Origin of the sequence: Afifella sp. JA880 (assembly GCF_025379905.1) — a bacterium.
Taxonomy (GTDB): Bacteria; Pseudomonadota; Alphaproteobacteria; order Rhizobiales; family Afifellaceae; genus Afifella; species Afifella aestuarii.
Genome location: NZ_JAOANH010000003.1, coordinates 113,876 through 171,546, shown reverse-complemented (window position 1 = coordinate 171,546; position 57,671 = coordinate 113,876). Strand labels below are relative to the sequence as shown.

The following is a 57,671-nucleotide window of genomic DNA, read 5'->3' as shown; positions in this document are numbered from 1 at the left end:
AAAAATCATCGAGATCCTTTACGGTAAGGCTATGTCCGCCTCTCAGTTGCGCTGTAATATCCGGAGGTGATCCGAGAAAAGTGGTGGCCTCCTCCAATATTTCTTCCAATGTCTCGCGTGTTATTTTGTAGGCGCCGCCGCGCTCGGTTGACACGCTGTATTCTGCCATAATCACCCCCCGTCGCATGTGGCTCCTCAAACACCAGCCGGAATGCCGGTGCGCTCCACGCGGCGCGGGGCCGTGAGCTCTTTCCATGTCGACAGCGCTTTCGCAACCGGCGGATTGGCCGGGCGCTCCACGAAGCGGCCATCGCCGGTGCCGGCCTTCACCTCGCCCTCCTCATAGGCGACGCGGCCGCGCGACAAGGTCATCCGCGGCAGGCCATGCACGGGCATGCCTTCGAAGACCGTGTAATCGATCGCCGATTTCTGGCTCCCTGCGGTGATCGTCTTCGTCGCCTCGGGATCCCAGATGATGATGTCGGCATCGGCGCCTTCGACGATCGCGCCCTTCCGCGGATAGATGTTGAGGATCTTGGCGATGTTGGTGGAGGTGGCGGCGACGAATTCGTTCATCGTCAGCCGGCCCGTCCGGACGCCATAGGTCCACAGAAGCGGCAGGCGCTCCTCGATGCCGCCGGTGCCGTTCGGGATTTTTGTGAAATCGCCGAGCCCCATGCGCTTCTGCGCCGTGGTGAAGGCGCAATGGTCGGTGGCGACGACCTGGAGAGAACCCGCGGCAAGCCCCGCCCAGAGCGAGTTCTGATGGTCCTTGCTGCGGAAGGGGGGCGACATCACCCGGCGGGCGGCATAGTCCCAATCGTCGTTCAGGTATTCCGTCTCGTCGAGGAGGAGATGCTGGATGAGCGGCTCGCCGAAGACGCGCATGCCCTTCTGGCGCGCCCGGCGGATCGCCTCATGCGTCTGCTCGCAGGAGACATGCACGATATAAAGCGGCACGCCCGCCTGGTCGGCGATCATGATGGCGCGGTTGGCGGCCTCGCCCTCGACTTCCGGCGGGCGCGAAAAACCGTGTGCTTCCGGCCCGTTGTTGCCTTCGGCGAGAAGCTTCTGCTGCAGGAAAGCGACGACATCGCCGTTCTCGGCATGGACGAGCGGCATCGCCCCGATCTCCGCGCAGCGGGAGAAGGAGGCGAACATCTCGTCGTCGTTCACCATCAAGGAGCCCTTGTAGGCCATGAAATGCTTGAAGGTGTTGATGCCCTGCGCGACGACCTTCGGCATCTCGTCGAAGACCTGCTTGTCCCACCAGGTGATGGCCATGTGGAAGGAATAGTCGGTGCGCGCTTTTCCAGCCTTCTGGTACCATTGCTGGAGCGCGTCGATGAGGCCCTGATTGGGGGCGGGCAGGCAGAAATCGACCGTCATCGTGGTGCCGCCGGCGAGCGCTGCGGCGGTGCCGGAATCGAAATCGTCGGTCGAATGCGTGCCCATGAAGGGCATTTCCATATGGGTGTGCGGGTCGATGCCGCCCGGCATCACGTAGCAGCCGGTCGCATCGATCACGTGATCGGCGTCGTGATTGAGATCGGGGCCGATCGCCACGATCTTGTCGTGCTGGATGAAGACGTCGGCCTTGTAGGTGCGGTCAGCGGTGACGACCGTTCCGCCCTTGATGATCTTGGTCATGGCGCTCTTGCTCCCCTAAACTCTTTTCCGGACTTGCACTCCGAAGACCCCCACCCTCATTCCCTCCCCACAAGGGGGAGGGATGACCACTCTGCCCCGCCCAGCTTCTGCAATCGAGGCTTTGTCTGTGGCTGGGGCTCTCCCTCGAGATCGGCGCGTCGCGCGGAAAACGGGATCTCTCTTCTCATGCAATCCCCAGCTCCCGCAGGATTTCCTCCACGCATCCGTCGAAGGCTTCATCGATCTCGGCGGTCGAAAAGCGCAGGATGCGATATCCTTGAGTTTTCAGCCACGCATCTCTCGTGCGATCTCTCGCAGCGGTTCTGCTGTGGAGATGATGGTGGCCATCCACTTCGATGACGAGCTTCTCGGAGTGAACGGCAAAGTCGGCGATATACGGCCCTATCGGTGCCTGCCTTCGCACGTGAACCCCATGGAGCCGGCGAAGCTCGCGCAGCTCGTTCCATAGCTTCCTCTCGCCGAGCGTCATGTCGCGCCGGAATGCGCGCGCCAGGCCGATCGTCCGAGGTTCGATCGTGGAGGGTGTCATCGGCATGACCCGACAAGCACGGCATATCCCCCTCCCCCTTGTGGGGAGGGGATAGGGGTGGGGGTCGAAGGAGACCGTACCGAACATCTCATCCGATCCTCCCTGAGCCCGAACGCTTCGGCAGTGAGTGCCGCTCAGCTCACAATCTCCGCTGTTTCGAGCACTGCGTGGAAGAGGACATTGGCGCCGGCCTCGGCCCATTCCTTGGAGATGTCTTCGTCTTCATTGTGCGACAGGCCGTCGACGCAGGGGCACATGACCATGGTGGCGGGGGCGACTTTTGCCGCCCAGCAGGCGTCGTGGCCGGCGCCCGACACGATGTCCATGTGGGCGTAACCGAGCGTTTCGGCGGCCTTGCGCACGGTGGCGACGAGCTCGGGCGTGAAGGTGACCGGATCGAAATGGCCAACCGCCTCCACCTCGCAGCCGACGCCGATCTCGGCGCAGATCGCGGCCGCCTCCTTCTCGATGCGGGCGCGCATGCCGTCGAGCTTCTCCTGATCGACGGTGCGGATATCGACGGTGAAGACGACCTTGCCGGGCAGGACGTTGCGGGAGTTCGGCTGGAACGTCACCTGGCCGACACCGCCGACGGCGTTCGGCTGGGCGTCCATCGCCACCTTCTGCACCATCTCGAAAATGCGGGCCATGGCGAGGCCGGCATTGACGCGCATCGCCATCGGCGTGGAGCCGGTATGGGCCTCCTTGCCGGTCAGCGTGAATTCGAGCCACCAGAGACCCTGGCAATGGGTGACGACGCCGATTTCCTTCTTCTCGGCTTCGAGGATCGGGCCCTGCTCGATATGCAATTCATAATAGGCGTGCATCTTGCGCGCGCCGACTTTTTCGTCGCCCTTCCAGCCGATGCGGGCGAGCTCCTCGCCGAAGGTTTTGCCTTCGAGATCCTTGCGGCCATAGGCGTAATCGAGCGTGTGCACGCCGGCGAACACGCCGGAGGCGAGCATCGCCGGGGCGAAGCGCGCACCTTCCTCGTTCGTCCAGTTGACGACGACGATCGGGTGCTTCGTCTTGATGTTGAGATCGTTGAGCGAGCGCACGGCTTCCAGCGCGCCGAGCACGCCCAGAACGCCGTCATAGCGGCCGCCAGTCGGCTGTGTATCGAGATGCGAGCCGACATAGACGGGCAGGGCGTCCGGATCCGTGCCTTCGCGACGGGCGAACATCGTCCCCATCTCGTCGATGCCCATCGTGAGCCCGGCCTCGTCGCACCATGTCTTGAACAGACGACGGCCCTCGGCGTCGTCATCGGTCAAGGTCTGGCGGTTGCTGCCCCCGCGCAGGCCCGGTCCGATCTCGGCCATTTCGTGGATGGAATTCCACAGCCTGTCGGCATTGATCCGCAGATTGGAGTCCACAGCATTCCCCCCTGTGGTTTCTGCCATGCGGGGCAGAAAACTTGACTAAATGGTCAAATCTCACGCTAGGTGGGGCTTAATTTACGGTCAAGGCGAAAAGCTGGACTGACTGCCTAGCAAGTAGGCATCCGTCCAGGCGGGGCAAAGATGCTGGATGATGCCATCTCCAAGAGGAAGAGAACGCGCATTCAGACCGTCAATCGCAAAGCCATTCTGCAGGCAGCGCTTTCCGTCTTTTCCGCCTATGGTTATCGCGGCGCCACGCTCGACGAGATCGCCGAAAAGGCCGGCATGTCGAAGCCCAACCTTCTTTATTACTTCCCGCGCAAGAAGAGCCTTTACGTCGCGGTCCTCGAAGAGACGCTGGCGCAATGGCTCGCGCCGCTTGCCGCGATGAAGGCCGACGGCGACCCGGCCGAAGAGCTGTCGCGCTATATCGACGCCAAGATCGCCATGTCGCGCGACAATCCGGCGGCGTCGCGGCTTTTCGCGAGCGAGATCCTGCAGGGCGGCGGCGCCATCACCGAATTCCTTCACGGGCCGTTGAAGGCGATCGTCGATGAAAAATCGCGCATCATCGCCGATTGGATCGCCGCCGGCCGCCTCCGTCCGGTCGATCCCCGCCATCTCATTTTCATGATCTGGGCGACGACCCAGCATTACGCCGATTTCGATGTCCAGGTGCGTGCGGTGCTCGCCTCCGACGACGAGACGCGTTTCGACACCGCCGCCGAGACCCTGCGGCGGGTGGTTCTCGAGGGCCTCCTGCCACGCTGACGGGGTGGGCTGACCGGGGCGCGCCTCACCTCCGCCTCCTTGTGGTCGTCAGAAAGACGCCTCGCGCAAATATGACTGCACCCATCGAACGGGTTCCGGCCCGCGCCGTTGATCCCGCAACGAGGGAGGATATCGTGCGCAATCATCTCAAAATTCTGGCCGCCGCTGCTGTTGTCGGCCTTGGGCTTCAAAGTGCGCCTGCTCTTGCCGCCGAGGCGGATCTGTGGGGCGCGATCGAGACCCGGCCGGAGCTTTCCTCTCTGGCGGAAGCCATCGAGACGGCCGGCCTCAAGGAAACGCTGCAGGGCGATGAGCCGCTCACCCTGCTCGCGCCGGACAATGTCGCCTTCGAGCAATTGCCGAGCGAGCTCGAAGAGATGCTGAAGAAGCCGGACAGCAAGGAGACGCTCGCGGCCCTCTTGCGCCACCATATCGTGGAAGCCGCGCTGCCGACGAAATCCTTCGACGGCGAGACGGAAGTCGAAACGCTCGATGGCTCCAAGCTGACCGTGACCTCGATCGGCGATCAGCTGATGGTCGGCGAGGCGCGCATCCGCAAGGCCGATATCGCGGCCAGCAATGGCCTGATCGACGTCATCGACAAGGTGCTGGTGCCGGAAGGGCTGATCGTGCCGGCCAGCGGTGCGGAATAGAAGCATTCCGAGCGGCTTGCCAAAAAAAGTGCAGTTCATGGGCGCCGTTGTGACAGCCGGATAAAGAAAATCGAGCGGCGTTTGCCTTTGTCCTGTTCTCGGGGGCGCTAGTTAACTTTGCCTAAGACGGCAATTCGATCGCATCGAGGGCATTTTGGCCGAAGCCTATATCAACCGCATTGCGACGGCAGTTCCTGAAAATGAGGTGCACCGTTTCTTCCTCGGCTTTGCCGCGGCGCAACTAAAGGACGCTCCGCGCCAGCGGGCCATCTTTTCGCGGATGGCCGACAAAGGCGGTATCGAGCACCGCTATTCCTGTGTGGCTCCGGCCGAGGACCCCGAAGGCATCAAGGTCGATGCGGGGGGTATTTTTCTGCGCGGGGCGTTTCCGGGAACGGCGCAACGCATGGACCTTTATGAGAGCCATGCGCCGGACCTCGCGGAGATTGCCGTTGCGAGGCTCGATCTCGAAGAGGAGCGCGACCGCGTCACGCATCTCATCGTGACGAGCTGCACCGGTTTTTCCGCGCCCGGCATCGATCTCGAACTCGTCGCGCGCTGCGGCCTTGCACAAACGGTGGAGCGCACGCTCGTCGGCTTCATGGGCTGCTATGCGGCGCTCAACGCGCTGAAACTCGCCCGCCACATCGTGCGCTCCGAACCGGAAGCGCGGGTTCTCGTCGTCAACATCGAGCTCTGCACGCTGCACCTGAAAGACACCGTCGACATGGAGGCGCTTCTTTCCTTCTGCCTCTGGGGCGACGGCTGCGCCGCCTCGCTCGTCTCGGCTGATCCCACTGGCCTCCGGCTCGACAGTTTTCGCACGCTCCTTGCTGCCGACAACCGCGAATTGATGACCTGGAACGTGCGCGACGACGGTTTCGACATGGTGCTCTCGGGCCGTGTGCCGGCGGTCATTCATGAATTGCTCGGGGGCCGTCAGCGGGAGGTTTTGGGCAACACGGCGGTCGATGAGATCGATCTCTGGGCGGTGCATCCGGGCGGACGCTCCGTGCTCGATGCGGTGCAGCGGGCGCTCGCTCTGGACGCGCATGCCCTCGATCGCTCGCGGGCGGTTCTGCGCGACAACGGCAACATGTCTTCGGCGACCGTCATGTTCGTGCTTGAGAAAATGCTCGCCACGGGAAAGGCCGGGGAGCGGGGCTGCGGTATGGCTTTCGGGCCGGGTCTGACCGCGGAGACGATGCGCTTTGAAGCCGTCGGACGGCAGCCATGAGCGGCCTCGCCCTTAGGCAGATCGAACCGGAAATCCTCGACCAGCTTCCGGAGACGGACCCGCGGGCGGTTGCCTCTCGGCGCGACCTGAAGCGGGTCAATGCGATCATGGCGCAGGCCCGGATCACCGCGAGCTTGTTGCGTGCAAACCTCATAAAGCCGCCGCGGCGCATCCTGGAGATCGGCGCCGGCGATGGGACGTTCATGCTGAAAGTCGCCGAAAGGCTCGCGCCCGATTGGCGGGATATCGAACTCGTTCTCGTCGACCGACTGCATCTCGTGAGCGATACGAGCGTTGCCGCCTTCGGCGCGCTCGGCTGGAAGGTGCGGCCCGTCCAGGCCGATGTCTTCGCCTATCTGGATGAAAATGCGGACCAGAGCTTCGACGCGGTCACGGCGAACCTCTTCCTGCACCATTTCAACGATGGCGAGCTTTGCCGTCTGTTTGCCGGTCTTTCCCAGATCGCGCCGGTTTTCGTTGCTACGGAGCCGCTCCGCGGTTCGCTGCCTCTCCTCTCGGCGGGGATGCTTTGGGCGATCGGGGCGAACGACGTCACGCGCCATGATGCGGCGGTGAGTGTGCGCGCAGGTTTTGCAGGTAGGGAGCTTTCGGCCCTGTGGCCGCAAGAGCCTCCCTTCGAGCTTCAGGAGAGGCGACGCGGCCTCTTCACCCAGGCCTTTGTTGCGCGACGGAGCGAGGCGGCGGCCGCATGAGCTTCGACGCGATCATCCTTGGCGCCGGACCGGCGGGCTCCACCGCGGCGATTGCGCTATCGCGCCGGGGCTGGAAGGTGGCGCTTATCGAAAAGGCGGAATTCCCGCGCCGAAAAGTCTGCGGCGAGTTCGTCTCCGCAACCAGCCTTGCGGTGATCGACCGTCTGGGGCTCGGAAGCGCATGGCGGTCGCTCGCCGGGCCGGAGGTGCGGCGCGTCGCGCTGTTCTCTGGCGAACGCGTCGTGACGGCACGAATGCCGGCCGCGCATGGGGCAGGATTCGGCCGGGCGCTCGGTCGCGACGTGCTCGACGAACTTCTGGTGCAGGAGGCGTCGCGTGCCGGCGCCACGCTCTTTCAGCCGTTCCGCGCCACCGGTGTGCGTCCGAGCGGGGACGAGAGCACGGTGACGATCGCCTCGCGCGATGAGGAGGCGACCTTGTCGGCCCCGGTCGTCATCGCCGCCCATGGTTCCTGGGAGCCGGGCGGCCTGCCGAGCCAGCTCCAGAAGACCTGCCGGCCGTCCGATCTCCTCGGCTTCAAGGCGCATTTTTCAGGGGCGAGGCTGGAGCCGGACCTGATGCCGCTTCTTGTCTTTCCCGGCGGCTATGGCGGCATGGTGTGGGCGGATCGTGGCCGGCTTTCGCTGTCGCTCTGCATCCGCCGCGATGCGCTCGCAGCCCTTCGCAAGGAGGCCGGCGGCGGCTCGGCTTCGGATGCGGTGCACCGCCATCTCCTCGCCTCCTGTCGCGGCGTGCGCGCGGCGATCGGCGAGGCGGAGCTTGAAGGGCCGTGGCTCGCCGCGGGGCCTATCCGACCGGGGATGCGCGCCCGCTACCGGGACGACGTCTTCCGCATCGGCAATGTGGCGGGGGAATCGCATCCGGTGATCGCGGAGGGGATTTCGATGGCGATGCAATCGGCCTGGCTTCTCGCCGAGGAGCTTGAAGCGATCGATCCGGCGAGACGTGCCGAACGTGATGCGGTCGGCCGCCGCTATTCCCGCCGCTGGCGCGCCCAGTTCGGTGCACGCATCCTCGCCGCATCCGCCATCGCCGGGCTCGCTCTGAGGCCGGCTGGCGCGCGGCTGATGGGAGGCGCGATCGAAGCGCTGCCCGCCCTCCTCACGCTCGGCGCGCGGCTTTCCGGGAAGACGAAGACGATCGCAGAAATGTCGAATGAGCGTGTCGGGGTGGGCCGGATGCGACTCAGCTGAGCCGCTCTACAGCTTTCGGGATATGCCAGCTTGCTTGAGTATCGCGTTCGCGGTGTGGCGCGAAGCTACGGTCACCGCCACGGTGAAATGCTGTTGTGAAAGCGGGCTGTACCAGACTTCATGGCTGCCTGTCCCCTGCCGTACGAAGCGACAGCCGTTGGCCCTGAGTATCTTTGCCAAATCTCGGTAGTAGTTTCCCATCGCCGTCGCCCCCGATCGCGATGAGCCAGAAGGATCTCACGCAGCAGCGGAAAGGGTGCTCCGAACGTGGGCTGTCAGATGATACTCGATCCCTGCGGGGGCGTCGGAATGATGCCCGTTTGCTCTCAGGAGTTTCGGTATGAGCGCCTCGATCTCCGCGACAAGTGTGTCAACACTGCGTGCCTCTACCACCAGTCCCGGCACGTCCTCGCTGACCGCGACCCACACCCTTGCCTCAGCGTCCCAGTCTGCCGTGATTTCGATCGAATGGGTTGAGCTTTCAGTCATCCGTCGATCCTCGCTCTTGGTTGCCCGAGAATATCACGACGATGCGGCGAGCGCAGCCGGCGTTGGCGCTACTCCGCCGCGTCCGGGACGATCTTTTCGATGTCGGCGTCGGGCTTCGCCATCGGGTTGTTCGGGTGGCGCGTCCAGTTGCCGTATTCGGCCGGGATCGGCTTTTTCGTGCGGGGATCGTAATCGGCGATGCGCTCCATGGTGATGCAGTTCTCGACCGGGCAGACATTGACGCAGAGATTGCAGCCGACGCATTCGGCGTCGATCACCTCGAAATGGCGTTTGCCGTCGACCATGTGGGTGATCGCCTGGTGCGAAGTGTCCTCGCAGGCGATGTGGCAGCGCCCGCATTTGATGCAGAGCTCCTGGTCGATGCGCGCCTTCGTCACGTAATTGAGATTGAGATACTGCCAGTCGGTGACGTTGGGCACGGCGCGGCCGATGAAGTCGTCGAGGGTCTCAAAGCCCTTCTCGGCCATCCAACGCTCGAGCCCTTCCACCATCTCGCGGACGATCTTGAAGCCGTAGGTCATCGCGGCCGTGCAGACCTGCACGTTCTGCGCCCCCAGCGCCATGAACTCGGCCGCATCCTTCCACGTCGTGATGCCGCCGATGCCGGAGATCGGCAAATTGCGGGTTTCCGGGTCGCGGGCGATCTCGGCCACCATGTTGAGGGCGATCGGCTTCACCGCCGGGCCGCAATAGCCGCCATGCGAGCCCTTGCCGTCGATGGTCGGTTGCGGGGCGAAGAGGTCGAGATCGACGCCGGTGATGGAGGAGATGGTGTTGATCAGCGAGACCGCGTCGGCGCCACCCTTCTGCGCCGCCCTCGCCGGGTAGCGGATGTCGGTGATGTTCGGCGTCAGCTTGACGATGACGGGCATGCGGGTGTTCGCCTTGCACCAGCGGGCGACCATCTCGATATATTCCGGCACCTGGCCGACGGCCGAGCCCATGCCGCGCTCGGACATGCCATGCGGGCAGCCGAAATTGAGCTCGATTCCGTCGGCGCCGGTTTCTTCCACGCGGCGCAGGATGTTGACCCAGTTCTGTTCCTCGCAGGGCACCATGAGAGAGACGACGACGGCGCGATCCGGCCAGTCGCGCTTCACCTGCTTGATCTCGCGAAGGTTCACCTCCAGCGGACGGTCGGTGATCAGTTCGATGTTGTTGAGGCCCAGAAGCCGCCGGTCCGGCCCGTGAATGGCGCCGTAGCGCGGGCCGTTGACGTTGACGATATGCGGGTCCTCGCCGAGCGTCTTCCACACGACGCCACCCCAGCCTTCGCGGAAGGCGCGGACCACGTTGTACTCCTTGTCCGTCGGCGGTGCGGAGGCGAGCCAGAACGGGTTCGGCGATTTGATGCCGAGGAAGTTCGAAGCGAGACTGACCATGAGAAGAACCTCTCAGGCTTGGGAGTTTCGGCGAGACGAGATAAATTCGAAGCGGCCGCACCAGAGCGGGAGGGTGTGTTCAGTATGGCGGACGAGCGGAGATATACTGTCCTTCTCCTGCCGCAGCCGGAGGGCGGATACACCGTCCTCGTCCCGGCTCTTCCGGAAGTCGTGACTCGTGGTGACACTGAGGAAGGAAGTCTGGCGATGGCACGCGAGGCCATCGAGCTTGCACTCGAGGTGCGACGTGATCGCAGCGAGGGCATCCCGGACGATATCGAACCGATCTTCAGCAGCGTCGAAATCTCGGTTTAGCGATCCGGCACCGAGCCCTTGCTTTTCCCTCACGTGAAACGGCGACTGCATTTGGCGTGCAGCATGGCGGCTCAGCTCCGTTCCTCTCCCCCCTGGGGAGAGGTGCCCGCGTAGCGGGCGGTGAGGGGGCTGCCTTTCCCCATTCAGCTCTTCCTGCGACCGGCTGAGACGCCGCCCCCTCACCGACCTCCCGCCGTTGGCGCGCGGCCACCTCTCCCCAATGGGGCGAGGAGTGGAGCATGTTGCGACTGATAGTGCCCCGATCCGAAGGGCGAGGCTGTTTGAGAAGCTCGGCATGACACTCACCCCATCAATGCGCGGTGGATGCTCTCGGCTGCGACCTTGCCGTCTTCGACGGCGGCGACGGTGAGATCTTCGCCGCCGAGGACGCAGTCGCCGCCGGCCCAGATGCCGGCAACCGAGGTGCGGCGTTCGTCGTCGACGTCGATGCGGCCGTGCGCGAGCGCGATGGCTTCGGCCGCGCCGTCGAGCGAGGCGGGCAGAAAGGTCTGACCGATCGCCTTGAACACCATGTCGGCGGCGAGAGCGAACGTCTCGCCCGTGCCGACGAGGCGGCCGTCTTCCTCGCGGGTGCGCTCGAGCTCGATGCCGGCCACATGACCGTTCTCGGCGAGGAGGCACTTCGGCTTGGCCCAGTGGCGGATGGTGACGCCCTTCGTCTGGGCGAGTTCCTGCTCGAAGCCGGAGGCCTTCATGGCCTCGGGGCCACGGCGATAGACGATCGTGACCTCTTCGGCGCCGAGAAGTTTCGACTGCACGGCCGCGTCGACGGCGGTCATGCCGCCGCCGATGACGACGACGCGGCGCCCGATCGGCCGCGTGGAAAGGTCGAGCGTCTGGCGCAGGTCGGAGATCCAGGTGATGGCGTCGGCGGAGCCTGAGGCATCCTCACCTTCGGCGCCGAGCGCGTTGACGCCGGCAAGTCCGAGGCCGAGGAAGATTGCGTCGTAATCCGCCTTCAAGCCGTCGAGGGTGAGCTCGCGCCCGAGCGCTTTGCCCGTTTCGATCGTGATGCCGCCGATCTCGAGAAGGAATTCGACTTCCTTCTGCGCAAAGCCGTCCGGGGTCTTGTAGGCGGCGATGCCGTATTCGTTGAGGCCGCCGGGCTTGTCGCGCGCTTCGAAGATCGTGACGTCGTGGCCGTGCATGGCCAGCCGATGGGCGCAGGAGAGCCCCGCCGGTCCCGCACCGACGATGGCGACGCGCTTGCCGCTTAGCGCTGCGCGTTCGAAAGGATGCTCGCCTGCCGCCATCATCGCGTCGGTCGCAAAGCGCTGCAGGAAGCCGATCTTCACCGGCTTGTCTTCGGCGAGATTTCTGACGCAGGCTTCCTCGCACAATGTCTCGACCGGGCAGACGCGGGCGCACATGCCGCCCAGAATGTTCTGCTCGAAAATCGTCTCGGCCGCGCCCTTCGGATTGTGCGCCTGGATCTGGCGGATGAAGAGCGGAATGTCGATCGAGGTCGGGCAGGCCTCGGTGCAGGGGGCGTCGAAACAGAAATAGCAACGGTCTGCCTCCACCAGCGCCTCGTGTGGCGAAAGTGGCGGGTGCAGGTCAGAAAAATTCTTCAGGTAATCTTCAACATTTAGGCGGGCGGCACAAATGTCCGGTTCGCCGACCGGTGTTGCTGCCGGCAGGCCTGACGAAATCTGGTTCACGGCTTCTTTCTCCCGTGAATATTGCTGTTCCCACGGGAAGAATGCGCATTTTCGACCAGTTGGTCAAATTTTTCATTTGCGCAACACTTTGAAGTGCCTGAAAAGCAGGCGCGAGCGCTTTTTGTCCAATGGGTTGCGGGAGGGCGGACGCGCTCGCCGGACCCCGGCTCAGCGGGCCGTCGGCGATCTCCCAGCGAGATGCGGTGGCCGCGCGGGCCTACCGCATGACGTCGCGCACTGCCGGATAGAGCGCACGCCAGCGCTCATAGCTGTCGCGGTAGGCTTCGCTCAGGGCCGGAACCGGATCGATGGTGTCGGCGAGCGGCGGATGCGTGAGGATCTCTGCGGGATCGCCGCCCTCTGCGGCCAGGAGGCCGAGACGAGCCGCCCCGAAGGCGGCGCCGTAATCGCCTTCTTCGGGAATGCCGATCGGGGTGTTGAGGGCGCTCGCCATGATCGTCAGCCAGGTCTTGGAGCGCGAGCCGCCTCCGACCGCGAGATAGCGCGGAATGGTGGTGCCGGCGGTGGCAAGGGCTGCCTGGCAATCGGCGAGTGCGAAGGCAACTCCTTCCAGCACCGCCTGGGTGAGTGTGGCGCGGTCGCTTTCCTGCGCAAGGCCGATGAAGACGCCGCGCGCCGCCGCATCGTTGTGAGGCGTGCGCTCGCCGGAAAGGTACGGCAGGAAGAGGACGGGCGCCGGGTAATCCGGGGTGGTGCCGAGATGGCCGATGAGGTCGGGCACCGGCTCCTTGAGAAGCCGGCTCAGCCATTCGAGCGAGCCTGCGGCCGACAGGATGACGCCCATCTGGTGCCAGGTGTTCGGCAGGGCGTGGCAGAAGGCGTGAACGGCGCTTTCCACGTTGGGCGCGAAAGCCTCCGTTGCGGCGAAGACGACGCCCGAGGTTCCGAGCGAGACGAAGGCGGCGCCCGGATGGGTGACGCCCACGCCGCAGGCGGCCGCGGCATTGTCGCCCCCGCCGGCGGCGACGACCACTTCGCCGGTCATGCCCCAGAGGCGGGCCAGTGCCGGGCGCAGCGTGCCGGTTGCCTGCGAGCCCTCGTAGAGCTTCGGCATCTGGCTTTCGTCCATGTCGGTTGCCGCCAGGAGTTCCGGCGACCAGCAGCGCTTGCCGACATCGAGCCAGGAGGTGCCGGAGGCGTCCGACATGTCGGTTGCCGCATCCGCCGTCAGATAAAGGCGCACGAAGTCCTTGGGCAGCAGCACCTTGGCGGTCGCGGCGAAATTTTCCGGCTCATGCGTCTTCACCCAGGCGAGCTTCGGCGCGGTGAAGCCCGGAAAGACGAGATTGCCGGTGATCTCATGGAAGCGTGGGTCGGCGTCGAGCCGGCGCGCTTCCTCGGCGGACCGTCCGTCGTTCCACAGGATCGAGGGGCGGATCGGCGCGCCGTCTTTGGCAACGAGCGTGGCGCCATGCATCTGACCGGAGAGGCCGATCCCTTTGACGGCGGCGACCTCGGCCGGACGTTCGCGCTTCAAGGCGTCCATGGCCGTGCCGAGCGCGGCGATCCAGGCGTTCGGATCCTGCTCCGACCATCCGGGTTGCGGCCGCATCACGTCGAGCGGCGCGGTGGCGGAAGCGAGAACGTCCTGTGCCGCCGTCATCAGGATGACCTTGATGGACGACGTGCCGATATCGATGCCGAGATACACGGAAAAACCCCCTTGCTGCCTCGATTACCTCTTAGCGGCGGCGGGGGCTGAGGTCGAGATCAGCATGCCCGGAAGGATGGCGCGCTATGGGCGCCGCAGGCTGGGGAGACCACGCTGGCGGGTGTCAGCTCGTCAGCGTTTGAAAGATGAAATCGCTTTCGTCGAGAGCGCTGACGGCGATGCCGTTCAATGTCAGAACGTCGCCGCCGTCGAGATCGATCAAGGCGTTGCCCGTGCCGTCCTGGGCAATTGTGAGCTCTGAGAAGCTGCTGAAGCCGTTGTCGGAGACATCGATGCGGTCGATGCTGTTCTCGAAGCCGAAGACGGTGTCGTCGCCGTTGTTTGCGACGGTGGCGTAGATGTCGGCGGCGCCGTCGGACGTCCCGAGATAGATCTGGTCGTCGCCCGTGCCCCCGAAGAGGAGGTCGGCGCCATTGCTGCCGTAGAGCGTATCGTTGCCGGCCGCGCCATAAAGCGTGTCGTTGCCGTCGCCACCCTGGAGCACGTCGTTTCCGGCGGCGCCGCCCAGCTCGTCGTTGCCGGTGCCGCCCTTCAAGGTGTCGTTGCCGGCGCCAGCGTAAAGGGCGTCGTTTCCGGCCTCGCCGTTCAGATCGTCGGCTGCCGCATCGCCGCCGCCGAAAAGAAGATCTGCGCCATCGCCGCCATGGATGTGATCGGTGCCGCTGCCGCCGCCAAGGGCATCGTTGCCGCTGCCGCCGTAGAGCGTGTCGACCCCGTCGCCGCCATAGACCGTGTCATTGCCGGTGCCCGCATCGAGGTAATCGGCGAAATTGCCCTGGCCGCCGAAGATGAGGTCGGCGCCGTCCCCGCCGCGGAGATTGTCTGCTCCCGTGCCGCCGAACATGGTATCGGCGCCGGCGCCACCGGAGAAATTGTCGGCCTCGGCGGTGCCGACCAGATAATTGTCCCCGCTGTCCGGTCCGTAGAGGGACTGCAGCTCGGTGATGTTCGCGGCATTCAGCGTGATCACGCCCATCGAAAAGGGATACATGATCGAGGTGGGATCATCGTCGTGGTCGAGGCCGATGGCGTGGCCGATCTCGTGGGCGAGCACCGACAGGTGATCCTGATCCGGATCGGCCTCGTCGATGGTGATCTCGGCGCGCGTGATGGTCGTGCCGCTCATATAGGTCACGCAACTGCCGAGCGTGCCGCCATAGCCGTCGATCGGACCCTGAAAAATCTGGATGTCGGCGGACATAAAGTTGGCAGCGCTGACGAAATCGGGTTCCATCCACGGATCCCAGATCGCGAAGGCATCAGCGATGTTGAAGCCATAATCGGGCGCCGTCGACGCGAAGGTTACGATCGCCTGGTCGAACGTCGTTCCGTAATTGGCCATGGTTCAATTCCTCTGAGGTCGCTGTCAGCTCGTTACACGAGATTCGTAATATTCTCCTGAGAGGACGAAACGATTGCGGCTAAAACCTGAAGGAAATTTGCCGAGGGACGTTTAAGCCTATCGCGTCTGTCTTGCGCGAAGCTTGCACGGGTGTTTGCGGCTCGGGTCAGTTGCGGCGGAAGCGTCCTTGCAGGCGGTCGCGGACGGCCCGCGCCTGCTGACGGAGAAGCCAGCGCCCATGCTCGGCCGAGCGGGCAAGCCGCGCCCTTGTGGCGGACGGCGTCACCTCCAGAACGGCTGCTTCATAAGGCTCCGAATGGTGCCAGTAATGTGTGAGCAGCCGGGCATCGGTGGTGTTCGAAACGGGATCGATCCGGGCGATTGTGGGATCCGAGAGCCATAGCCGGGTGTTGCGCAGGATAAGCTGAACACCAGGCGAAAAGCGCGAAAAGCTCTCGTCGAAGGCGATCTTCCAGGGGATGAGGAGCGAGCCGGAGACCAGCGTGATCGAGGATGCGGCCAGCTTGCCGCCGACCGTCAGGCGCTCGATTCTGGCTGCATCGCGGGCGCCTGGCGCGAGGATCGCATCTTCGGCGAAGCCTCTGCCGGCATGGTTGAGGATGGCGGTGCCGCGGCGGCCCTTCCAGCCGGCGGCCTCCAGCGCGAGGAAATCCTCGAACGCCGCGGGGAGCGCTGGGCCGGTCGCCGTTGAAAACTCCACCGGGCCCTCGTCCTCCAGCCGGCGGCGAAGGCGGCCGATGTCCTTGCGGCGCTGTGACGAGATGCCGGCTTCGAATTCCTGGAGGGCATCCGGCTCGGCGGTGAGGATGGGACGTTCTTCGCGAAAGATCGTGTGAACCCGACCCTCGGCCGCACGCCGCAGACTGATCCAGGTGTCGCAGAGGACGGGCGTGTCGCTCAGCATCAAAAGCTCGATGCCAGCGTCTGCGAGATCGGCGAAGAGCGCCCGGGCAACGGCGTGTCCGCGGGCGCGATCAAGCAGCGGCACGCCCAGAGGGCCATAATTGTGGCTCCAGATCTGAGCCATGCGCAGCGCGCCGCGGCGAAAAGGTGCGCATAGGATCGGCGCGAAGAAGACGAGGCGGGTGCCGGCATAGAAAAGCGCGAGCTCGACCTCTCCGTTGCCGAACGCCCTGATGGCGGGGCCGAGGAAGGCCGGAAGATAGAAGGGATTGGCGTCGAGGCTTTCGCCCGCCAGCCTTTCGATCTCGTCGGCATGGACGCTCAAGGCTTCCGGCTTCTCGATGAGAAGGCGGAATGTCGGCTCTGTGGCAGGGCCCGGGGTTTTCACCCAGCCGGCGTCGCTCTTCAGGGGCATCATCTCCATTATACAACGCTAGCAGAGGCCGAGCAGCGGGGAGGGAATTAGGTAAAATTATCCCTAACAAGGCCGCTCAACTTCGCACAACGCACCGCAGGATCGGACCCCGCTTCAGCCGGAAAAACCGCCTTCCTCCAGAAACCGCAGCTCTGCGGGGCTCGTGTGCCGGCCGAGCACGGCATTTCTGTGGGGGAAGCGGGCGAAACGGCGAATGATGTCCCGATGCTCCAGGGCAAAGGAGAGCGTGCCGGCCTTGTCGAGCCGGTGGCTGAGCGCGACGCAACGGTCCTGGTCGGCGAGGCTTTCGGAATGCATGAAGGGCATGGCGAAGAATTTCGCGACGTCCGCCGGCACCTGGTTCTCGTAGCCCTCAGACAGGGCTTTCCTGGCCAGCCGAAGCGCTGCCGCGTCGTTGGCGAAAGCCTCCGGCCGCTGACGGCAGAGATTGCGGGAGAATTGATCGAGGAGGAGGATGAGGGCGAGAGCGCCGTCTGGCGTCTCGACCCAGTCCTCGAGCGCGCCTTTCGATGCGGCCTCATGCAGGGCGCCGAAGCGCTCGCCGATCTCGCGATCGAAGGCGTCGCTCTTCTTGAACCATTTCTCCGGGCCCGCCTCGCGCCAGAAGGCGATCACGTCGTGCGGGTCCGGATTTGTCTCTGACATCTCTTGCCTCAAAGCCGGAGATCACCGCTCTCGACCTCTTCATAGAGGCCCGTGTCGAGCGGCACATAGGTCTGCTTTTCCGGGTGCAGCATATAGAGCGGATCGGCGATGCGGTTCGGGTCGAAGCCCTCACGCACGAGGTCGACCTTGCGCTGCTTGAAGGTGCCGGTCATCTCCATCGATTGCTGCAGACGCAGGAAGATCGGCCGCGCATACCGCGGCAGATGCCGTTCCACATGGACGTAGAAGCCGTTCATATCGAAGGTTTCTTCGACGACGAGCGAGGCCATGCCGGCGCGTCCGTCGGTGTTGGGCACCGAAACGCCGAAGACATTGGCATCCTTGACACCCGGATAGACGGTGATCGCCTCCGCCACTTCGGAGGTGGCGACGTTCTCGCCCTTCCAACGGAAGGTGTCCCCGATGCGATCGACGAAATAGAAATAGCCCATTTCGTCCTTCTTCATGAGGTCGCCGGTGCGGAACCACATATCGCCCTTTGTGAAGACGTCCTTGAGGATCTTCTTCTCGGTCGCCTTGGGATCGGCGTAGCCTTCGAAGCGCTGGCTGGGGCGGCTCGGGTCGTCGATGATTTGCGAGATCACCTCGCCGATTTCACCCGGTGCGCATTTCATGCAGAAGCCATCGGGACCGCGCTCCGGCTCTTCGGAGGAATGGTCGAAGCGGACGATCTCGGTGACGAAACGCTTCTCCGCCCATTTCGGAATGCGCCCGACGGAGCCGACCTTGCCGTCGAAATTGAAGAAGACGGCGTTGCCTTCCGTCGCCGCGTACCATTCCAGGATCTTCGGGATGGCGAAGCGGTTTTTGAAATCTTCCCAGATGTCGGGGCGCAGACCGTTGCCGCAGGCAAGCCGAAGCTTGTGCTGACGCTCCTTGGGGTGCGTCGGGCTGTTCAAGAGGTACCGGCAGAGCTCGCCGATATACTGGAAGATCGTGCATTCGTAGTCGACGACATCGTCCCAGAACTGACTTGCAGAGAATTTCTCGCGGATGACGACACTGGCGCCCGCTGTCAGCGCCGCGCCGGAAGCGAGCACGCTGCCGGTCGTATGATAGAGCGGCAGGCAGACATAGATGCGGTCGTGCGGCTTCATATCCATGGCGCCGTTGAAGCCGAGCGAGATGGCGAGCACGCGGTAATGGTTGATGTTGGCGGCCTTCGGCATGCCGGTCGTGCCGCTCGTATAGATGAAGAGGCAGCGGTCCGACGTGGTCAGCTTCGGCCTTTCGGAGGCTTCGAGCGGATCGCGGCTGAACGTGTCGAGCGCCTCGTCGAGCCGCTTCCAGGCGTCCACGCCGCTGCCATAGGCCCAGTATTCCGCTTTCGTCTGGAGAAAGGGATCGGCGGTGTGGAAGCCGTCTGAGATCGCCGTGTCGACGATGATGTGCTTCGGCTCCACGATGTTCACGCAATTGGCGAGGACCGGCCCGCGCAGATTGGTGTTGAGGCAGGCGGTGACGCCGCCGGCCCGCGCAATACCGAGCCAGGCGGCCATGTATTCCGGCTTGTTCGGCATCATCAGGGCGACGCAATCGCCCTTTTTGACGCCGTTGGCGATGGCCCAGCGGGCATATTGGTTGGCCCGCTCGTTGTATTCGCGGTAGCTCATGCGCTCGTTCTCGGCGATCATCGCCGGCCGGTCGCCATGCTCTTTTGCGATGTCCTCGATCAGATCGGGAAAAGTGCGGTTGCGGTTCTTTGCCGCCGAGCTGACTTTGCGAAGTGCACGCAGGGCGCCGCGTACATAGGCGAGTTCGCTCTTGATTCTTTCGATAAAGCCCATCGTCTCCCCCGCCGCTTCAGGCAGAAGAGCCCGCGGCATTCTTGCTGTTTCTGGCATCTCTTCCCATACCAGGGACGGAAATTGAAGAGGTCAAGCCTGCAAGGAGGCCGATGTTGGCCATTCATTCAGGGGATGAAGAAAACAACTGCCACGTCATCGATGTGCGCGGGCTGAAATGCCCGCTGCCGGTTTTGAAAACCGCCAAGGGGGTCGCGTCTCTGCCGCCGGGCGTACGGGTCGTGGTTCTGGCGACCGACCCGATGGCGGCGATCGACATTCCGCATTTCTGCAACGAACGCGGCCACCGCTTTTTGGGGCGTCACGACGACGAGGGTGTCAGCCGCTACGAGATCGAAACCGGCGGCTGAGAATCCCTGTCGAAAGGCCGCCGGGCCGGGCGGCGCTTATGCCTACCGGTCGGGCCGCGGGCGCGGCATCAGGGCCGGGGCTGCAAGGAGCAGGACGGGATCGACGGGCGCTGCCTTGTTCGCTTCTTCGCTCGGCGCGAAGGCCGTCGCAAGCTGCGGCCGGGGCGGGATGGCGATCGTGGGGCGCGGCCGCGGCATGACGCCGAGCTGTGCCGTCAGAATCTCCTGCGCAAGGTCGTCGACACCCGGGCCTTCGACGCCGCCGGTCGCCACCTCGATCGGGGTCACAGGGCCTTTGCGCTGGCCGATATGGGAGGGTTTGAAGCCGTCTCCCTCGTCGACCATGATGAGGCCGCCCTTCATGGGCTTGTAGATCGGGTTCGACTTGGAGGCGACCTGCTTGCCCTTCTGCGGGCTGCACACCTGATCGCGCATGTCGTAGGGCTCGGTGTAGCGGGAGCCGGAATTGATGCGGGTGATGTCGGGGCCGCCTGAGAAGAGCCCTCCGCCGCGGTCGAAGCCTGCATCCAGCAGACGGGCGGCGCGTTCGGCGCGGTCGATACCGTTGTCGGCGCCCAGAACGACCGCGATCAATTCGCGCCGGCCGCGCTGCGCGGTCGCGACCAGGTTCCAGCCGGAATCGCAGATATAGCCGGTCTTCATTCCGGTGGCGCCGCGGTAGCGGCCGATCAGAAGGTTGGTGTTGCGCTTCACCGCACCCCCGACCTTGATGGCGGGGACGTTGAAATAATGCCGGTAGCTCGGGAATTCGTCGAAGATCGCCCGCGTCAGAAGCGCGAGGTCGCGCGCGCAGGTGACCTGGTGCGGACTGTAAAGGCCGTGCGGGTTGACGAATTGCGTGCGCGTCATGCCGAGACGCTTCGCCTCGAGGTTCATGCGCAGCAGAAAATTGTCATAGCCGTCGCCGACCGATTCCGCGATCGCCATCGCCATGTCGTTGGAGGAGCGCGCCAGCATGACCTTGAGCGCGTTGTCGACCGTCAGGACCGAGCCGGGTTTGAAGAAACGCGCCGCATAAGGCTGGTTGTAGGCGTGCTGCGACATCACCACTGGCGATTTCAGCGTGATCTCGCCGACTTGGAGCGCGCGGAAGACGACGAAGGCCGTCATCAGCTTGGTCGTGGACGCCGGATACCAGGGGCGGAGCGCATCATGCTCCTCGTACACGTCGCCGGTTTTCGCATCGACCAGGAGGTAAGGCCCCAGGACGTCGCCATCGCCAGCCGCTTCGTTGGCGGCGGCGGCAAGGGGAGCGGTCACAAGAAACAGGAGAGCGAGCAGCAGGCGCGCCCCTGAAAGCATGCGAAGCGGAGATGTCAAGGTTTCGGCCCCACAGTTGTCCGGGTCAGACTTACGCGACCGCCGCTCCGTAACACAATTCGGCTCACTTTCACAAACGCGCCTTGCTTGAGTTTCCGTGAGCCCTCGCGCGGGCTTTGCTTTCCGGCCGATAGCCCATAAGCTCAGTCTTCCAAAACAATAAGACTGCAATGGTGGGAGGAACAGAATGCTATTCCAGCGCAAAGTTTTACGCTCCTTTGTCATGGCCGCGACGAGCCTTGCTCTCGTTGGTGCGATTGCCTGGCCTTCTTCGGGGCGAGCCCAGGAAGAACAGAATTACCTTCTGGCGACCGCTTCAACGGGAGGAACTTATTATCCGGTGGGTGTTGCTCTTGCCACGCTCATCAAGGTCAAGCTGCAGCCGACTGAGAAGATCGGCCTGTCGGCGATCAACTCGGCGGGCTCGGCCGAGAACATCAAGCTGATGCGCGACAACGAGGTTCAGTTCGCCATCCTGCAAGGCCTTTATGGCGCTTATGCGAAGAAGGGCTCCGGCCCGTTGGAAAATGAAGGGCCGCAGGAGAACCTCCGCTCCGTCACCATGCTGTGGCCGAATGTGGAGCACTTCGTCCTGAAATCCGACCTCGCGGACACCGGCACGATCGCCGATGTCGCGAACGCCAAGGGCAAGTCGATCAATCTCGGCGCGCAGAATTCCGGTACGCTCGGCTCCAACCGCACCATCCTCGGCAATCTCGGCTACGACATCGATCAGGATTTCACCCTGGCCTATTCCGGTTACGGCCCGGCGGCGGAAGCCCTGCAGAACGGTCAGGTGGTGCTGATTTCGACGCCGGCGGGCCCGCCGGTCGGTGCGATCAGCCAGGCCTTCGCCAATATGGGCAACGACATCACCGTTCTCGATTTCACCGATGAGGAGATGCAGGAGGCGAACGGCGATTTCGATGAATTGTGGACGCGCTTCACGATCCCGCCCGGGACCTATCCGGGGCAGGAGAAGGAGATCAACACGATCGCGCAGCCGAACTTCCTCGCCGTGCGCGACGATGTGCCGGAAGAGACCATCTACAAGATGACAAAGACGATCTACGAGAACCTGCCGTTCCTGCAGGGCATTCATCCGGCGACGAAGAATATGAAGCTCGAAGCGGCGATCGCCGGTCTGCCGCTGCCGCTGCATCCGGGCGCGGCGCGCTATTACGAAGAGCAGGGGATCACGATCCCGGACCGTCTCAAGGTTTCGGCCGAATAAAAGGCGCGTGCGAAACGCCGCTTCAGGCCTGATCACGGGCCGCGTGCGCTGGCATGCGGTCCGCTCGGCTGAGACGGCGTCTTTCTATCTCCGCGAAAGTTTTCCAGCTGCAGGGATCGGACGATGAGCGAGGCGCAAGACGCGTCTGAGCAGGCCGCGCCTCAGAAGGATGTCGACGGCGAAGTCGAAACGCATGTCAGGAGCCTCGTCTCCTGGCCCGCCAGGGTTTTCGCCGCCTGCGGCATTGCCATCTCGCTCTTCCATATCTGGGCGAACATCGACGGGCGCGTGTCGACCTTGTGGCTCGTCGGCATTCACTTTGCCGGTTTCGCCTTTCTTGCCTGCCTGCGCTATCCGATGAAGATCGGCCGCTTCGTGGCGCCGCTCTGGCTCGACGCCACCACCGGCGCCGTGATCGCCGGTGCGACGCTCTTCATCATCGGCTCGGAGACGGCGATCTACGCGCAGGGGGTGCGTCTGTCGCCCGAGCATTGGGTGGCCGGAATTCTCGTCATTCTCGGTGCGATCGAGCTGACGCGGCGCACGACGGGGCCGATCATCCCGGTCCTCATCGTCCTGGCGCTCTCCTATGTGTCGTTTCTCGGTGCCTATGCGCCCGGCGTTTTCCGCTTCGCCGGGCTCTCCACCGAGACGGTTCTCTTCCGATCGATCTTCGCCGATGAGGGCATGTTCGGCACGATCGGGCGGATCTCTGCGAGTTTCGTCTTCATGTTCATCCTTTTCGGCGCGTTTCTGGTGCGCTCTGGAGCGGGTGATTTCATCATCGATCTTGCCCGCGCGCTCGCCGGCCGTCTCGTCGGAGGTCCCGGCTTCGTCGCTGTCTTTGCCTCGGGACTGACCGGCACGATCTCCGGCTCGGCCGTCGCCAATACGGTGTCGACCGGCGTCATCACCATTCCGCTCATGAAGAAATCGGGCTTTCCGCCACGTTTCGCCGCCGGCGTGGAAGCAGCCGCCTCGACCGGTGGGCAACTGATGCCGCCGATCATGGGGGCGGGCGCCTTCGTCATGGCGTCGAACACGCAGATCCCCTATCTCGACATCGTCGCCGTCGCGACGCTGCCGGCAATCGCCTATTTCCTCACCGTGGCCTTCTTCGTCCGGATCGAGGCGAAGAAGCACCATATCGTCGGCGTCGACGACGAAAGCCGCAGCGCCTGGGAGGTGCTGAAGGCGGGCGGCCCGGCCTTCCTCGTCCCCGTCGCAACCCTGATCGGACTTCTGATCTACGGCTTCACCCCGGTCTATGCCGCCGGCTGGGCGATCCTCTCCGTCGTTGCCGCCTCCTGGCTCACCAAGAACCGCATGGGACCGAAGGCGATCCTGGAGGCCCTGGCGCTCGGGGCGCAGAACATGATCATGACGGCGGTGCTTCTCATTGCCGTCGGGCTTATCGTCAACGTCATCGCCATGACCGGTATCGGCAACACCTTCTCGCTGATGATCGCCGAGTGGGCGGGCGGCAATCTCCTGATCGCGCTCCTCTTGATCGCGCTCGCCTCGCTGGTGCTCGGGATGGGGCTGCCGGTGACGGCCGCCTATATCGTGCTCGCGACGCTCTCCGCGCCCGCCCTTCAGGGCATGATCGAGAACGGCTATCTCGTCGACCTTCTGACTTCCGGCACCTTGCCGGAGGCGGCACGCGGGCCCTTCCTGCTCGCCGATCCCGAGGCGATGACGAAGCTTGCTGCGCCGATGAGCCGCGAGGCGGCGAACGCCTTCATCGCGGCGGCCCCCGCGGAAGTCCTGCGCCTCGTCCATGGCCAGGCGCTCGATCCGGCGCTGATCACGGCAGCACTTCTTTCGGCCCATATGATCATCTTCTGGCTGTCGCAGGATTCCAACGTCACGCCGCCGGTCTGTCTGACCGCCTTTGCGGCCGCGGCGATCGCCCGCACGCCGCATATGGCGACGGGGATGACGGCCTGGAAACTCGCCAAGGGGCTCTACATCGTGCCGATCCTCTTCGCCTATACGCCGTTCCTGCACGGCAGCGTGCCGGAGGTGCTTCTCGTCTTCGCGCAGGCGGTGATCGGCTCCTATGCCGTCGGTGCGGCTTTCGAGGGCTATATGGAGGCGCCGCTCGCCTGGCCGCTCAGACTTCTGGCGGGTGTCGCGGGTGTCGTCGTGCTGTGGCCGGGCCTGCCGGTTGCGACGGCGATCGGGGCGGCGATGACTTTTGCGCTGCTCCTATGGACGATCCGGCTCGACCGGCGCGGCCGAGCGGCCGAAGCACTCGCCTGAGCGCCGACCCGAAGCCTGGCAATTTCTCTGTGCTTGCCAGGTGCGGCACAGGCGCTAGCATCGGCTCTTTCACGAGAGAGCCGCGTCATGCCCGTCATCAACTCCCTTGCCGAAGCCGCCGACGAGATCACGCAATGGCGGCGCGATTTTCACCGCCACCCGGAGCTCCTCTACGAGGTGCCGCGCACGGCCAAAGTGGTGGCGGACAAACTGCGCGCTTTCGGTTGTGACGAGGTGGTGGAAGGCATCGGGCGAAGCGGTGTCGTCGGCATCATCCGCGGTCGCGGAGACGGCGATCGCGGCATCGGCCTTCGTGCCGACATGGACGCGCTGCCGATCGAGGAGGAGAGCGGCAAGCCATGGCGCTCCGAAACGCCCGGAAAGATGCATGCCTGCGGCCATGACGGGCATATGGCGATGCTGCTCGGCGCTGCGCGCTATCTCGCCGAAACGCGCAATTTCGCCGGCCGCGCGGTGATCGTCTTCCAGCCGGCCGAGGAAGGCGGTGCGGGGGCGCGCGCCATGATCGAAGACGGGTTGATGGAGCGTTTTGCCATCAGCGAGATCTACGGTCTTCACAATATGCCGGGCATTCCCGTCGGCCAGTTCGGCATCCGCCCGGGCCCGCTGATGGCGGCGACCGACAATTTCGTCATCCAGATCGAGGGCAAGGGATCACATGCCGCCAAGCCGCATGCCGGGGTCGATCCCGTTCTCGTCGGCTCGCAGATCGTCAATGCGCTGCAATCGGTCGCCTCGCGCAACGTCGATCCTTTGAAGAGTGCCGTTGTCTCCGTGACGACCTTTCACGCCGGCGACACGTTCAACGTCATCCCGCAGCGCGGGACCTTGAAGGGCACGGTGCGCACGCTCGATCCGGCCATCCGCGATCTGGTCGAGCGGCGCATGAACGAGCTCGTGCCGACGATCGGTCAGGCTTTCGGCGCGCGCGCCCGTCTCGATTACCAGCGGCATTACCCGGTGACGGTCAATCACCAGGAGCAGACGCACAAGGCGGCGGCCGTCGCGCGCGAAATCGTCGGGGAGGGGGCGGTCACCGAAGAGACGCCGCCGCTGATGGCGGGGGAGGATTTCTCCTATATGCTGGAAGCAAGGCCCGGCGCCTTCATCTTTCTCGGCAATGGCGATTCCGCCGGCCTTCACCATCCCGCTTATGATTTCAACGACAGTGCAGCACCTTACGGCGCGAGCTATCTGGCGCGTCTCGTCGAAACGGCGATGCCCGCGTGAGGCTCGGAACGCTGGGATCGCCTGAGCGTTGACCGGACACTGCACCCGCAACACTTTTAGTCGATATACTCCGTGACCCAGAGCTTCTTATTCGAAACGACATGGGGCGCATTCATGCGCCCGGAAGGCGGCGCCCGTTTCCGCTTGTGGGCTCCCGCTCAGAACGCATTGACGCTGCGCCTCGCCGGCCAGGATCTGGCGATGAACAAGGCCGATCGCGGCTGGTTCGAGCTCACCGTGCCGGAGGCCGAGGCGGGGCAGGACTATCAGTTCGTGCTGGAAGACGGTTTTGCCGTTCCCGATCCGGCCGCAAGGGCGCAGGCGGGCGACGTGCATGGGCCGAGCCGGCTCGTCGATCCGAAGGCCTATCGCTGGCAGAGCGCGGGCTGGCGCGGGCGCCCGGTCGAAGAGCTCGTCACCTACGAATTGCATGTCGGCACGTTCAGCCCGGCCGGCACCTTTGCGGGGGTCGAGGAACGGCTCGATTATCTTGCCGATCTCGGCGTCACCGCGATCGAGCTTCTGCCGGTGGCGCAGTTTTCCGGCAATCGCGGCTGGGGCTATGACGGCGTTCTGCTCTATGCGCCGCACAGCGCCTATGGCGGGCCGGAGGGGCTGAAAGCGCTCGTCGATGCCGCGCATCAGCGAAATCTGATGGTCATCCTCGACGTCGTCTACAATCACTTCGGGCCGGACGGGAATTATCTCCACATGTATGCCCCGTCCTTCTTCGACCCGGAGCGGCACACGCCCTGGGGCGCGGGCATCCATTACGATGACGCGGCCGTGCGCTCCTTCTTCATCGACAATGCGCTCTACTGGCTGGAAGAGTTCCGCCTCGACGGCATGCGTTTCGATGCGATCGACCAGATCAAGGGGCCGGGCGCCGAGACGCTCCTGCCCGAACTTTCCTCCCGCATCCGCGAAAAATGGCCCGACCGGCATATCCATCTGACGACGGAGGACGAGCGCAACATCGTCTCTCTGCACGAGCGCGACGCGGAAGGCGCGCCGCGCTATTTCACGGCGGAGTGGAATGACGATTTCCATCACGCCGCGCATTGTGCGGCAACGGCCGAGCATGAGGGCTATTACAAGGATTACGCCGATGATCCCGTCGGCCATCTGATGCGGATCCTGGGCGAGGGTTTTGCCTATCAGGGCGAGGTGTCCGAACATTGGGGCGGGCCGCGTGGCGTCGCGAGCGCCGGCCAGCCGCCGACGGCCTTCGTCACGTTCCTGCAGAACCACGATCAGGTCGGCAATCGCGCCGACGGCGAACGGCTCGCCGTGCTCGCCGACGAGGAGATGCTCAGGCTTCTGACGGCCATCCACCTCCTGCAGCCGCAATTGCCGCTCCTTTTCATGGGCGAGGAATATGCCGAGACGCAGCCCTTCCTGTTCTTCACCGATTTCCATGGCGAGCTCGCCGATCTCGTGCGCGAGGGGCGGCGACGTGAGTTCACCGCCTGGGAGAGCTTTCGCGACCCCGCGCGCCGGGCGGCGATCGCCGATCCGAACGACGTGAAAACGTTCGAGCGCTCATGCCTCGACTGGTCGGGTGCGGCGCGCGGCGAAGGGCATGAACATCTCGCCTTCACGCGCGAACTCCTGCATTTGCGCCATCGCGAGATCGTGCCGCGCCTTGCCGGCATGCGGGCGATGAACGCCGAGACGGAACGCCTCGGTGACCATGGTTTCCGCGTCACCTGGACGATGGGCGACGGGGCTCGGCTGACGCTCCTCGCCAATCTCGGCGATACGCCCGTTTCCACCGACAGCTACAAGCCGTCGGCTCCGATCTTTGTCTCCGGCCCGGGGGTCGATGCGGAGATCGCCGACGGTCTCGTGCCGGCGCTCGCCGTCGCCTTCTTCATGGAGACGTCCCATGCGTGAGGCAGGTCCGCCGCTTGAGGCGGTGCCGACGGCCACCTATCGCCTGCAGTTTCGCGAGGGGATGGATTTCGACACAGCGGCCGGGCTCGCGCCCTATCTGAAGCGCCTTGGCATCAGCCACCTCTATGCTTCGCCGATCTTCACGGCGGTGCCGGGTTCGACCCATGGTTATGACGTCGCCGATTTCGCCGAGCTCGACCCGGCGCTCGGCGGCGCGGAGGGGTTTGCCCGCCTCGCTGACGCTCTCAAGGCAAATGGCCTCAAGCTTCTCCTCGACATCGTGCCCAACCATATGGGCGCGTCGACGGCCAATCCCTATTGGGCGGACGTGCTCGAATGGGGCGAGGAGAGCCAGTATGCCGGCTATTTCGACATCGACTGGTCGGCGGCGAAGCTGCTCATTCCGGCGCTCGGTGCGCCCTATGGCAAGGTTCTCGAAGACGGGGAATTCGGGCTGCGTTTCGACAAGGACGAAGGCCGCTTCCGCTTCACCTATTACGACATCGCGCTGCCGCTGGCGCCGAATACCTATGGCCGGATTCTGGGCGAGATCGACGAGCCGGATTTTCAGGAGCTGTCGCTGACTTTCGCCACGGGTTCGGCCGACGGGGCGGGGCTTCTCCAGGAGCGGCTTGCGATGCTTGCCGAAGATCCCGAGGCGCTTGCCAAGATCGAAGGAGCGGTCGGCGAGATCTCGGCAGATCGAGAGGCGCTGCACGAACTCCACGAAGTGCAGAACTGGCGGCTTGCGCATTGGCGCATGGCGCGGGAGACTTTGACCTATCGCCGCTTCTTCGAGATCACCGATCTCGTCGGCGTGCAGGTCGATCGCCTGTCCGTCTTCGAGGCGACGCATGCGCTCGTCAAAGAGCTCGCAGAGAGAGGCGATGTCGCCGGTCTCAGGATCGATCATATCGACGGGCTTGCGGACCCCAAGGCCTATCTCGCGCAGCTCGCGGAGATTGAGAACGCTCCCTATGTCGTGGTCGAGAAGATCCTCGGCCCCGACGAAAGGCTGCCGGAAACCTGGCGGACGGCGGGGACGACCGGCTACGAATTCGCCCACGCCTTGACGGCGCTGCAGGTCGATACGGAGGGGCTTTCCCGCCTCGACGCGGCGTGGCGCGAGGAGACGGGCGAAACTCGGCCGTTTTCGGAGATTGTGCGCGAAACCAAGCGCCGCATTCTTACCTACAATCTCGCCGGCGAGCTCGCCTATCTCGTCGAACGCGCCCGCGAAATCGGCGAGAACGATCCGCTGACGCGCGATTACGGGCCGGATTCGCTGCGTCGTGCGCTGATTGAGGTCGCGACATCCTTCCCCGTCTATCGCAGCTATGTCGACCTGTCCGGCGCATCCGAGCAGGACCGCAAGCTCCTGCGAAAAGCCGGCGAGGAGGCGAAGCTCTCGCCCTTCGTGGAGGATCCGGGGGTCGTCGATTTCCTGGTCGGCCTTCTGCTTCTGGAAAACCTCTCCGATCACGAGACGATCGCAAGCGCGCTTTATCTCGCCCGCCGCTTCCAGCAGACGACCGGGCCGATGATGGCGAAAGCGCTGGAGGACACGGTCTTCTATCGCTTCAATCGGCTGATTGCGCTCAACGAGGTGGGCGGCGAGCCGGAGCCCGGCCCGCAGGCGAGCTTTCATCCCGCGATGCAGGAGCGGCTCGAAACGCAGCCGCAGGCGCTCTCGACGACGGCGACGCACGACACCAAGCGCGGCGAGGATGCGCGCGCCCGGATCTCTACGATCAGCGAAATGGCGGAGGAATGGGCGGACGCGGTGAAGCGATGGAACGCGATCCTCCTGCCGCTCGTGGCGGAGATCGACGACGGGCCGGCGCCGGAGCCGAATGTCGTCTGGCTGTTCCACCAGGCGCTCCTCGGCGGCTGGCCGCTGGAGCTTCAGCCGGACGATCATGACGGGATGCGCGATCTCGTCGAGCGGCTGGAAGCCTTCATGCTGAAGGCTGTGCGCGAGGCGAAAGAGCGGACGAGCTGGACGGCCGCCAATACGGCCTATGAGGAAAAGCTCTCCAACTTCGTGCGTTCGGCGCTCTCCAACGATTTTGCCGCCTATCGCCAGGATTTCCTCAAGGTGAGCGCTCCGCTCTTTGCAGCCGGTGCGGTCAATTCGCTGGTTCAGACGGTGATCAAGTTGACGGCGCCCGGCGTGCCGGATGTCTATCAGGGCACGGAATTATGGGATCTCTCCTTCGTCGATCCCGACAATCGCCGGCCGGTCGATTTCGACAGGCGCCGGGCGTTGCTCGATGAATTCGGGCTCGATGAATTCGGCGAGATGAGTTTTTCGGATGCGCTCTCCCGATGGCGCGAGGCGGTGCCGAAGGCATGGCTCGTGCAGCGTCTGCTTCGCCTGCGCGGCGAGCACCGTGGGCTCTTCCTCGAGGGCAGTTACGAACCGCTTGCCGTCGAAGGTCCGATGGCGGCGCAGATCACCGCCTATGCGCGCCGCGTGGAGGGCGAGACCCTCGTCGTGATCGTGCCGCGATTGCCGCTTTCGCTGCTCGAGCGGGACGACGGGCTCACTTTGCGCGTCGACGCCTTTGCCGACACGTTCGTGTCGCTGCCCGGCGGGGCGGCCCGTTTCGCCGATCTTCTCGGCGGTGGCGATGTCGAGGGCGATCGGATCGCGGCTTCGGAGCTTTTTCGCCGCGCGCCGCTGGCACTCCTCTTCGGCTCGGTGTCCTGAGATTTTGCCCGCGAGCGGGGTCGCGCCTAAACCTCCGGCATGGATGATGGAATTTTTGGAACCTTGGCATGGGTGCCCGTGTTGTGAGAACGGTTGACCGCACCCGGACACGGAGAGGATGGACGCATGAAAATTAAAGCCATTGCCATTGCTGCTGTTGCTGCCCTCAGCATCACTGCCTGTACGCAGACGGATAAGAACGCAGCGACCGGTGCTGCCATCGGCGGCGTCGGCGGCGCAGCGATCGGCGGGCTTGCGACGAAATCGGTTGGAGGCGCCGTGGTTGGTGGCGCGATCGGTGCCGCTTCCGGTGCCATCATCGGCTCGGTGGCGAGCCGCCCCGGCTATTGCTACTACCGCGATCGTTATGGTCGTCGCTACACCGCGGAGTGCCCGGCGGGCTACTGATCGCGCGCAGCTGAGTTGAAAGAGAGGCCTCCGGCGCAAGCCGGGGGCCTCTTCATTTGCGTCGCCGAAAACTGGCCGGTAAGAAAGTGCGTTCTTGCAGAGAGAGGGTGGCCTTGCGGAAAGTTTCTAAGCTCCTCGTCGCCAATCGTTCCGAAATTGCAATCCGCGTTTTTCGCGCGGCCAACGAGCTGGGGCTGAAGACGGTCGCCGTCTTCGCCGAGGAAGACAAGCTCGCCCTGCATCGTTTCAAGGCCGACGAGGCGTATCTGATCGGCTCTGGGTCGCATCTGCCGAACCAGATGGGTCCGATCGAGGCGTATCTTTCGATCGACGAGATTCTGCGCGTCGCCAAGGCGAGCGGTGCGGACGCCATCCATCCGGGCTACGGCTTTTTGTCGGAAAGCCCGGAATTTGCCGAGGCCTGCCGCGAGGCGGGCATCACTTTCATCGGCCCGTCGCCGGAGACGATGCGCCGGCTCGGCAACAAGGTCGCGGCGCGCAATCTCGCGGTCGAGGCGGGCGTGCCGGTGATGCCGGCGAGCGAGCCGCTGCCGGACGACGAGGGCCGCTGGAAGGAAGTCGCAAGCGAGATCGGCTACCCGGTCATGCTCAAGGCCTCCTGGGGCGGCGGCGGACGCGGCATGCGCGTCATCTCCAACGAGAAGGAACTCGTGGAGACCGTGCGGCAGGCGAAGCGCGAAGCCAAGGCCGCCTTCGGCAAGGACGAGGTCTATCTGGAAAAGCTCGTCGAGCATGCGCGCCATGTCGAGGTGCAGGTTCTCGGCGATCGGCACGGCAACCAGGTGCATCTTTTCGAGCGCGATTGTTCCGTGCAGCGGCGCCACCAGAAGGTCGTGGAGCGCGCGCCGGCTCCTTATCTCAGCGCCGAAAAGCGTGAGGAATTGTGCGGCTATGCGCTGAAGCTCGCCAAGGCCGCCGATTATGTCTGTGCGGGGACCGTTGAATTCCTGCAGGATTCCGCGACGGGCGAGTTCCACTTCATCGAGGTCAATCCGCGCGTTCAGGTGGAGCACACGGTCACCGAAGAGGTGACGGGCATCGATATCGTCAAGGCGCAGATCAAGCTGATCGAGGGCGAGAGGATCGGTGATCCGGCGTCCGGTGTGCCGTCGCAGGAGAAGATCTTCCTCAACGGCCATGCCCTGCAATGCCGCATCACGACGGAGGATCCGGAAGAGAATTTCATCCCGGATTACGGGCGTATCACCGCCTACCGCGGCGCCACAGGCTTCGGCATCCGCCTCGACGGCGGCACGGCCTATTCGGGCGCGGTGATCACCCGCTATTACGATCCGCTTCTGGAGAAGGTGACGGCCTGGGCGCCGACGGCGGAAGACGCCTTGAAGCGGATGCACCGGGCGCTGCGCGAATTCCGCATCCGCGGTGTGGCGACCAACCTCACCTTCCTGGAAAACATCATCACCCATCCGTCTTTCCAGGATAACAGCTACACCACCCGCTTCATCGACGAGACGCCGGAGCTCTTCGATACGGTGCGGCGCCGCGACCGCGGCACCAAGCTGTTGAATTATATCGCCGACGTCTCGGTCAACGGGCATCCGGAGACACGCAACAGGCCGCGCCCGCCGGCCGATGTGCCGCCGCCCGTGCCGCCCCTGTTCGAGGCGAAGGCGATGCCGGAGGATTTCCTCGGTACGCGCCAGCTCCTCGATCGCGACGGGCCGGAAGGGCTGGCGCGCTGGGTACGTGCACAGAAGCGGACGCTCGTCACCGATACGACCATGCGCGACGGGCATCAGTCGCTGCTTGCCACGCGCATGCGCACGCATGACATCGCGGCGATCGCGCCGGCCTATCAGGCGGCGCTGCCGGAGCTCTTCTCGCTCGAATGCTGGGGCGGGGCGACCTTTGACGTTGCCATGCGCTTCTTGACGGAAGATCCGTGGGAGCGGCTGAAACGCATCCGCGCCGGAGCGCCGGGTATTCTGATGCAGATGCTGCTTCGAGGCTCCAACGGTGTCGGCTACACCAATTACCCCGACAACGTCGTCCGCTTCTTCGTCGCCAAGGCGGCCGAGGCGGGGGTCGACGTGTTCCGCGTCTTCGACTGCCTCAACTGGGTCGAGAACATGCGGGTGTCGATGGATGCCGTCATCGAGAGCGGCAAGATCTGCGAAGGCACGATCTGCTACACCGGCGACCTCTTCGATCCGGACCGCTCCAAATACAACCTCGCCTATTACGTCGATCTCGCTAGGCAGCTGGAAAAAGCCGGCGCGCATATGATCGCCGTCAAGGATATGGCGGGTGTCTTACGTCCGGCCGCGGCGAAGGCGCTGTTCAAGGCGCTGCGCGAGGCGACCGATCTGCCGTTGCATTTCCACACGCATGACACGTCGGGCATTTCGGCCGCTTCGGTTCTCTCTGCGGTGGAGGAAGGCGTCGATATCGTCGATGCGGCGATGGATTCCGTCGCAGGTCTCACCTCGCAGCCGGCACTCGGCTCGATCGTGGAAGCGCTCGCCTCGGGCGAGCGGGCGACGGGCCTGACGCGCGATGCGATCCGCAAGATCGCGTTCTACTGGGAGGCCGTGCGCTACCAGTATGCGGCCTTCGAAAGCGATCTCAAGGCGCCGGCTTCCGAGGTCTATCTCCACGAGATGCCGGGCGGGCAGTTCACCAATCTCAAGGAGCAGGCGCGGTCCCTCGGGCTCGAATCGCGCTGGCACCGGGTGGCGCACACCTATCACGACGTGAACTTGATGTTCGGCGACATCGTCAAGGTGACGCCGTCCTCGAAGGTCGTCGGCGATATGGCGCTGATGATGGTGAGCCAGGATCTCTCCGTCGACGACGTCCTCGATCCGAGCCGTGAAATCGCCTTCCCGGATTCCGTCGTCAAGATGATGCGCGGCGAGCTGGGTCAGCCGCCCGGAGGCTGGCCGGAAGCGATCCAGAAAAAGGTTCTGAAGAACGACACGCCGATCACCGTGCGGCCGGGCTCCTTGATGGAACCGGCGGATCTGGAGGCGGAGCGTGCGAAGGCCACGGAAGCGGCCGATCACGAGATCTCCGACGAGGAGCTCGCCTCCTATCTCATGTATCCGAAGGTCTTCACCGACTTCGCCAGGGCGCAGGAGGATTACGGGCCGACGGAGGTTCTGCCGACGCCCGTCTATTTCTACGGCCTTGAAGCCGGCGACGAGGTGATGGTCGAGATCGAGCGTGGCAAGACGCTCGTGATCCGCTGTCAGGTGGTCGGCGAGCCCGACGAAGAGGGGCAGGTGCGCGTCTTCTTCGAGCTCAATGGCCAGCCGCGCTTCGTGCGCGTGCCGGACCGGGCGCATGGCGCGGCCGATGCGGCGCGGCGTCCGAAGGCGGAAGCGGGCAATGCCGATCAGGTGGGCGCGCCGATGCCAGGCGTCATCTCGCAGATCGCGGTCAAGGCCGGCGAGAAGGTGACGGCGGGCGACGTGCTCTTGTCGATCGAAGCGATGAAGATGGAGACGGCGATCCATGCCGACCGCGACGGCACGATCGAAGCGATCATCGTCAAGGCCGGAGATGCCGTCGACGCCAAGGACCTTCTGATCCGCTACGAGGCGGCCGAATAGGCTGTTTGATTATCGGCCCGGGTGTCCTGCCCGGGCCTCTTCGTCGGCGATCTCCGCCTCCTGGCCGATTTCGGCGAGGGCGCGGCGATGCTGCTCGGCCGATTCTTCGGAAAAACAGCAGAAGATGATTTCCGACAGAGCGCCCGGATGGCCTTCCGAATAGCCGACGCAGGTGGACGTCGCGATCGTCGCCGCGCGATCGGCGGGAAAGCCGTAGATGCCGGTCGAGATTGCCGGAAACGCGATCGTGTCAAGGCCGTTCTCTACCGCGATATCGAGCGCGCGCTTGTAGGCTGAGGCGAGAAGCTCCGCCTCGCCATGACCGCCGCCTTTAAAGCGCGGGCCGACGGCATGGATAACGTGGCGGGCCGGCAGATCATAGCCGTCCGTCAGGCGCGCCTCGCCTGTCGGACAGCCGCCGAGCGTGCGGCATTCTTCGAGGAGTTGCGGGCCGGCGGCGCGATGGATCGCTCCGTCGACCCCGCCGCCGCCCAGAAGCGACTGATTGGCGGCGTTGACGATGGCATCGACCTCAAGCGTGGTGATGTCGGCAATGATGATCGAGAGCGTCGTCTCGGCGATTTTAAGCGTGTCCATCTTCCGAGAAGGCCCTTCGAGCGGCTTCCGTTCCTTTGCCCTTTAAAGAGCCGTCCAGCCGCCGTCGATTGACAACGGTGTCCCGGTGATCTGGGCGGCCGCGTCGGAGCAGAGAAAAACGGCCATGGCGCCGATATCCTCGATCTTGACGAATTGCTTCGTCGGCTGGCGCTCCAGCATGACTTCGCGGACGACGGTCTCGCGGTCCATGTTGTGGGTCTTCATCTGGTCTTCGATCTGGCCTTCGACGAGCGGCGTCTTCACATAGCCCGGGCAGATGGCGTTGCAGGTGATCGGCTCCTCGGCAAGCTCCAGCGCCACCGTCTTCGTGAGGCCAACGACGCCGTGCTTGGCGGAGACATAGGCGCTCTTATAGGGCGAGGCGGTGAGACCGTGGGCGGAGGCGATGTTGATGATCCGGCCCCAGCCGGCTTCCTTCATCCCGGGCACGGCGGCCGCCGTGGTGAAGAAGGCGGAGGAAAGATTGATGGCAATGATCTGGTGCCATTTCTCGGCCGGAAAATCTTCGACCTTCGCCACATGCTGGATACCGGCATTGTTGACGAGGATCTGAACCGGGCCGATCTTGGCCGCCTCTTCGATGAGGCCGCGGCATTCGGCATCGACCGACATATCAGCCTTCACATATTTCGCCGTCACGCCGTATTCGGAGGCGATCTTCTCGGCGAGCTCGTGGTCTTCGGTGCGATCCGTGAAGGAATTGATCACGACATTGGCGCCTTCGGCGGCGAGCGCCTTGGCGACGCCGAGACCGATCCCGGAATTCGATCCGGTGACGACGGCGGTCTTGCCTTTCAACATGCTTCTTCTCCTGCGATTTCTTCGTTGCACGTGAAAATGCTGCGGGAGGCGCGGTTTTCCAGGCCAATTCCCGTGGCCGCAGGGCGGGCATGCGCAGTGGAACAACGCCCGCGGGCGCGGCGTTGAATCAAGTCAGTGAGTCTTATCAGTTAGTTGAGTCCGATATGCCCGCCGCCCGTCCTGTCTGGAAAGGTCAGCTGCGCCTCTCTCTCGTTTCCATCCCGGTCGAACTCTACTCGGCGACGAAGACGTCTTCCAAGATCTCCTTTCGTCAGATTCACGAGCCTTCGGGCAAGCCCGTGAAATACCAGAAAGTGGTTCCGGGTGTCGGGCCGGTCGATACAGATGAAATCCTGAAGGGCTTCGAATACGAGAAGGGGAATTACGTTCTTCTGTCGGAAGACGAGATCGACGAGGTCAAGCTCGAGACCAAGAAGACGCTGGAGCTCACGCAATTCGTCGGTTCCTGCGAGATCGACCCGCTTTATTTCGACAAACCGTATTTCATGGTGCCGCAGGACGAGCTCGCCGAGGATGCCTTCCGCGTGGTGCGCGATGCGCTGCGCCAGTCGGAGAAGGTGGGGCTCGGGCAGCTCGCGCTCCGCGGCAAGGAATATCTCGTTGCCATCAAACCCTGCGGGACGGGGCTTCTCCTGGAGACGCTGCATTACGAGGAAGAAATCCGCAAATCGGATTCCTTCTTCTCCGGCATCGGCGACGAGGAGGCGGATGAGGATCTCCTGGGCGTCGCCTCAGAGCTGATCGAGCGCAAGACCGCACCCTTCGATGCCGGCGTCTTCAAGGACCATTACGTGAAGGCGCTGCGCGATGTGATCGACTCGAAGCTCAAGAAGAAGCGGCCCAAGGTCGTGGAAAGCGACGATGACGAGGCGCCGAAACGCGGCGGCGACAACGTCATCGATCTGATGGCGGCGCTGAAAGAGAGCCTGGAGAAGAGCGGGGAGGACGGCAAGAGCGGCGGTAAGAGCAGCCGAAAGTCCGCTGCGAAGACGTCGTCTTCTTCGGCGAAGTCGCGGAGCGGCAAGGCCGGCACCGGCAAATCCTCGTCCCGGGCGAAGTCCTCCAGCTCGTCCGGCCGTCAGCGCAAATCGGCTTAAGGAGACTTGATGGCGACGGCAGATCTTCTCAAGACCTATCGCACCAAGCGCGACTTCGCAAAAACGCAGGAGCCGAAGGGCAAACGCGGCAAGGCCAAGGGCGCGAGCTTCGTCGTCCAGAAGCATGATGCCACCCGCCTGCATTACGATTTCCGGCTCGAGCTCGATGGTGTTCTGAAGAGCTGGGCGGTGACAAAGGGCCCGAGCCTCGATCCGGGCGAAAAACGCCTGGCCGTCCATGTGGAGGATCATCCCCTCGATTACGGCGGCTTCGAAGGGACGATCCCCAAGGGCCAATATGGCGGCGGCACGGTGATGCTGTGGGATCGCGGCACCTGGGAGCCGCTCCATGATCCGCATGAGGGCTTGAAAGAGGGCAAGCTGCATTTCCGTCTCAACGGCGAGCGGATGAAGGGCGGCTGGGCGCTCGTCAAAATGCGCGGGCGGCCGAAGGAGAAGCGTGAGAACTGGCTTCTCATCAAGGAGCGCGACGAGACGGCCGACGAGAGCGATCCGCTGCTGAAAGACCACGAGACCAGTGTTGCGACCGGCCGCAGCATGCAGGCGATCGCGGAGGGCGCGGATTCGCCCGTGTGGGAATCGGAGCCCGAGAAAGGCAGTGAGACTGCCAAGGGCGAGACCGGCTCCAAGGGCAAGGCGGCTGCCAAGAAGAGCGCAGGGACGAAAGACGCCAAGGCCGCGCTGCCGGCCTTCCGTTCGCCGCAGCTTGCAACCCTCGTCGATGCCGTGCCGTCGGGTGCCGGCTGGGTCCACGAAATGAAATATGACGGCTACCGTCTGATCGTGGCGCTCGGTAAAGGAGGCCCGAAATTCTTCACCCGCAGCGGCCAGGATTGGACGGCAAAATTTCCCAAGCTCGCCAAAGCTTTCGCGCCGCTCGGCGGGCGGTCGGCGCTCGTCGACGGCGAGCTCGTCGCTTTCGACGACAAGGGACGGACCGATTTTTCCAGCCTGCAGCGGGCGATCGGCGAGGGGGGCGATCTCGCCTTTTTCGCCTTCGATCTTCTCGAAATCGATGGCGAGGACGTGACCGGCGAAAAACTGAGCGAGCGCAAGACGCGGCTCAAAGAGCTCTTGAAGCCGCTGCCGAAAAATTCCGTCGTGCAGTTTTCCGAACATGTGCGCGGCGAAGGCGAGAAGGTGCTGTCGGCGCTCTGTGCCGGCGGGCATGAGGGCATCGTCTCGAAAAAGGCGGATGCGTCCTACCGCTCGCGGCGCACCAAGACCTGGCTCAAGATCAAATGCACGAAGCGGCAGGAATTCGTCATCGGCGGCTGGTCGCCTTCGCAGCGGCGCACCGGCTTTTCGTCTCTCCTTCTCGGCACCTTCGAGGACGGAAAACTTCGTTATAACGGGCGTGTCGGAACGGGGTTCGATGAGAACGATCTCGACGCGTTGTCGGCGCGGCTGAAAGCGATCGAACGCAAAACGCCTCCCTTCGCCGATGTGCCGAAGGCGGTGGCGCGCGGCGCCCATTGGGTGAAGCCTGCGCTCGTCGCCGAGATCGCCTTCACCGAATTCACCGGCGACAACATTCTGCGGCATCCCTCATTCCTGGGACTGCGCGAGGACAAGGAGGCCAGCAAAGTGAGCCTCGAAAAACCTGTTGCGGCGACAGGCGCCGAAACTTCGTCGAAGTCGAAGCAAGCGCCAGGGAAGCAAGGGTCCGGGAAGCGGGGCTCGGGCGGAGCGTCGTCTGCGGGAGCCGCAAGCGCCGCGGGCGACGGCGACGACATGCGCGTTGCTGGCGTGCGTCTGACGTCGCCCGATCGTGTCGTCTTTCCGAGCCAGGGTCTGTCGAAGCGCGATCTCGCGGAATATTACGCGGCGATCGGTGAATGGATGCTGCCTTATCTCGCCGAGCGCCCACTCAGCCTCGTGCGCTGTCCGCAGGGGCGCGCCAAGAAGTGTTTTTTCCAGAAGCACGATTCCGGCGGTTTTCCCGACGAGATGAAGCGCGTGGAAATCATCGAGGGCTCCGGCGACAAGGAGCAGTATTTCTATGTCGACGATCTCGCGGGCATCCTCGCGGGTGTGCAGATGGGGGTGATGGAATTCCACATCTGGGGTTCGCGCATCGATCAGGTCGAGAAGCCGGAGCGTATCGTCTTCGATCTCGACCCCGATGAAGGGCTCGATTTCGGTGATGTGAAGACGGCCTCCTTCGACCTCCGCGACAGGCTCGCCGATCTTGGCCTTCAGAGTTTTCCGATGCTTTCCGGCGGCAAGGGCGTGCATGTCATCGTGCCGTTGACCCGGCGCGCCGAATGGCCCGAGGTGAAGGCGTTCGCGCGCGGCTTTGCGATGAGACTTGCCGAGGAGGCGCCGGAGAAATACGTGGCGACGATGTCGAAAGCGAAGCGCAAGGGGCGGATTTTCCTCGATTATCTCCGCAATGAGCGTGGCTCGACGGCGATCGCACCCTTCTCCACGCGCTCGCGCGACGGGGCGCCGGTGGCGACGCCGGTCTCCTGGGACGAGCTCTCATCGGTGAAAGCGGCGAACGCCTACACCGTGGAAAATCTGCCGAAGCGGCTCAAGGCGCTTCGCGGCGATCCCTGGGGCGAATATCAATCCGTACGGCAGTCGGTCACGAAGGCGGCGATGAAGGCGATCGAAGGCGATTGAGCGCGAACCGTCGGCGCAGCATCTCAAGGCATCGGGAACAGGTTTTTATGGAAAGAACGATTCTGGCAGTCGACGCCGGCGGCACGACTTGTCGCGGGCGCCTGGTCGCCCCCGATGGGGCGGTCCTCGCGAGTGGAGAAGGCGGTGCCTGCAATCCCTCCACGGATCTTGCCGGGGCGATCGCCGTCCTCGACGCCCTCATCAATGTGCTCTGCCGGCAGACCACGCCGCAGACCCAGCGCGGATCGGTCGTTCTCAGCCTCGGGGTGGCGGGCCTCGTCGACGTCAACCGGCGTGCGGCTTTTCTCGCCGCACATGAGGGATTTGCTGAGATCGTGTCGATGTCGGACGGCTATGCGGCGCTTGTCGGAGCGAGCGGCGGGCAGCCGGCGCGGCTTATCATCCTCGGTACCGGTGCCGCCGGGCACCGGCTTTTTGCGGATGGGACCTCGATCCAGCGCGACGGCTGGGGTTTTCTCGGGGGAGATCGCGGCTCCGGCGCCTGGCTCGGCCGCCGGGCGGTGGAGGCCGCGCTGAAGAGCTTTGACGGGGCGGCGCCTGAGAGCCTCCTGTCCGAGCGGCTCGTGGCCCGGCTCGGTGGCAGAGAGGCAGCTATTCTGGACTGGCTGTTGCAGGCGAGGCCCCGGGATTTTGCGGCACTCGTGCCGGAGATCGTCGCGGCCGCGGAGGCGGGTGATGACGCAGCCGCAACGCTTCTCGAGGCTGCCGCCGATGAGGCCACGGCTCTCGTCTCTTCGCTTGGCGATGGCCGCGGCGGGAAGAGCGTCAGCGGAGAGAGCGACGGGGAGCCGCTCTACCTCCTGGGTGGGCTTTCGGTGCTTTTGCGCACCCGCATCGAAAGGCGGCTCGGTCGGCATCTCGACGTGCCGCAGGGCTGCGCGCTCGACGGTTGTGTCCACGTGGCCCGCGGAAAGGCGCCGCAGGAGCGGCGCCGGTAGGAAAGACGCTGGCTCTGTCAGCCGGCGTCCTGCCGGGCAGGCCGGCAGAGAGGGCTCAGTCGTTTTCGGCGGCGAGAATGGCTTTCAGGCCCTCGCGATAGGTCGGGTAGGCGAGGGTGACGCCGAGTTCGTTCTTGATCTTGTCGTTTTTGACCCGCTTGTTCTCGCCATAGAAGGTGCGCGCCATCGGGCTCATATTGGCGGCCTCGAAACGGACTTCCTCCGGCGGCTCGACACCCAGAAGCTCGGCGGCATAGGTGATCACGTCCTGCGGTGCAGCCGGCTCATCGTCGGTGCCGTTGAAGATGCCGGACGCGTTCTGCCGGAGAGCGGCGGCTGCGATCTGGCCGATATCCTCGCCATGGATGCGGTTGAAGACCTGTCCGTCCTTGATAATGCGGCGGCTCGTGCCCCGGCGGATCTTTTCGAACGGGCCGCGGCCGGGGCCGTAGATGCCGGAGAGGCGGACGATGGAAACGGGAATGCCCGTCGTCTCTGAGAACGAGAGCCAGGCGTTCTCCGCCTCGACCCGCTGCTTGGAGCGCTTCGAGACCGGCCGGCATTCCGACGTCTCGTCGACCCAGCCGCCATCATGGTCGCCATAGACGCCGACCGTGGAGAGGTAGCAGATCGAATTGGGACCCGCTTCCGACAGGGCGTCGCCGAAGACGTTGAGCACGGGATCACCCGTCTCGTCGGGTGCGATGGAGACGAGGACATGGGTTGCCTCGGCGAGCGCATCGGAGACGGCACCGTTATGGGGCGCGCCGGCATTTCCGTCGAAGAGGAGAGGCATGGCGCCGAGCGCGGCCATCGCATGCAGGCCTTCGGCGCTGCGCGTCGTGCCCCAGACGCTTTCGGGTTCAAGTGCGTCCATGGTGAACCGGGCCGAATAACCGAGGCCAAAGCAAAAGAGATCCATCAATCCTCGCCAAGCAAATTCCATTCGCCGCGCACGGCGGCATTGTCTTCTTGCGGCAAAAGTTCTGCCCGTGCCCTCTCTGCCGTTTCGGGGGCGAGCCTGGCGAGTGCCCAGATCGCCGCGCCGCGCACAAGCGGGCTTTCGTCATCGAGCCTTGCCCTAGCTTCCGATGCAAGCTCCGCATCGCCCGAATTGCCGATCGCGATCAAGACATTGGAGACGAATTTCGCCCGTCCGATGCGTTTGATCGGCGAGCCGGAAAAATGCTGCCGGAAGGCGGCATCGTCCAGGCGGACCAGGTCTTTCAGAGAAGGCGCCTGAAGATCCTCGCGGGCTTTCAGCTTCGCCTCAGAGGCGGTTTCCGCAAACTTGTTCCACGGGCAGGCGGCGAGGCAGTCGTCGCAGCCATAGATGCGGTTGCCGAGGTCTTTGCGAAATTCGCGCGGGATCAGGCCTTTGTCTTCGATTGTCAGATAGGAGATGCAGCGCCGCGCATCGAGCTGGTAGGGCGCCGGGAAGGCGTTTGTCGGGCAGGCCTCGAGGCAGCGCCGGCACGAGCCGCAATGGTCCGTTTCCGCGGGATCTGCGGGAAGCTCGGCGGCGGTGAAGATCGCGCCCAGAAAAAGCCAGGAGCCGTGGTCGCGCGAAACGAGATTGGTGTGTTTGCCTTGCCAGCCGATGCCAGCGGCCGCCGCCAGCGGCTTTTCCATGACGGGGGCGGTGTCGACAAACACTTTGATCTCGTCGGGGAGATTGCGGCGGCGCGCTTCGGCGGCAAACCGCGAGCCGATGCGCTTCATCGCGCCCTTGATGAGGTCGTGGTAATCGCGGTTGCGGGCATAGACGGAGATCGTCGCCTTCTGCCGTTCCGCGAGCGTGGCGAGGGGATCGCCTTCGGGGCCGTAATTCATGCCGAGCATGACGACGGAGCGAACATCGCGGAAGATGCGGCGTGGATCGGCGCGCCGGTCCGCCGTTTCCGGCATCCATTCCATGCTGCCGTGGCGGCCTTCGTCGATCCAGACGCCGAGGCGCTTGCCGGCGCCTCCGAGCCCGTCCGGATGCGTCACGCCGAGGGAGGTGAAGCCTTCGTCACGGGCAATTTCGGCCAGGAACGCCTTCAGGCGCTCCGTCTCTAGAAGTCGAGATCGGCGTAATGGGCCGGCGGCGTCACGCCGCGCATCTGGTCGTTGAGGAGCGGACGGAAGGACGGTCTCGATTTGATCCTCGCGTACCAATCCTTGACTTCCTCATATTCCTGCCAGGGCACCTCACCCAGAAAATCGGCCACGGAAAGCGCCGCGGCGGCGGCGAGATCCGCGTAGCTCATGCGGTCACCGGCGAGCCAGCTCTGTTCCACGATCAGATGATCGATATAGCGCAGGTGCATGCGGATATTAGCCCGGCCGGCGCGCAGAAGCGAGGAATCGGGCGAGGAATCCATGCCGAGCCGAGACATCTCGCGTTTGATGACCCGCTCTTCTGCGAGGTAGACCGTCACCTCGGGATCGAACTTTCCGAGAAACCAGTCGAGAAGCCGTCGCACCTCGGCGCGGCCATCGGCGCTTGCCGGCAGAAGCCGGTGTTCGTCGAGGGCAAAGCCGCGGGTCTCGTCGAGATATTCAGATGCCGGCCAGGCGCCGACGATCGGCGGGCCGTTGTCTTCCTGCATCACCGGCAGCGTGCCCGCCGGATTCATCAGCAGAAATTCCTCACGGCGCTCCCACGGGCGCTCCTCGATCAACTCGCAATTGAGATCGCATTCCCCCACCGCCAAACGGATGAAGCGGGAGGGAACGGACAACGGATGGTGGTAAAGCCGGATCATCAGCGGGGCTGGCTATCAAACTGGTGAAAGGAAATGGGAACGCTCATTGCGGCATGGTAGGAGCCGCACGCTCGCGACGATTCGCGAGCGCCCTTGTGCCATGGCGGCGCAATCGGGCGAAGGTTGGGCGATCGCCTATGCGGGAAAGGAAAGAGCTTGGATATCGGAACCATCTTTGATGCCGCTTTCCTCGGTTTGATCGAAGGGTTGACGGAGTTCATTCCGGTTTCATCGACAGCGCACATTCTGCTCGCCGGGCATTTTCTGGGCTTCGAATCGACGGGCAAGACCTTCGAAGTGCTCATCCAGCTCGGCGCCATCCTGGCCATTCTGTCGGTCTATTTCGGGCGGTTGTGGCGTGTGGCGACACAACTTCCGACGAGCCCCGATGCAAGGCGCTTCGTCATCGCGATCCTCCTCGCTTTCCTGCCGGCCGCAGTCATAGGTGCCATCGCGCACGATTTTATTAAGAATGTCTTATTCGAGACGCCGGTGTTGATATGTATCACCCTGATTGTGGGTGGCATCATTCTCGCGTTCATCGATCGGCTGGACCTGAAGCCGGTCCATCATGACGCGATGCGGTATCCGCCGGGGCTCGCCTTCAAGATCGGCGTGTTCCAGTGTCTTGCGATGATCCCGGGTGTTTCCCGCTCCGGTGCGACCATCGCCGGTGCGCTTCTGATGGGCTGCGACAAGCGTTCGGCGGCGGAATTTTCCTTCTTTCTCGCCATGCCGACGATGGCCGGTGCCTTCGCCTACGATCTCTTCAAGAATCGCGCGCTCTTGTCGGCCGACGATGCGGTGATCATCGGCGTCGGCTTCGTCTTTGCCTTCGCGGCGGCTCTCGTCGTGGTGCGCAGCCTGCTCGACTTCGTCTCCCGCCACGGCTTTACGCCGTTCGCCTGGTGGCGCATCGCCGTCGGCACGGCGGGCCTCATCGGGCTCTGGCTCTGGGGCTGATCTCTGCGGCGCGGCGGGAGCTCGCCCCGCCGCTTCAACGTTCTGAATGACTTCGGAGCGCGGCTTGGTCGCGTTTCGCGCTCCGGCCCTGCCTCAGACGGGATGCTTCTCGGCGAACTGCCCGTGGTCGCGGAAGCGCACGAGGTAGGTCGGGAGAATGAGCTCCAGCGCGGCAGGATCGATGCCGAGGCCTTCGAGCGTGCGGCCTTCCGCTTTCGCCTCTTCCGAGACGACATTGTCGAGCCGGAGCTGACGCACCTGATCGTAGGTGAGGGGCGGCGAAGGCAGTTTGCTCATGATGCGGCCCATCGGCTTGGCGACGCTGAAGGGGATCGACACGATCTTGCGACGGCGGTTGATGACTTTCAGCATGAGCTCCATGCATTCGCGGAAGGTCAAAACCTCCGGGCCGCCGAGCTCATAGGTCGCCCCGGGCTTCGCCTTGCCTTCGAGACTGTTAGCAATCGCCTCGGCCACATCGCCGACGAAGACCGGCTGAAAGCGCGAGCTGCCATCGCCGATGATCGGCAGGATCGGAGACATCGCCGCCATGCCGGCAAAGCGATTGAAGAACTCGTCTTCCGGCCCGAAGACGATCGACGGACGCATGACGATGGTCTCCGGCCGGTGTTCGCGCAGCCCCGCTTCGCCCTCCGCCTTGCTGCGGAAATAAGGGATGTCGGAGTTCGCGTCGGCGCCAATGGCGGAGACATGGACGATATCGTCCACGCCGGCGGCTTTGGCCGCTTCGCCGATGGTGCGCGGACCTTTTGCCTGCACGGCGTCGAAGTTCTGGGCCCCGCCCTGGTAGAGGATGCCGACCAGATTGACCGCGGCGTCGGCCCCATCAAGGGCGCGTTCCACCGACCAGGGGTAGCGCAAATTCGCCTGCATCGGGACGATCTGCCCGACCGAGCCGAGCGGGCGCAGGTGGAAGGCGAGATCGGGGCGCCGCACGGCGACGCGGATGCGCCAGCCGCGCAGTGCAAGGGCACGCACGACATGACGGCCCAGAAAGCCAGAGCCCCCGAAAACGGTGACGAGGCGGGTCGGTTCGCTCGGTGGTTGCACGTTCAACTCCTGCCAGGCGTGTGGCTTCTCAGGCGAGAAGCGCGGGTTGCGGACACATATAGTCTCGGCGGCATGCGGCCATCAACGTCCCGTACTTCGTAAAGGTTGAGCTTTTGCCAAGGTCGCGGCGTTTTGTGGGTGCTTCAGCGCCTCGTAGATCATCAAGCCGGTGGCGACGGCGAGGTTGAGCGAATCCGCTCCCTCGCGCATCGGAATGCGCAAAAGGCCGTCGCAGGCTTCGGCGAGCGCATCGGTCAGACCCTGGCGCTCATTGCCCATGACGAGGACGAGTGGCGGCGCATAATCCGCCTCGCGGAAATCCTCTGTGGCCGAAAGATGCGTGCCGAGGAGGCGCGCCGAATTGGCCTTTGCCGCGGCGAGGAAGGCCGCCTCATCGGCGGTGGCCAGCGACACGTGGAAGAAGGAGCCCATGGAAGCGCGCACCGTTTCCAGCGAAAACGGGTCGCAGCATTCGCCGATGAGTGCGACGCCCGCGACGCCCGCCGCATCCGCCGTGCGCAAAATGGTGCCGAGATTGCCGGGATCGCGGATGCGGTCAAGCCCGATCCACAGGCCTTCGCGGCCGATCTCCTTGCGGGGCGCCAGCCTCTGCTCGAAGACGCCGATGACGGAATGCGGGTTGTCGCGGCGGGAGAGCTTTTCCAGGACCGGGCGACTGACGGAGAGGACGCGCCCGCCCGCACCTTTGACGGCGGCGGCGGTGTCGGCAACCGCGCCCTCCTGCAGGCTCTCCGCAGAGGCGATGAAATCGTGGACGCGAAATCCCGTCTCCAGCGCGTCGCGCACGAGCTTCAGGCCTTCGCCGAGAAAAAGGCCGGTGCGGTCCCGCTCCTTCTTCTTGGCCGAAAGGGCTGAGAGCTGTTTGACGATGGGGTTCGAAGGGCTGGTGACGCGGTGAAAGCCTGGGCGCCACTCTTCCTCGGCTTCGTTCATTGTGGTTTCTCCGCCCGGCAATATAGGGCCGTGGGCAAGGCCTTGGCGCGGCCTTCGCCGAGAAGCGCCATTTCGCCGGACGTGACCCTGCCGCCGACGATATCGGCCGAAAGCTGGTGCAAAGCGAGATAGGAGGCGCGGATCGCATAGGCCGTCAGGATCAGCGTCCCGCCGGGCTTCAGGCACTGGGCGCAGAGTTTCAGCATCTCCGGCAGATCCTCAAACAGATGCCAGGTCTCGCCCTTCGGCCCGCGGCCGTATTTCGGCGGATCGAGCAGGATCATGTCATAGAGATTGCCGCGGCGCACCTCGCGGGCGGCGAACTTGCCGGCATCGTCGAGGAGCCAGCGGATCGGCTTGTCATCGAGCCCGGAAAGCGCCTGGTTTTCGCGCGCCCAGGCGATCGCCTTTTTGGAGGCGTCGACATGGGTGACCTGGGCGCCGGCCTGCGCGGCGACGAGCGAGGCGATGCCGGTATAGCCGAAGAGATTGAGGAGTTTCGGCGCCTCAAGTTCCTTGAGCCGCTCTTCGACGAAATCCCAATGCACGGCGTGTTCGGGGAAGACGCCGACATGGCGGAAGGATGTCAGGCGGCAGGTGAAGGCGAGCGCGCCGTGACGGCACGTCCATTCCGTCTCGCTGGCGTTCTGCCGCCAGCGTCCGGCGCCTTCCTCTTCCACGTCGCCGGTGAAGACGGCGTCTGCCCGCTGCCATTGTTTCGCGGGGAGAGAAGGCGCCCACATCGCCTGCTCCTCCGGCCGGTCGAGCAGCATCGGCCCAAAGCGCTCGAGCTTGCGGCCGTTGCCGCTGTCGAGAAGCGCGTAATCCTCGTGGCCGCGGCTTGCGAGCACCCGCGGCTGAAAGGTGGCGTCGTCCGGAAGGGGGTCAGTCTGCACGATTGCCGATCAGAGTTTCTGTGAGCGTCGGGTCGCCGATCGCCAGGAAATAGGGGTTCTGGAAAGGGCGGGGCCCGCCTTCGTGTTCGCGACCATAAAGAAAGGGCGTGCCATCGAGGTTGAGAACCTGGCCGCCGGCAGCCTCCAGCACCGCCTGGCCGGCCGCCGTGTCCCACTGCATGGTCGGACCGAGACGGGGGTAGAAATCGGCCTCGCCCGCCGCAAGCAGGCAGAATTTGAGCGAAGAGCCGATTGAGCGCGTCTCCGCGGCTTCGAAACGGTCGAGAAATGCGGCCGTCTCCGGCGACATGTGCGAGCGGCTCGCGACCGCGATCGGCGTTTCCGGGACGGGGCGGATGGCGATCGTCTGCAGGTCGGTGACGATCCCCGACGGCCGCTCCACCTCGCCGCGCCACGCCTCCTGTTTGAGGCCGCAGAAGAACTTGCCGAGCACCGGGGCGTAGACGACGCCGGCGACCGCATGTGCGTCCTCGACGAGGGCGATGTTGACGGTGAATTCGCCGCTGCCGCTCAGGAATTCTTTCGTTCCGTCGAGCGGATCGACGAGGAAGAAACGGGAGCCGCATTCGGGCGGTCCGAACTCCGAGCAGGCCTCTTCGGCGACGATCGGGATGTCGGGAAAGTCGTGGCGCAATCTTTCGGTGATGAGCTTTTCGCTCGCCCGATCCGCTGCGGATACGGGTGATGAATCGGCCTTCTTCTCCACGGCGAGGTCGCCGTCATGGATTTCGAGAATGGCCTCCCCGGCAGCGATCGCGATCGTCATGAGCGTATCGAGCGGCGCGGGCAGTTGGCTGAGTGGCATGAGGTCCCTTGTTGTCTCCGGCCTTGTCGTCTCCGGTCTTGCCATCAAATAGCCTTTGCCGGGGTTTGTTTGCCAGTTGAGTATGAATGGGCCTGTGTGCACAATCGAACGCAATCAACAAGGGGGCGTAGGGAGGCAGTATGAAACTCACCGGTGAATACGTGATCACGGCGCCGCGAGAGAAGGTCTGGGCGCTGCTCAACGATCCGGACGTGCTGCGCGAATGCCTGCCCGGCTGCGAAGAACTCCATGAGACCGAAACCGGCGGCCTGTCCGCGCGGGTGACGACGAAGATCGGACCGGTGAAGGCGACCTTCAACGGCACGGTGGAACTGCAGGATGTGAAGCCTCCCGAGAGCTACCGGATCGCCGGCGAAGGCCAGGGCGGGGTCGCTGGCTTTGCCAAGGGAACAGCCGATGTGCGCCTTGCCGAAGAGGGCGAGACGACGATCCTGACCTATGACGCCGATGCGCAGGTGGGCGGCAAGCTCGCCCAGCTCGGCAATCGCCTCGTGGGATCCACCGCCAAGAAGCTCGCCGATCAATTTTTCTCCTGCCTCGCCGAAAAGGCCGGCGGGCACACCATCAAAGCCGATGAGGCGGCGCCGGCTGCCGGCACGGCCGATGAAGCCGTGCTCTCAGAGCCTGCCGGCACGGCTGCGATCCCCGGGGCCACCGTGCCGCCGCTCGCGACAGGCGTGCCGGAAGTGGGCGGCCAAGAGACCGCCACCGGTACCAGCAGCGAGGCCAGGCGCGAGGGCGAGCATGAATCGGCGTTTTCGCATGCCGCCCACGAGCTGGAGCATGCCGCTGAAGAGGCCGAGGAGGCGGTCGAAGAACGCGCCGCCGGCGGCTTCCTCGGCGGGCCCATGGTCTGGGGCTTTATCGCGATCCTCGTCCTGATCGTGCTCTGGGCGATTCTTTAAGATCGCGGCCGCATCGCCGGCCGCGATCTGAATAACGGGCGACACGCCCCCATAACAAAACTCATAGGGAGGGTTTCAATGGTCACTGTGACGATGACGGTGAATGGCCGTCAGGTCTCCAAGGAGGTGGAAGATCGCCGCCTCCTCGTGGACTTTCTGCGCGAAGATCTGGAGCTGACCGGCACGCATGTCGGCTGCGACACCTCGCAATGCGGCGCCTGCGTCGTGCATCTCGACGGCAAGGCGATCAAATCCTGCACCATCCTTGCGGCGCAGGCGGACGGGACGTCAATCACGACGATCGAAGGGCTCGCCGACGGCGCCGAGCTGCATCCCCTGCAGGCGGCCTTCAAAGAGCATCACGGTCTGCAATGCGGCTATTGCACGCCCGGCATGATCATGTCCGGCGTCGACATCATCCGCCGGCACGAGGGCCAGCTCGACGAGGACACGGTGCGCCACGAGCTGGAGGGCAATATCTGTCGCTGCACGGGCTACCACAACATCGTCAAGGCGATCCTCGCCGCGGCGCAGGAGATGCATGGCGAGGTCCGCCAGGCCGCCGAATAGACGCGTTGATCTTGGATCCGGACCGCCCCGCAAGAGACCCGACAAAGGGTCCGGCAAAAGGGTGCGGCCGAAGGAGGAAACATGGCTCAAGATGGCATCGGCGCGCGGGTCGCGCGCAAGGAAGACAAGCGATTCATCACCGGTAAGGGACGATACGTCGACGACATGCGCGTCGCGGGCATGAAGCATGTCGCTTTCGTGCGAAGCCCATACGCCCACGCGAAGGTGGGGGGCATCAATTCAGAACAGGCGCGCAACATGCCGGGCGTGCTCGCCGTTCTCACGGGCTCGGAACTCGTGGCCGACGGCATCGGCAATCTCATCTGCGGCTGGATGGTCCATTCCAAGGACGGCACGCCGATGAATATGGGCGCATGGCCGGCGCTGGCGCCGGAAGTGGTGCGCTTCGTCGGCCAGGCCGTCGCGATGGTGATCGCCGAAACGCGCGGCGAGGCCCGCGATGCGGCCGATGTCGTGGCGGTGGAATGGGAAGAGCTTCCCGCCATCACCGATCCGGCGAAGGCTTTGGGGGAGGGCGTCCCGCAGCTTCATCCCGAGGCGAAGGGCAACCTGATCTACGATTGGGAGATCGGCGACAAGGCCGCAGCCGACAAGGCTTTGTCGGAGGCTGCCCATGTCACCCGCATGGAGATCGTCAACAACCGCCTCGTTCCGAACGCCATGGAGCCGCGGGCGGCGCTCGCCCAATACGACGCGGCGGACGACCATTTCACCTTGTGGACGACGTCGCAGAACCCGCATGTGGCGCGGCTCGTTCTCTCCGCCTTCTACAATGTGGCGCCCGAACACAAATTGCGGGTGATCGCGCCGGATGTCGGCGGCGGCTTCGGCTCCAAGATTTTCATCTACCCGGAAGAGGTCGCCTGCCTGTGGGCGGCGCGCAAGACGGGACTTGCGGTGAAATGGACGGGCGACCGGTCTGAGGCCTTCCTGACCGACGCGCATGGCCGCGACCATGTCACGGTCGCGGAAATGGCCTTCGATGCGAACAACCGCATCACCGCCTTCAAGATCGACACGATCGCCAATTTCGGCGCCTACATGTCGCTCTTTTCGTCCTCGGTGCCGACCTATCTCTACGCGACGCTGTTGTCGGGGCAGTACGATATCCCGACGATCCACTGCAATGTGCGCGGCGTCTACACGAACACTGCACCGGTCGATGCCTATCGCGGCGCCGGGCGGCCGGAAGCGACTTATGTCGTGGAACGGATGATGGAGACGGCAGCGCGCGAGCTCGGCGTGGCACCACCGGAGCTTCGGCGGACGAATTTCATCCGCGAATTCCCGCATCAGACGCCGGTGATCATGAATTACGACGCCGGTGATTACGAAGCCTCGCTGAGCGCCGCTCTGTCGGCCTCCGATTATGCCGGGTTCGGCGAGCGCAAGGCGGAAGCCGCGCGTCGCGGCAAGCTTCGCGGCATCGGGCTCTCCTGCTATATCGAGGCTTGCGGCATTGCCCCCTCGCAGGCCGTGGGATCGCTCGGAGCGGGCGTCGGGCTCTGGGAATCGGCCGAAGTGCGGGTCAATCCGGTCGGCACGATCGAGGTTCTCACGGGCTCGCACAGCCACGGCCAGGGGCATGAGACGACGTTCGCCCAGCTCGTGGCGGAGCGTCTCGGTGTGCCGATCGACAATGTCTCGATCGTGCATGGCGACACCGACAAGGTGCAGTTCGGCATGGGCACGTACGGTTCGCGTTCCGGCGCGGTCGGCATGTCGGCGATTTCGAAAGCCATCGACAAGGTCGAGGCGAAGGCGAAAAAACTCGCCGCGCATCTTCTGGAGGCGGCGGAGGGCGATATCGAGATTGCCGATGGCGAGGTGCGTGTCGCGGGCACCGACAAGAAGCTCGGCTGGCATGAGGTCTGCCTTGCCGCCTATACGGCGCACAACATGCCGGAGGGGATGGAGCCGGGCCTCAAAGAGGGCGCCTTCTACGACCCGGCGAATTTCACCTTCCCGGCGGGCGCCTATGTCTGCGAGGTGGAGATCGATCCCGATACCGGCCACACCGAGATCGTCCAGTTCGTGGCGGCCGATGATTTCGGGCGGGTCATCAACCCGATGATCGTCGAAGGCCAGGTGCATGGCGGTATCGCCCAGGGCGTCGGGCAGGCGATCCTGGAGGGCTGCATCTATGACGCCGAGAGCGGCCAGCTCATCACGGCGTCCTACAATGACTACGCCATGCCGCGGGCGCACGATTTGCCGTCCTTCAAGGTGTCGACCACGGAGACGATCTGTCCGTCCAATCCGATCGGCATGAAAGGCTGCGGCGAGGCGGGGGCCATCGGCACGCCACCGGCGGTGATCAACGCCATCACCGATGCGATCGACAACAACGACCTTTCCATGCCGGCGACACCGGAGAAGGTGTGGCGGGCCCTGCGGGCCGGTGCCGCGCCGATGCGGCAGGCGGCGGAATAGGAGCAAAGCCCATGTATTCTCTCACCTATAAGCGTGCAGACAGCGTGGAAGAGGCGCGGCGCTTGTTCCAGGAAGCGTCCGATGCCGCTTATCTCTCCGGCGGCCACACCTTGCTGCCGACCATGAAGCAGCGGCTGGCCGCGCATGACGTGCTCGTCGATCTCACCCGCATCGGCTCCATGAAGGGGATCTCGGTCGAAGGCGATCGGGTCCGGATCGGGGGCGGCATGACGCATGCGGAGGTCGCGGGCTCCAGCGAGGTGCAGCGGGCGATCCCTTCGCTTGCCGCGCTCGCCGGTTCGATCGGGGATGCGCAGGTGCGCCATCGCGGCACGCTCGGCGGCTCGATCGCCAATGACGATCCGGCGGCCGATTATCCCGCGGCCGCGCTGGCGCTTGCCGCCACGATCACGACCGACAGCCGCGAGATTGCGGCCGATGATTTCTTCACGGCGCTCTATGAGACGGCGCTGGAGGAAAGCGAGATCGTGACGGGCGTGAGCTTCGCCATTCCCGAGGTGGCGGGCTATGCCAAGTTCCGCAATCCCGCCTCGCGCTATCCGATGGCCGGGGTCTTCGTGGCACGCCATCGCGATGGCTCGGTCCGCGTCGCCGTCACCGGTGCCGGCAATGAAGGCGTCTTCCGCTGGCATGCGGCGGAGACAGCGCTTGCCCGGGATTTCTCCGCCAATGCACTGGAAGGTCTCAGCGTCGACCCCGACCTGATGATGGGCGACATTCACGGCTCGGCCGAATACCGGGCGAACCTCGTCGCCGTGATGGCACGGCGGGCGCTCGCCAATCTCGGCTCCGCCGAAGCGATCATCTGAGGCGTCGCACGCTGCAACTGTAAGAGGGAGCGGCCGCGGCTGCGGCCGTTTCACTTTGGCGACCGAGGCGGCGAGAGAAGTCGGGCCTTTGCTCCGGCGATGCGCGTTACAACGGCGGGGCTAGTCTGTGTCGCTCAGGTCGCGTAACAATGCTTGTTTGCGGCAGGTGGAGCTTGCCGTTGACTGCCGGGCAGGGCGCAACTATAGCATCGGGCGACAACGCGGCCGTTTACGGCCGCGCTTTCTGTTGGGCCGAAGCGACAATTGTCGGCGCCGACAGAGCCCTTCAATTGGCAACGAACGGATCTTGATATGGCCAATACACCTTCGGCCAGGAAGGCTGCTCGGAAGATCGAGCAGCGCACGGCCACCAACAAGGCGCGGCGTTCGCGCCTGCGCACTTTCCTGCGGCAGGTCGAAGAGGCCATCGCCTCGGGCAACTCCCAGGCCGCCCAGAGCGCTCTGCGCGAGGCGCAGCCGGAATTGATGCGCGGCGCTTCCAAGGGCGTCCTGCACAAGAATACCGCGGCGCGGAAGATGTCGCGTTTGGCACAGCGCGTGAAGGCCCTCGGCTGAACGCAACCTGGCGGCGTCTTCGGTGCGCCGCCTCGCCTGAGATGACATGGCAGGGCGGGCTTTGCCCGCTTTCCACACACAGCCAAAGAGACGCTGCAGTGCCCTTTTTGCGGCCGGCGTCGAACGCTCCCGGCAGAGTCTGGTTGAGCCACGCTGTCAGAATTATCCATTCATTAACAAAAGTTTATGGGCAAGACGGACGCTCGGGCCCGGATTTTTGGACCGGATTACGAGTCAAGCCCAATTGCGCGGCAACGATTCTGACTCACTTCGAAAGCCGTTGCCGAAAACGCACATATTGCCCAAGACTCTGAGACTCCAAGGGCTTGCGGCGCGACGCTGGGACGGTCTTCCCGAAGGTCATGTCGGAGTCGTTTTTAGTTCGTTCCGTCTGCGGCGGATTCGGTGGTTGCCCCCCCCTCCGCTCTGTGGTTTTTAGGTCGCCACGACGGGGCGACCCGAATGCCCTCAGCAAAAGGTGAAGCCGAACGGCGCCAGGAATCCTTCCTGGCGTGGTGGATGCCTTGCGCCTGGGCGGGTCTACGCCCGGGGTTCGCTCCGTCGCGGCGGTCCTTCAAGACCGTCAAAACCAAAAGGCTGGGATCCCCTTTTACGGGTGTTTTTGGCGGCCGGGTCATGGCTCGGGCGGACAGGAGGCATTTGTCTTGCGTACAACGGCTTATCAGGGTGACGTCGGACCGGAGGAGGCCTGGAAGGCTCTCTCAGAGTCGGATGCCGTGCTGATCGATGTGCGCACGCGTGCCGAATGGGCCTATGTCGGTCTCCCGGATCTATCGCCCCTGGGGCGCCAGCTTTTTTTAGCAGAGTGGCAATCTTTTCCCACGCAACAGGTCGATCCGGAGTTTGCCGGAAAGCTTATGGCAGCCCTTGGGGAGGCTGGGGTCGGGCAGGAGGTGCCGCTCTATTTCATCTGCCGGTCGGGAGTGCGTTCCGCTGCAGCAGCAGCGGCCATGACGGCGGCAGGGTATGGTCCATGTTTCAACGTTTCGGGAGGGTTCGAGGGGGACCGCAACGAGGCTGGACATCGCGGGCAGATCAACGGCTGGAAAGCGGTGGGATTGCCCTGGACACAGTCGTGACTGTGGTTCGGGTGCATGAGGTGAAAGGCCTGGCGCGTCAGCGCCCGGCGCAAGGAGGACGAGGCAGTATGTCTGCAGAGGCGGCGAAAATCATGAAGGAGCAGGACGTGGCGGAGACGGACGTCGAGCGGCGCGACTGGGACGAAGCCTGGGCGCGCGTCAAAAAGCGGCTCCGGACGGAGCTCGGTGACGATGTCTTTACGTCATGGTTTGCGCGCATCGAATGCGACGGGGTTGCGGCGGGTGTCGTCAGCCTTTCGGCGCCGACCCTGTTTTTGAAGGGATGGATCAAGAGTCATTACAGTGACCGCCTGGTGGCGCTCTGGAACGCCGAATATGGCGATGTGCGCCGGGTCGATGTCGTCAAGCGCAGCCCCCTCAAGTTTCCTGCGCAAGTCAAGGTTGTGCATTCCGAACCCGCGCCGGCCCAGCCTCAGGCCGCGCAGGAGGATGCGGAAGACCGCTTCGCCGGCTCGCCTCTCGATGCCCGGCTGACCTTCACCAGTTTCTGCGAGGGCACCTCCAACGAGGTCGCGTTCCGCGCGGCCAAGGCCGTGGCCACGGCCCCCGACGGTGCACCTCCCCTCTACAATCCTCTCTACCTCCATGCCGGCGTCGGCATCGGCAAGACGCATCTGTTGCAGGCGATCGCGCATGAGACGCGCAAGCTGCATCCGCAGCGGCGGGTGATGTATCTGACGGTGGAGCGCTTCACCTTCCAGTTCGTCGCCGCCCTTCGCGACAAGGCCGCGCTCGACTTCAAGGAAAAGCTGCGTTCGATCGACATCCTCCTGATCGACGACATGCAGTTCCTGACCGGCCGCAGCGTGCAGCAGGAATTCTGCCACATGCTGAACGCGCTCCTCGACAGCTCCAAGCAGGTCGTCGTTGCAGCCGACCGCGCGCCGGGCGAGCTCGATGGGATCGACGAGCGCGTGCGTTCCCGCCTCAAGGGTGGCGTGGTGGTCGGCATGGCGCGCCCGGATACGGCGATGCGCCGCAAGATCCTCGATCTTCGTCTGGCGGCCGCGCGCGAACGCGATCCCAAGATCCAGGTGCCCGACAACGTGCTCGATTTCATCGCCCGCATGGTGGTGAGCAACGGGCGCGATCTCGACGGTGCCTTGAACCGGCTGATTTGTCGCGCCCAGTTTTCCGACCAGCCGATCTCGGTCGACGCCTGCGAACTGGCGATCGCCGATCTCATCGGGGACCGCGAGCCGAAGCGCATCCGCATCGAAGACATCCAGAAGATCGTCGCCCGCCATTACAATGTGAGCCGGCAGGATCTCGTCTCCGCGCGCCGCACCCGCACCGTCGTCAGGCCCCGGCAGATCGCCATGTATCTCGCCAAGACCATGACGCCGCGTTCGTTTCCGGAAATCGGCAAGCGCTTCGGCGGCCGCGATCACACGACGGTCCTGCACGCCGTGCGCAAGATCGAGGGGCTCGTCGGCGCCGATCAGAAGCTCTCCGACGAGATCGAGCTCCTGCGCCGGCTGTTGCAGGATTAAGTCCTCCGGCGCTGGCGGTGTTCTCCACCGCCGGCGCCCCTCTTCGTGGTTCTTCCGCGCAAGCGGCCACGCGCACTTGCTTTTGTCAGTGAGGCGCGCCAATTTGACCGCCCGCCGCTGCGATGCACCCGTATCCGCAGTGGCTTCGGGCCCTCCAATTCCTGGAATGCCGGTATGAAAGTTGCGATCGAAAGGGCTGCCTTCCTGAAAGCCCTGACCCCCGTCCATCGCGTCGTCGAACGGCGCAACACCATTCCGATCCTGTCGAATGTGCTGTTGCGCGTGGTCGAGGGCGGCGTGCTCTTGAAAGCCACCGACCTCGACCTGGAGGTGTCCAATCGGATGCCGGCCATGGTCGAGCAGCCGGGGGCCGCCACCGTGCCGGCGCATATGCTCTACGACATCGTGCGCAAGGCGCCCGAAGGTTCGGAGATCTCGCTGACGACCGGCGACGGCGGCACCATGAAATTGATGGCGGGGCGTGCCCGCTTCGAATTGCAGATGCTGCCGGATACCGATTTCCCGGACCTCGATCCTGGCGAGCTTCCGGTGCGGTTCTCCCTGACGGCGAGTGAATTGCGGCGCCTCATCGAGCGCACGCAGTTTGCAATCTCCACCGAAGAGACCCGCTATTACCTCAATGGCATCTTCTTCCACGTCTCGGGTGAGGGTCCGGAGCGGCGGCTGCGTGCCGTGGCGACCGACGGCCACCGTCTCGCCAAGGCGGAAATGACCGCGCCGGAAGGCAGCGACGAGATGCCGGGCATCATCATTCCGCGCAAGACGATCGGCGAGATGCAGCGGCTTCTGGAGGACGGTGACACCAATGTGTCGCTTGAACTCTCCGACACCAAGATTCGTCTGAGCGCCGGTTCGATCGTGCTCACCTCGAAGCTCATCGACGGCACGTTCCCGGATTACGAGCGGGTCATCCCGTCCGGCAACGACAAGGAGATGGTCGTCTCCAAGGACGTCTTCAAAAACGCCGTCGACCGGGTTTCGACCATTTCCTCCGATCGCGGCCGGGCGGTGAAGCTGGCGCTCTCCGAAGGGCGTCTGGTTCTGACCGTCAACAATCCGGATTCCGGCAGCGCCACCGACGAGATCGATGTCGATTACGATGCCGAGCCTTTGGAGATCGGCTTCAATTCGCGCTATCTCCTCGACATTGCCGACCAGCTGACGACGGGCGAAGCACGTTTCGAGCTTGCCGATCCGGGTTCTCCGACGCTCATTTGCGACAAAGAGGGCGGCGACGCGCTCTATGTGCTGATGCCGATGCGCGTGTGAGGTCATGATCGCGGCGCCTGCGGCTTGTCAGCAGGTCACGCTCGCTTCCCTGAAGCTGACGGACTTTCGCAATTATAAGGCGGTCGGGTGCGACCTCCGGCCGGGGCTCGTCGTGCTCACGGGCCGCAACGGTTCCGGCAAGACCAACCTCCTGGAAGCGGTGTCTTTTCTCTCGCCCGGCCGGGGTCTGCGGCGGGCAAAACTCGGCTCGGTCGCCCGCACCGACGGTGCCGGGGGCTGGGCGGTTGCGGCGGATATCGCTGCCGGCGAGGACGTTAGGCGCGTCGGCACCGGGCTTCGCTCCGCGGAAGAGGCAAGCCGGGAGGTGCGCGTCGACGGGGCGACGGCGCCCTCTTCGGAAGCCCTGTCGGAGTATTGCCGGGTTTTGTGGCTGACGCCGGCCATGGACGGTCTCTTCACCGGGGCGCCGGGAGACCGAAGGCGTTTTCTCGACCGCCTGTCGCTCGCCATCGATCCGGGGCACGGGTCTCGGGTGCGCGCCTTCGACCGGCTCATCTCAAGCCGCAATCGTCTGCTCGAAGACGATGCCGGGCCGCGCTGGCTTTCCGCGGTGGAGGCGGAACTCGCCGAAGCGGCGCTCGCCGTCTCGCTCGCCCGCCAGGAGACGGTGGCGCTCCTCGCCGGGCTGATTGCTTCCCATGACGAGACCTCCGCCTTTCCCTCCGCCGGGCTCGCGCTAGAGGGCGATTTCGAGGCGGAGCTGGTGGCGGGCCGCTCTGCAAGCGAGGCGGAGGAAGCCTATCGGGCCGCGCTTGCCTCCGAGAGAGGGCGCGACCGCGCCGCCAAGCGAACCCTTTCCGGGCCGC

General features: G+C 64.3%; 50 protein-coding genes (2 of these 50 running past the window's edge). 27 read left to right on the top strand and 23 right to left on the bottom strand.

Features of this window, described 5'->3' with window-relative positions; all coding sequences use genetic code 11:
* The 4 genes from NYQ83_RS13825 to NYQ83_RS13810 form a co-directional block, all read right to left on the bottom strand.
* Positions 1 to 169: the beginning of a hypothetical protein gene (locus NYQ83_RS13825; protein WP_261215376.1), read on the bottom strand. 560 nt of this gene lie to the left of the window's left edge; the window shows 169 of its 729 coding nt (coding positions 1–169); the start codon lies at positions 167 to 169; its stop codon lies off the left edge, out of view.
* Positions 170 to 195: 26 nt separating this feature from the next.
* Entirely contained in the window at positions 196 to 1,650 is a 1,455-nt protein-coding gene (gene hydA / locus NYQ83_RS13820) for a dihydropyrimidinase (RefSeq protein WP_261215375.1), read from the bottom strand.
* 184 nt (positions 1,651 to 1,834) lie between these two features.
* A complete protein-coding gene (locus tag NYQ83_RS13815) occupies positions 1,835 to 2,287 on the bottom strand; it encodes an endonuclease domain-containing protein (protein WP_261215374.1) in 453 nt (150 codons plus the stop codon).
* A gap of 47 nt (positions 2,288 to 2,334) precedes the next feature.
* Positions 2,335 to 3,603: a Zn-dependent hydrolase gene (locus NYQ83_RS13810; protein WP_409977004.1), complete on the bottom strand. Its 1,269-nt coding sequence runs from the start codon at positions 3,601 to 3,603 to the stop codon at positions 2,335 to 2,337.
* Between the two features lie 120 nt (positions 3,604 to 3,723).
* Here NYQ83_RS13810 and rutR point away from each other — a divergent pair, with 120 nt between their 5' ends.
* The 5 genes from rutR to NYQ83_RS13785 all read left to right on the top strand — a co-directional run bounded on the left by rutR (position 3,724) and on the right by NYQ83_RS13785 (position 8,170).
* The gene (gene rutR / locus NYQ83_RS13805; RefSeq protein WP_261215371.1) at positions 3,724 to 4,353 is read left to right on the top strand and encodes an HTH-type transcriptional regulator RutR; all 630 of its coding nucleotides are present in this window, start codon (positions 3,724 to 3,726) and stop codon (positions 4,351 to 4,353) included.
* A 134-nt stretch (positions 4,354 to 4,487) separates the two neighbouring features.
* Complete coding sequence (locus NYQ83_RS13800; protein WP_261215369.1) at positions 4,488 to 5,006, top strand: fasciclin domain-containing protein; 519 nt, start codon at positions 4,488 to 4,490, stop codon at positions 5,004 to 5,006.
* 154 nt (positions 5,007 to 5,160) lie between these two features.
* Positions 5,161 to 6,243, top strand: coding sequence for a type III polyketide synthase (locus tag NYQ83_RS13795; RefSeq protein ID WP_314733309.1), 1,083 nt, complete (start codon positions 5,161 to 5,163; stop codon positions 6,241 to 6,243).
* Complete coding sequence (locus NYQ83_RS13790) at positions 6,240 to 6,956, top strand: methyltransferase domain-containing protein (RefSeq protein ID WP_261215368.1); 717 nt, start codon at positions 6,240 to 6,242, stop codon at positions 6,954 to 6,956. Before NYQ83_RS13795 ends, NYQ83_RS13790 begins: the two co-directional genes overlap by 4 nt.
* Positions 6,953 to 8,170 carry an NAD(P)/FAD-dependent oxidoreductase gene (locus NYQ83_RS13785; RefSeq protein ID WP_261215367.1) on the top strand — a complete coding sequence of 406 codons (1,218 nt, stop codon included), beginning with the start codon at positions 6,953 to 6,955 and terminating at the stop codon, positions 8,168 to 8,170. Before NYQ83_RS13790 ends, NYQ83_RS13785 begins: the two co-directional genes overlap by 4 nt.
* Before the next feature lie 6 nt (positions 8,171 to 8,176).
* On the opposite strand, the gene NYQ83_RS13780 is transcribed toward NYQ83_RS13785, so the two are convergent.
* From NYQ83_RS13780 to preA, 3 genes are all read right to left on the bottom strand, one after another.
* Positions 8,177 to 8,371, bottom strand: coding sequence for a type II toxin-antitoxin system HicA family toxin (locus NYQ83_RS13780; RefSeq protein ID WP_234629248.1), 195 nt, complete (start codon positions 8,369 to 8,371; stop codon positions 8,177 to 8,179).
* A gap of 36 nt (positions 8,372 to 8,407) precedes the next feature.
* Positions 8,408 to 8,659, bottom strand: a complete 252-nt coding sequence (locus NYQ83_RS13775; protein WP_261215366.1) for a DUF1902 domain-containing protein — start codon at positions 8,657 to 8,659, stop codon at positions 8,408 to 8,410.
* A gap of 68 nt (positions 8,660 to 8,727) precedes the next feature.
* On the bottom strand, positions 8,728 to 10,062 hold the full coding sequence (gene preA, locus NYQ83_RS13770) for an NAD-dependent dihydropyrimidine dehydrogenase subunit PreA (RefSeq protein WP_261215365.1): 1,335 nt from the start codon (positions 10,060 to 10,062) through the stop codon (positions 8,728 to 8,730).
* A gap of 84 nt (positions 10,063 to 10,146) precedes the next feature.
* Between preA and NYQ83_RS13765 the strand changes: the two genes are divergently transcribed.
* Positions 10,147 to 10,377 (top strand): type II toxin-antitoxin system HicB family antitoxin, encoded by a 231-nt coding sequence (locus NYQ83_RS13765; RefSeq protein ID WP_261216173.1) that lies wholly within the window; start codon positions 10,147 to 10,149, stop codon positions 10,375 to 10,377.
* A gap of 302 nt (positions 10,378 to 10,679) precedes the next feature.
* Here the strand turns inward: NYQ83_RS13765 and NYQ83_RS13760 are convergent, their stop codons facing one another.
* The 6 genes from NYQ83_RS13760 to NYQ83_RS13735 all read right to left on the bottom strand — a co-directional run bounded on the left by NYQ83_RS13760 (position 10,680) and on the right by NYQ83_RS13735 (position 18,946).
* The gene (locus NYQ83_RS13760; RefSeq protein ID WP_261215364.1) at positions 10,680 to 12,059 is read right to left on the bottom strand and encodes an NAD(P)-dependent oxidoreductase; all 1,380 of its coding nucleotides are present in this window, start codon (positions 12,057 to 12,059) and stop codon (positions 10,680 to 10,682) included.
* Between the two features lie 217 nt (positions 12,060 to 12,276).
* Positions 12,277 to 13,731, bottom strand: coding sequence for a xylulokinase (gene xylB, locus NYQ83_RS13755; RefSeq protein ID WP_261215363.1), 1,455 nt, complete (start codon positions 13,729 to 13,731; stop codon positions 12,277 to 12,279).
* A gap of 124 nt (positions 13,732 to 13,855) precedes the next feature.
* Positions 13,856 to 15,094: a matrixin family metalloprotease gene (locus NYQ83_RS13750; RefSeq protein WP_261215362.1), complete on the bottom strand. Its 1,239-nt coding sequence runs from the start codon at positions 15,092 to 15,094 to the stop codon at positions 13,856 to 13,858.
* A gap of 166 nt (positions 15,095 to 15,260) precedes the next feature.
* Entirely contained in the window at positions 15,261 to 16,433 is a 1,173-nt protein-coding gene (locus tag NYQ83_RS13745; RefSeq protein WP_261215361.1) for a GNAT family N-acetyltransferase, read from the bottom strand.
* Between the two features lie 114 nt (positions 16,434 to 16,547).
* On the bottom strand, positions 16,548 to 17,099 hold the full coding sequence (locus NYQ83_RS13740) for a DUF924 family protein (protein ID WP_261215359.1): 552 nt from the start codon (positions 17,097 to 17,099) through the stop codon (positions 16,548 to 16,550).
* A gap of 8 nt (positions 17,100 to 17,107) precedes the next feature.
* Positions 17,108 to 18,946, bottom strand: a complete 1,839-nt coding sequence (locus NYQ83_RS13735; protein ID WP_261215358.1) for a long-chain-acyl-CoA synthetase — start codon at positions 18,944 to 18,946, stop codon at positions 17,108 to 17,110.
* 74 nt (positions 18,947 to 19,020) lie between these two features.
* Between NYQ83_RS13735 and NYQ83_RS13730 the strand changes: the two genes are divergently transcribed.
* A complete protein-coding gene (locus NYQ83_RS13730; RefSeq protein WP_246008342.1) occupies positions 19,021 to 19,275 on the top strand; it encodes a sulfurtransferase TusA family protein in 255 nt (84 codons plus the stop codon).
* A 42-nt stretch (positions 19,276 to 19,317) separates the two neighbouring features.
* Here NYQ83_RS13730 and NYQ83_RS13725 read toward each other — a convergent pair whose 3' ends face one another.
* A complete protein-coding gene (locus NYQ83_RS13725; RefSeq protein ID WP_164879529.1) occupies positions 19,318 to 20,616 on the bottom strand; it encodes a D-alanyl-D-alanine carboxypeptidase family protein in 1,299 nt (432 codons plus the stop codon).
* Positions 20,617 to 20,803: 187 nt separating this feature from the next.
* Between NYQ83_RS13725 and NYQ83_RS13720 the strand changes: the two genes are divergently transcribed.
* The 7 genes from NYQ83_RS13720 to pyc all read left to right on the top strand — a co-directional run bounded on the left by NYQ83_RS13720 (position 20,804) and on the right by pyc (position 33,979).
* Positions 20,804 to 21,850, top strand: coding sequence for a TAXI family TRAP transporter solute-binding subunit (locus tag NYQ83_RS13720; RefSeq protein ID WP_314733308.1), 1,047 nt, complete (start codon positions 20,804 to 20,806; stop codon positions 21,848 to 21,850).
* 123 nt (positions 21,851 to 21,973) lie between these two features.
* Positions 21,974 to 24,115: a TRAP transporter permease gene (locus tag NYQ83_RS13715; RefSeq protein ID WP_261215355.1), complete on the top strand. Its 2,142-nt coding sequence runs from the start codon at positions 21,974 to 21,976 to the stop codon at positions 24,113 to 24,115.
* A gap of 87 nt (positions 24,116 to 24,202) precedes the next feature.
* Complete coding sequence (locus tag NYQ83_RS13710; protein ID WP_261215354.1) at positions 24,203 to 25,366, top strand: M20 aminoacylase family protein; 1,164 nt, start codon at positions 24,203 to 24,205, stop codon at positions 25,364 to 25,366.
* Positions 25,367 to 25,480: 114 nt separating this feature from the next.
* Complete coding sequence (treZ, locus tag NYQ83_RS13705) at positions 25,481 to 27,262, top strand: malto-oligosyltrehalose trehalohydrolase (protein ID WP_261215353.1); 1,782 nt, start codon at positions 25,481 to 25,483, stop codon at positions 27,260 to 27,262.
* Positions 27,255 to 29,975, top strand: a complete 2,721-nt coding sequence (gene treY / locus NYQ83_RS13700) for a malto-oligosyltrehalose synthase (protein WP_261215352.1) — start codon at positions 27,255 to 27,257, stop codon at positions 29,973 to 29,975. Before treZ ends, treY begins: the two co-directional genes overlap by 8 nt.
* A gap of 132 nt (positions 29,976 to 30,107) precedes the next feature.
* Positions 30,108 to 30,383, top strand: coding sequence for a glycine zipper domain-containing protein (locus NYQ83_RS13695; RefSeq protein WP_370642387.1), 276 nt, complete (start codon positions 30,108 to 30,110; stop codon positions 30,381 to 30,383).
* A gap of 113 nt (positions 30,384 to 30,496) precedes the next feature.
* Positions 30,497 to 33,979: a pyruvate carboxylase gene (pyc, locus tag NYQ83_RS13690; protein WP_409977003.1), complete on the top strand. Its 3,483-nt coding sequence runs from the start codon at positions 30,497 to 30,499 to the stop codon at positions 33,977 to 33,979.
* A 9-nt stretch (positions 33,980 to 33,988) separates the two neighbouring features.
* Here pyc and NYQ83_RS13685 read toward each other — a convergent pair whose 3' ends face one another.
* Together NYQ83_RS13685 and NYQ83_RS13680 are read right to left on the bottom strand one after the other, a co-directional pair.
* A complete protein-coding gene (locus NYQ83_RS13685) occupies positions 33,989 to 34,576 on the bottom strand; it encodes an O-acetyl-ADP-ribose deacetylase (protein WP_261215350.1) in 588 nt (195 codons plus the stop codon).
* 42 nt (positions 34,577 to 34,618) lie between these two features.
* Positions 34,619 to 35,398 (bottom strand): 3-hydroxybutyrate dehydrogenase, encoded by a 780-nt coding sequence (locus tag NYQ83_RS13680; RefSeq protein ID WP_261215349.1) that lies wholly within the window; start codon positions 35,396 to 35,398, stop codon positions 34,619 to 34,621.
* 164 nt (positions 35,399 to 35,562) lie between these two features.
* Between NYQ83_RS13680 and NYQ83_RS13675 the strand changes: the two genes are divergently transcribed.
* The 3 genes from NYQ83_RS13675 to NYQ83_RS13665 are packed head-to-tail and all read left to right on the top strand — an operon-like array spanning position 35,563 to position 40,124.
* Entirely contained in the window at positions 35,563 to 36,516 is a 954-nt protein-coding gene (locus NYQ83_RS13675) for a Ku protein (RefSeq protein WP_261215348.1), read from the top strand.
* A 6-nt stretch (positions 36,517 to 36,522) separates the two neighbouring features.
* A complete protein-coding gene (ligD, locus tag NYQ83_RS13670) occupies positions 36,523 to 39,165 on the top strand; it encodes a DNA ligase D (protein WP_409977002.1) in 2,643 nt (880 codons plus the stop codon).
* A 47-nt stretch (positions 39,166 to 39,212) separates the two neighbouring features.
* A complete protein-coding gene (locus tag NYQ83_RS13665; RefSeq protein WP_261215346.1) occupies positions 39,213 to 40,124 on the top strand; it encodes a BadF/BadG/BcrA/BcrD ATPase family protein in 912 nt (303 codons plus the stop codon).
* A gap of 55 nt (positions 40,125 to 40,179) precedes the next feature.
* Here the strand turns inward: NYQ83_RS13665 and NYQ83_RS13660 are convergent, their stop codons facing one another.
* The 3 genes from NYQ83_RS13660 to NYQ83_RS13650 are packed head-to-tail and all read right to left on the bottom strand — an operon-like array spanning position 40,180 to position 42,874.
* Complete coding sequence (locus NYQ83_RS13660) at positions 40,180 to 41,046, bottom strand: SDR family oxidoreductase (RefSeq protein ID WP_261215345.1); 867 nt, start codon at positions 41,044 to 41,046, stop codon at positions 40,180 to 40,182.
* Entirely contained in the window at positions 41,046 to 42,170 is a 1,125-nt protein-coding gene (queG, locus tag NYQ83_RS13655; RefSeq protein ID WP_128291783.1) for a tRNA epoxyqueuosine(34) reductase QueG, read from the bottom strand. Before queG ends, NYQ83_RS13660 begins: the two co-directional genes overlap by 1 nt.
* Positions 42,171 to 42,181: 11 nt before the next feature.
* Complete coding sequence (locus NYQ83_RS13650; RefSeq protein ID WP_261215344.1) at positions 42,182 to 42,874, bottom strand: glutathione S-transferase family protein; 693 nt, start codon at positions 42,872 to 42,874, stop codon at positions 42,182 to 42,184.
* A gap of 156 nt (positions 42,875 to 43,030) precedes the next feature.
* On the opposite strand from NYQ83_RS13650, the gene NYQ83_RS13645 reads away from it, so the two are divergent.
* A complete protein-coding gene (locus NYQ83_RS13645; RefSeq protein ID WP_261215343.1) occupies positions 43,031 to 43,837 on the top strand; it encodes an undecaprenyl-diphosphate phosphatase in 807 nt (268 codons plus the stop codon).
* Between the two features lie 93 nt (positions 43,838 to 43,930).
* Here the strand turns inward: NYQ83_RS13645 and NYQ83_RS13640 are convergent, their stop codons facing one another.
* From NYQ83_RS13640 to cysQ, 4 genes are all read right to left on the bottom strand, one after another.
* Positions 43,931 to 44,908, bottom strand: a complete 978-nt coding sequence (locus tag NYQ83_RS13640) for a complex I NDUFA9 subunit family protein (protein ID WP_261215342.1) — start codon at positions 44,906 to 44,908, stop codon at positions 43,931 to 43,933.
* A gap of 81 nt (positions 44,909 to 44,989) precedes the next feature.
* A complete protein-coding gene (locus NYQ83_RS13635) occupies positions 44,990 to 45,862 on the bottom strand; it encodes a TrmH family RNA methyltransferase (protein ID WP_261215341.1) in 873 nt (290 codons plus the stop codon).
* Complete coding sequence (locus NYQ83_RS13630; RefSeq protein WP_261215340.1) at positions 45,859 to 46,758, bottom strand: class I SAM-dependent methyltransferase; 900 nt, start codon at positions 46,756 to 46,758, stop codon at positions 45,859 to 45,861. Before NYQ83_RS13630 ends, NYQ83_RS13635 begins: the two co-directional genes overlap by 4 nt.
* On the bottom strand, positions 46,748 to 47,584 hold the full coding sequence (gene cysQ / locus NYQ83_RS13625) for a 3'(2'),5'-bisphosphate nucleotidase CysQ (RefSeq protein ID WP_261215339.1): 837 nt from the start codon (positions 47,582 to 47,584) through the stop codon (positions 46,748 to 46,750). Before cysQ ends, NYQ83_RS13630 begins: the two co-directional genes overlap by 11 nt.
* Before the next feature lie 140 nt (positions 47,585 to 47,724).
* Between cysQ and NYQ83_RS13620 the strand changes: the two genes are divergently transcribed.
* The 9 genes from NYQ83_RS13620 to recF all read left to right on the top strand — a co-directional run.
* The gene (locus NYQ83_RS13620) at positions 47,725 to 48,510 is read left to right on the top strand and encodes an SRPBCC family protein (protein WP_128290802.1); all 786 of its coding nucleotides are present in this window, start codon (positions 47,725 to 47,727) and stop codon (positions 48,508 to 48,510) included.
* 78 nt (positions 48,511 to 48,588) lie between these two features.
* Positions 48,589 to 49,080: a (2Fe-2S)-binding protein gene (locus tag NYQ83_RS13615; protein WP_092814731.1), complete on the top strand. Its 492-nt coding sequence runs from the start codon at positions 48,589 to 48,591 to the stop codon at positions 49,078 to 49,080.
* Positions 49,081 to 49,161: 81 nt separating this feature from the next.
* Complete coding sequence (locus NYQ83_RS13610; RefSeq protein WP_261215335.1) at positions 49,162 to 51,534, top strand: xanthine dehydrogenase family protein molybdopterin-binding subunit; 2,373 nt, start codon at positions 49,162 to 49,164, stop codon at positions 51,532 to 51,534.
* Positions 51,535 to 51,545: 11 nt separating this feature from the next.
* Complete coding sequence (locus NYQ83_RS13605) at positions 51,546 to 52,364, top strand: FAD binding domain-containing protein (protein WP_261215334.1); 819 nt, start codon at positions 51,546 to 51,548, stop codon at positions 52,362 to 52,364.
* Positions 52,365 to 52,676: 312 nt separating this feature from the next.
* A complete protein-coding gene (rpsT, locus tag NYQ83_RS13600; protein ID WP_092814887.1) occupies positions 52,677 to 52,940 on the top strand; it encodes a 30S ribosomal protein S20 in 264 nt (87 codons plus the stop codon).
* 665 nt (positions 52,941 to 53,605) lie between these two features.
* Complete coding sequence (locus tag NYQ83_RS13595) at positions 53,606 to 54,040, top strand: rhodanese-like domain-containing protein (protein WP_261215332.1); 435 nt, start codon at positions 53,606 to 53,608, stop codon at positions 54,038 to 54,040.
* A gap of 68 nt (positions 54,041 to 54,108) precedes the next feature.
* Positions 54,109 to 55,554 carry a chromosomal replication initiator protein DnaA gene (gene dnaA, locus NYQ83_RS13590; protein WP_261215330.1) on the top strand — a complete coding sequence of 482 codons (1,446 nt, stop codon included), beginning with the start codon at positions 54,109 to 54,111 and terminating at the stop codon, positions 55,552 to 55,554.
* A 174-nt stretch (positions 55,555 to 55,728) separates the two neighbouring features.
* The gene (dnaN, locus tag NYQ83_RS13585; RefSeq protein ID WP_128290806.1) at positions 55,729 to 56,844 is read left to right on the top strand and encodes a DNA polymerase III subunit beta; all 1,116 of its coding nucleotides are present in this window, start codon (positions 55,729 to 55,731) and stop codon (positions 56,842 to 56,844) included.
* Positions 56,845 to 56,848: 4 nt separating this feature from the next.
* Positions 56,849 to 57,671: the 5' portion of a DNA replication/repair protein RecF gene (gene recF, locus NYQ83_RS13580; protein WP_261215327.1), read on the top strand. 323 nt of this gene lie beyond the right edge of the window; only the first 823 of its 1,146 coding nucleotides appear in the window; its start codon is at positions 56,849 to 56,851; its stop codon lies off the right edge, out of view.

Bases quoted from the DNA above. Each gene is read 5' to 3' on its own strand.
- NYQ83_RS13620 (WP_128290802.1), top strand. From the start codon at position 47,725: ATGAAACTCACCGGTGAATACGTGATCACGGCGCCGCGAGAGAAGGTC.
- NYQ83_RS13660 (WP_261215345.1), bottom strand. From the start codon at position 41,046: ATGGATCTCTTTTGCTTTGGCCTCGGTTATTCGGCCCGGTTCACCATG.
- NYQ83_RS13740 (WP_261215359.1), bottom strand. From the start codon at position 17,099: ATGTCAGAGACAAATCCGGACCCGCACGACGTGATCGCCTTCTGGCGC.
- NYQ83_RS13605 (WP_261215334.1), top strand. From the start codon at position 51,546: ATGTATTCTCTCACCTATAAGCGTGCAGACAGCGTGGAAGAGGCGCGG.
- NYQ83_RS13785 (WP_261215367.1), top strand. From the start codon at position 6,953: ATGAGCTTCGACGCGATCATCCTTGGCGCCGGACCGGCGGGCTCCACC.
- treZ (WP_261215353.1), top strand. From the start codon at position 25,481: ATGCGCCCGGAAGGCGGCGCCCGTTTCCGCTTGTGGGCTCCCGCTCAG.
- NYQ83_RS13715 (WP_261215355.1), top strand. From the start codon at position 21,974: ATGAGCGAGGCGCAAGACGCGTCTGAGCAGGCCGCGCCTCAGAAGGAT.
- NYQ83_RS13720 (WP_314733308.1), top strand. From the start codon at position 20,804: ATGCTATTCCAGCGCAAAGTTTTACGCTCCTTTGTCATGGCCGCGACG.
- NYQ83_RS13750 (WP_261215362.1), bottom strand. From the start codon at position 15,094: ATGGCCAATTACGGAACGACGTTCGACCAGGCGATCGTAACCTTCGCG.
- NYQ83_RS13650 (WP_261215344.1), bottom strand. From the start codon at position 42,874: ATGATCCGGCTTTACCACCATCCGTTGTCCGTTCCCTCCCGCTTCATC.
- NYQ83_RS13665 (WP_261215346.1), top strand. From the start codon at position 39,213: ATGGAAAGAACGATTCTGGCAGTCGACGCCGGCGGCACGACTTGTCGC.
- NYQ83_RS13775 (WP_261215366.1), bottom strand. From the start codon at position 8,659: ATGACTGAAAGCTCAACCCATTCGATCGAAATCACGGCAGACTGGGAC.
- NYQ83_RS13685 (WP_261215350.1), bottom strand. From the start codon at position 34,576: ATGGACACGCTTAAAATCGCCGAGACGACGCTCTCGATCATCATTGCC.
- NYQ83_RS13735 (WP_261215358.1), bottom strand. From the start codon at position 18,946: ATGCCGCGGGCTCTTCTGCCTGAAGCGGCGGGGGAGACGATGGGCTTT.
- cysQ (WP_261215339.1), bottom strand. From the start codon at position 47,584: ATGCCACTCAGCCAACTGCCCGCGCCGCTCGATACGCTCATGACGATC.
- NYQ83_RS13635 (WP_261215341.1), bottom strand. From the start codon at position 45,862: ATGAACGAAGCCGAGGAAGAGTGGCGCCCAGGCTTTCACCGCGTCACC.
- NYQ83_RS13610 (WP_261215335.1), top strand. From the start codon at position 49,162: ATGGCTCAAGATGGCATCGGCGCGCGGGTCGCGCGCAAGGAAGACAAG.
- NYQ83_RS13780 (WP_234629248.1), bottom strand. From the start codon at position 8,371: ATGGGAAACTACTACCGAGATTTGGCAAAGATACTCAGGGCCAACGGC.
- NYQ83_RS13615 (WP_092814731.1), top strand. From the start codon at position 48,589: ATGGTCACTGTGACGATGACGGTGAATGGCCGTCAGGTCTCCAAGGAG.
- NYQ83_RS13790 (WP_261215368.1), top strand. From the start codon at position 6,240: ATGAGCGGCCTCGCCCTTAGGCAGATCGAACCGGAAATCCTCGACCAG.
- dnaN (WP_128290806.1), top strand. From the start codon at position 55,729: ATGAAAGTTGCGATCGAAAGGGCTGCCTTCCTGAAAGCCCTGACCCCC.
- NYQ83_RS13765 (WP_261216173.1), top strand. From the start codon at position 10,147: ATGGCGGACGAGCGGAGATATACTGTCCTTCTCCTGCCGCAGCCGGAG.
- NYQ83_RS13815 (WP_261215374.1), bottom strand. From the start codon at position 2,287: ATGTTCGGTACGGTCTCCTTCGACCCCCACCCCTATCCCCTCCCCACA.
- preA (WP_261215365.1), bottom strand. From the start codon at position 10,062: ATGGTCAGTCTCGCTTCGAACTTCCTCGGCATCAAATCGCCGAACCCG.
- rpsT (WP_092814887.1), top strand. From the start codon at position 52,677: ATGGCCAATACACCTTCGGCCAGGAAGGCTGCTCGGAAGATCGAGCAG.
- NYQ83_RS13745 (WP_261215361.1), bottom strand. From the start codon at position 16,433: ATGCCCCTGAAGAGCGACGCCGGCTGGGTGAAAACCCCGGGCCCTGCC.
- dnaA (WP_261215330.1), top strand. From the start codon at position 54,109: ATGTCTGCAGAGGCGGCGAAAATCATGAAGGAGCAGGACGTGGCGGAG.
- treY (WP_261215352.1), top strand. From the start codon at position 27,255: ATGCGTGAGGCAGGTCCGCCGCTTGAGGCGGTGCCGACGGCCACCTAT.
- NYQ83_RS13675 (WP_261215348.1), top strand. From the start codon at position 35,563: ATGCCCGCCGCCCGTCCTGTCTGGAAAGGTCAGCTGCGCCTCTCTCTC.
- NYQ83_RS13810 (WP_409977004.1), bottom strand. From the start codon at position 3,603: ATGGCAGAAACCACAGGGGGGAATGCTGTGGACTCCAATCTGCGGATC.
- rutR (WP_261215371.1), top strand. From the start codon at position 3,724: ATGCTGGATGATGCCATCTCCAAGAGGAAGAGAACGCGCATTCAGACC.
- NYQ83_RS13710 (WP_261215354.1), top strand. From the start codon at position 24,203: ATGCCCGTCATCAACTCCCTTGCCGAAGCCGCCGACGAGATCACGCAA.
- hydA (WP_261215375.1), bottom strand. From the start codon at position 1,650: ATGACCAAGATCATCAAGGGCGGAACGGTCGTCACCGCTGACCGCACC.
- NYQ83_RS13680 (WP_261215349.1), bottom strand. From the start codon at position 35,398: ATGTTGAAAGGCAAGACCGCCGTCGTCACCGGATCGAATTCCGGGATC.